We start from the raw sequence: 57,671 nt of genomic DNA on the forward strand, positions 1-57,671 counted from the left end.
CAAATACTTGTTAAGCGTATTTGCTATACCGAAAGTAACAATTCTTCCTCAAATCTCCAAATGTTTATCCCGAAATTCATAAAATACATTTTAAAGATGTGGTAGAGCGAATATTTACAGTATACTTTCATTCGAATGAGCATAGGGTTCACACGTGACCAGATGCCCATTTTTCATCTTCTCAGTCTTACGTAACTCCTCGATCCACTCTTCATATTCCTTTTTTACGGAAGGAATGACTGTTTCCCTCAGAAGGATCTCACGCGGTTTGTCATAATAGTGGGATAGTTGCTTGGGAGTCCATTTAACCCCTTGCCTGTCCCATGTTCTCCCGATGATGTCAAATTCCTCGACTTTCTGCGCAAGCATCGCATTCAATGCAGTCGCATTGTCCGTACGCGGCCGGAACCGTTGAGTTTTTTGATCCCAATTCTTATATAGACCCGTTATAGGCAGAACTTTCGGTACACGAGGGTACGGGTCCTTGTAAATGATCATGGTGATCTTTACAAAATCCGGCCTATTCTTGTCGGGTTGCCCCTTGAGTCTGATTGTGAAAGTGGTGCTTGCCATAAACCATTAGTAATTAGTTTGTTAGTCGTATAGGGTTGAAACCTACAACAAAGACTACATAAGTTTAGACTGAGCGCCAATGGGATAGTTTACGATTCTTTGTAGAATTTCAGGGACTTTAATACCCTAACCACCTTAATATGAATTAGTTGTAAATAAGATGGTTTAATAGTTATACGTTAAACCAACAATTCATGTAACGTAATGACTATCATTAGTTTATCAACCTATGCGCTATAAGCGTTGAGAAATCTGTAACGTATATAATTATCCGGCAATTATTAGTCATTTCAATTAAAACAGACCCGACTATCTTATCATCCTTTTTATAAGTAAATCCCATCTGATAAATACAAGCACCAGCTTTCAAAGCTAACAATTCATTTCCATCACCTTCTTTACAAGGAGATTTAAAATTCTTACCACTAAAGTTGGACTACCGTATTTTTGATCGTAAAGATCAACCAATTGTTCATATGCACTTTTGATCTCTTTCCAAGTATCAAAATTATGCATAAACATAACCCTAACTTTCCAAATTGTATTTGAAATCGGAGTAGAGTAAATCTTAATATGACTATCTCTTCCTGTAAACGATCCTGATAAAACATTTTCATTCACCGTCTTATTCCCACACGTTTCTATATAACGAACTCTTCTATATCCCTGCAACTCTAATTCTTCTATGAATTCTTGCTCTTCTCCATCAATCGGCAATCCCTTGAAGGTAAAATGTTCGGTTTGCGCACAAACGAATCCACAGAACAAAAAAAAGCAAACGGTCAGTAGAACCTTTTTCATCATTTTAGAGTTTTTTCCGCCCGCACCCCAACAGAGGTTAGTAGAAAAAGAAAGCGCGGTGCCGAAGCCTATTTCAGAATCGTAGGTCGTAGGATACCTTTGGGAATAAAATAAGCAACCGCTCCCACGCCTATATCCGCTCAAAAACGGATACGACGCGGCAAGATGTTTGCCTATCCCCAACCCAAGTGAATTTCCTACGTTCACGATTCGGGAATAGACTACACTTTCCGTGTTTGTCAGTATGTGCAACAAATGTAGCACAATTTTCTGAAAAAACCGTATCTTTGAACCACAAATCCGATCCGCCATGCCGAACATCCCCTTAGCCGAACGCCTGCGCCCCCGCACGATGGACGAATACATCGGGCAGGAGCATCTCGTGGGCACAAAGGGCGTGTTCCGCAAGTTCTTCGAGACGGGAAACGTCCCCTCGTTCATCCTCTGGGGACCTCCGGGCGTGGGCAAGACCACGCTGGCCAAGATCGTCGCCACACAGCTCGAACGCCCGTTCTTCACCCTCTCGGCCGTTACGTCGGGCGTCAAGGACGTGCGCGAGGTGATCGAGTCGGCCAAGAAACAGCGCTTCTTCGACCAGAAACCCCCGTTTCTGTTCATCGACGAGATACACCGCTTCAACAAGTCACAACAGGATTCGCTGCTGGGCGCCGTCGAGCAGGGGGTGGTAACGCTGATCGGCGCCACGACCGAGAACCCCTCGTTCGAGGTGATCCCGCCGCTTCTGAGCCGCTGCCAGGTCTACATCCTCAAACCGATGGAGGACCGGGACCTCCAAACACTTTTGGACCGTGCACTCACCATCGACACGGAACTCAGGGAACGGGAGATCGAGGTACAAGAGACCGGCGCGCTCTTCCGCTTCTCGGGTGGCGACGCACGAAAACTCCTGAACATTCTCGACATCGTGGTCGGAGCCACCGACGGCAAGGTGACCATCTCGGACAAGTACGTCACCGACTGTCTCCAACAGAACATCGCCCTCTACGACAAGAACGGCGAACAGCACTACGACGTCATCTCGGCCTTCATCAAGTCGGTCCGGGGCAGCGACCCCAACGCGGCGGTCTACTACCTGGCGCGGATGCTGGCCGGCGGCGAGGAGCCTCGCTTCATCGCCCGGCGGCTGGTGATTCTCGCGTCGGAAGACATCGGACTGGCCAATCCCAACGCCCTCCTCTTGGCCAACGCCTGCTTCGACACGGTGCACAAGATCGGCATGCCCGAGGCGCGCATCACCCTCGCCGAAGTCACCATCTATCTGGCCACCAGCCCCAAGAGCAATTCGGCCTACATGGCCATCAACAAGGCCCTTTCGCTGGTCGAGCACGACACCACCAACCGCCCCGTGCCGCTGCATCTGCGCAACGCGCCGACCCGCCTGATGGACAAGGCGGGCTACGGCAAGGGCTACAAATACGCCCACGACTATGCGGGCCATTTCGCCGAACTGGAGTTCCTGCCCGAGAGCCTTGCAGGTACGAAATTCTACGAACCGGACACCCAGAACGCCGCCGAAGCCAAGATCGCCGAGCGCATCCGCGAATTGTGGAAAGGAAAGTATTGACATTTCCCGTACGCGGCACCCCGTTATAAAGAAAACGAATGAAGAAAATAGGCATCATCTCCGACACGCACGGCACGTTCGACGACACGCTGCGGGAGTTCCTGCGCGACGTGGACGAAATCTGGCATGCGGGCGACATCGGATCGCTCGAGGTGGCCGACCGCATCGCGGCGTTCAAGCCTCTCAGGGCCGTAAGCGGCAACATCGACAACGGCCTGACGCGCCGCGTCTATCCCCAGTTCCTCTCTTTCGAATGCGAGGAGGTGCGGGTGCTGATGACCCACATCGGCGGCTATCCGCGCCGATACGACCCGCGGGCCGTCGAGAAAATCCAGCAACTGCGCCCCAAACTCTTCATCGCAGGGCACTCCCACATCCTCAAGGTCATCTACGATCCGGTCTACGACCTGCTGGCGGTCAACCCCGGCGCCGCCGGGCAGTACGGGTTGCACAAGGTCCGCACGGCTATCCGCCTTACGATCGACGGCGCCGACATGCGCGACATGGAGGTCGGCGAGTGGGCGAGGGGCAAATCATAATTCAGAATTAAAAATTAAAAATTAAGAGTTTTCCGTCATTCCGAATGCAAGTGAGGAATCTTCCGGTAGTTTTGATCTCTCGTCGCTTATGCTCGGTCGGGATGACACTCTTTTATTTCTTGGCCTCTTTCACCCTTTCCTGCGCCCCCTCGGCAAAACTCGGGATCGGGGAAACTTTTCACCTTTATCCTTCAACCCGCCTCGGCGGCTTGACTTTGCCGCTTGGCATAACCCGCAAGAGGTCTTTGCGCTCGCTCACAGTTCACTTTTCACCTTGCCGTCCTGCGCCCGGGGTGACTGCGGACTGCCGCCGACAGGGGCGGCGAACTCTTTGCGCTTTTTGGTCGGCAAAGCGGTGTAAAAACCGGCCGACCGACAAAAAAACGGCCGACCCGAAAGGTCGGCCCTGTTTGCTTTCGGCTATGCTACCCGCAGCCGGACGCCCTGCGAGCGATCCGCCTCGACGACCACCGTGTCGCCCTCGTGGAGTTTGCCGTCGATGATGAGCGTCGAGAGCGGCTCCTCGACATTGTCCATGAGCGTCCGCTTGAGCGAGCGCACGCCGTAGCGCGACTCGTAGCCCATGGCCGCCAGGCGGCGTTTGGCGCCGTCGGTGATCTTGACGTTGTAGCCCAGCGAGCGGGTGCGGGTAAACAATCCCTCCAGCTCCAGCTCGATGATGCGCTCCACGTCCGGCACCTCCAGCGTGCGGAACAGCACGATGTCGTCCACGCGGTTCAGAAACTCCGGTGCGAAAGTGCTCTCCAGGGCCTTGCGGTACTCGATCCGGGGCGTCTCGGTCTCGGAAACGTTCTTCGAGGGGGTGCTGTACCCCACATGGACCGCTTTCTGGACCACGGCCCGCGAGCCGACGTTCGAGGTCATGATGATGATCGTGTTGCGGAAATCGACGCGGCGTCCCGAACCGTCGGTCAGATGTCCCTCGTCGAAAATCTGCAACATGGCGTTGAAGACCTCGGGGTGCGCCTTTTCGATCTCGTCGAACAAAACCACGGCGTAGGGCTGGCGGCGGACCGCCTCGGTGAGCTGACCGCCCTCGCCGTAGCCGACGTAGCCCGGAGGCGAACCGATCAGCCGCGCCACGTTGTGCTTCTCGGCGTACTCGCTCATGTCGATGCGGATCAGTCCGCGATGCTCGTCGAAGAGCCATTTCGAAACCTCCTTGGCCAGCAGCGTCTTGCCCACGCCCGTGGGGCCCACGAAGAGGAAGACCCCGATGGGACGCTTCTCGTCCTTCAGCCCGGCCCGCGAGCGGCGGATGGTGCGCGAGATGCGGTCCACGGCATCCTCCTGACCCACCACGCGGCGTGTGAGGTGGTCGCGCAGCGTTCTGAGGCGGGTCATCTCGCCGCCCGAGACACGCTCGGCGGGAATGCCCGTCATGGCCGTGATGACCTGCTGGATGTGCGCCTCGCCGATCTCGACGGGGTTCTCCTCGAGCGACCGCTGCCACCGGGCGCGGTTTTCGGAGAGCTTCGAACGGAGCGCCAGTTCGCGCAGCCGCGCCGAAGCGGCTTTCTCGTAGGTGAGCGCCTCGACCGCTTCGCGGCGTTCGCGCTGCACGTCCGTCAGCGCGGTCTCCATCTCGCGCAGCTCGGCCGGTTCGCGGGCCGATTCGAGGTGGGCGCGCGACCCGGCTTCATCCATCACGTCGATGGCCTTGTCCGGGAAATAGCGGTCGGTGATGTAGCGCCCCGTGAGCGTCACGCAGGCCCGCAGCGCCTCCGCGGTGTAGCGCACCTTGTGGTGCCGCTCGTAGTGGGGAGCGATGTTGCGCAGGATTTCGAGCGTCTCTTCGGGCGTCGTCGGCTCGACGATCACTTTCTGGAAACGGCGCTCCAGGGCCGAGTCGCTCTCGATGTTCTCGCGGTACTCGTCGAGCGTCGTGGCGCCGATGGTCTGCAATTCGCCTCGCGCCAGCGCCGGTTTGAGGATGTTGGCCGTGTCGAGGCTGCCCTGGGTCGAACCGGCACCCACGATGGTGTGGATCTCGTCGATGAAGATGATCGTGTCCTGCGCCTTGCGCAGCTCGTCCAGCAGCTGCTGCATGCGCTCCTCGAACTCGCCGCGGAACTTGGTGCCCGCCACCAGCGACGAAACGTCGAGCGAGAAGAGGGTCTTGTCGGCGATCGTATAGGGGACCTCGCCCCGGGCGATGCGCAGGGCCAGCCCCTCGACGATGGCGCTCTTGCCCACGCCGGCCTCGCCGATGAGGATCGGGTTGTTCTTCTTGCGGCGCGAGAGAATCTGCACCACGCGCTCGATCTCCTGCTCGCGTCCCACCACCGGATCGATCCGGCCCTCGCGGGCCAGGCGCGTAAGGTTGACGCCGAACTTGTCCAGCAGGTGCGGCTGCTCCTTGGTCTCGGCCTGGTTCCCGGCGTTGCCGTCGAGCATGCGCACCTCGATCTCGGTGCGGAAATCGTCGCCTACGGCGAACTGTTGCATGTCCTCCGAAATGCGCTCCGGCGTGACGCCGTACATTTCCAGTACGCGCGAGGTCGCCGTGGTGCGGTCCGAGGCGATCGCCAGCAGGGCGTGGGCCGTCGAGATGCTCCTTACGGCACCCGCCGTGGCACGCAGCCGCTCGCCGAAACCACGGTAGAAAGTTTCGGGGTCCTCGCGCACAGTGGGCTTCGCACCCGCCATCTCGTGCTCGATGCGCAGGCGCACCTGGTAAAGCTCCCAGTCCTTGAGCCGGGAGGACAAAAGCTGGTAGGCGAGCGACCCCTCTTCACGGAGCAGCTCCAGCGTGAGAAAGTCTTTCAACGAATGGGTCAGCCCCGCCTTCGTGGTATTGAATGCCGCCCGGGCAAGAATACCCTCGAGCGTTTTCGAAATTTTCAGTTGCATGTTGCGTCGTCTTTTTTTGGATTCGCAAAGATAACGACAGACGGGATGGGAATATTATATGGACGCTTTCGTATAATCATGGGTTCGGATATGTTGATTTTTAGCACTTTCCGTCGGATACCATGCCCCCGAACCGACCGTTTCCGGGCCGTTTTAGCAGCTGATAAACAGCCCTTTGCGGGCTGTTTTGTTGTGCGTGCGGGCGCTTTTGTTTAGCTTGCATTTTTTTGTTGCGTGCCCCTGCGGAACTCCGACCTCATCCGATTGATTATCACGAAAATCCGAACACGTCGCAAACCCGACTTTTTTTACCGAAAAAACTTTTGCTGTGGATGATTCGGCTCTTCGGGAGTAGACAAAAAAGGCGAAGCCCCCTGCGCGGCGGCGCTCGGGGCGAAAAAACAGGCGGAGGCAGGGATTTTCCCGAGGCTTTTTCGTACCTTTGCGTCCTATGTCATACAGTTTCCGCAAATACAAATCGCAATACAAGGCCAACCTGCTGCTCGCGCTGCCCGTGGTGCTGACGCAGGTGGGACAGATCCTCACGCAGTTCGCCGACAACCTGATGGTGGGCCGCTACGGCGGCGACGACCCCACGCCGCTGGCGGCCGTCTCGTTCGGCGGCGCGGTCTTCTTCATCCTCTTCATCGCCGCCATCGGCGTAGCGCTGGGCATGACGCCCCTGGTGGGCGAGCTGTTCGCCCAGGGCGACCGGCGCAGGTCGGCGGCCCTGTTGCAGAACGGCATCCTCTTCTACACGCTGTTGGGCGCTGCGATGGGGCTGGTACAGTGGGCCGTCACGCCGCTGCTCTACCACCTCGGGCAACCGGCCGATGTGGTCGACATGGCCATCCCCTACTACCGGATGCTGGTGATGAGCATGCCTTTCATCATGCTTTTCTTCGCGTTCAAGCAGTTCCTCGAGGGGGTAGGCAACACCAAGGTCGAGATGGTCGTCACGCTTGTTATCAACCTGATGAACATCGGCTTCAACTGGGTCTTCATCTACGGCCGCTGGGGAATCCCCGAGATGGGCGCCGAGGGGGCGGGGCTCGGAACGCTGCTTTCGCGCATGATCGCCCCCGTGCTGATGATCGGCTATTTTTTCAACCGCCGCAAATACCGCATCTACCTCGACGGATTTTCACCCTTGAACTACTCGTGGCGGACGATCCGCAGCCTGCTCGGCATGGGGCTGCCGATCTCGCTGCAAATGTTCCTCGAAGCCTCGGCGTTCGTCGGAACGGGGATCATGATGGGGTGGTTCGGCGAGCAGGCCACCATAGCCATGAGTTCCAACCAGATCGCCATCACGCTGGGCAACTGCGCGTTCATGATCGTCATGTCGATCGGCGCGGCCACCACCATCCGCGTCTCGCACTGCTACGGCGCGCGCAACATCGCCGAGTTGTCGCTGGCGGCCAAGGCCTCCTACCACCTGGTGCTGGCCTGGAACGCCTTTGCGGCACTGGCTTTCATCTCGCTGCGCCACGTCATTCCTACCCTCTTCACCACCAATGCCGAGGTGATCGCCCTGACGTCGCAGCTGCTCGTCTTCGCGGCCCTCTACCAACTGTCGGACGGCATACAGAACGTCTCGGTGGGCATTCTGCGCGGCATTCAGGACGTGCGGATCATCATGCCCATCGCACTGGTCTCCTACTGGCTGCTGAACCTCCCGGTGGGCTACCTGCTGGGCTTTACGCTCGGCATGGGGCCGGCGGGACTGTACGTGGGTTTCTCGTTCGGACTCTCATGCGCTGCCCTGCTGATGATCCTGCGCATACGCCGCAGCGTGCGGAAACTATACGTTTCCGCAATTGAAAATTAAAAATTAAGAATTAAGAATTCTGGAATAATAACATATCAGGCGAAAGCGTCTCTCCCAATTTTTCATTTCTAATTTTTCATATTTAACTCATTATAGCTAACTTTACGGGAAATTACACTATATGGATACCGAACAACAACATAAAGGGTGCTGCAAGCCCCAGATCGGCCGCGGCTGCGCTTTCTGCGACTGCGGCGCGGAGGTGGGAGCGGAACCTTGCGAGGGGTGCTTCAAGCTCCACGAAACGGACTGGCTCGCCGAGTACCCCGCCAATATTCCGACCGATATTTTCGAGGTGCGTTTCAAGAATACGCGCCGCGGTTTCTACCAGAATGTCAACAACCTCGATCTCAAGGAGGGCGACATCGTAGCCGTCGAGGCCTCGCCGGGCCACGACATCGGCATCATCACCCTGACGGGCGACCTGGTGGCCCGCCAGATGCGCCGCACGGGGTTCAACCCGTTCAACGGAGAGTTCAAGAAAATATACCGCAAGGCCAAGCCCTACGACCTGGAGCGCTGGCAGGAGGCCATTTCGATGGAGCACGAAACGATGATCGCCGCGCGTCAGATCGCCGCCGACATGGGGCTGAACATGAAGATCGGCGACGTCGAATACCAGGGCGACAAGATCAAGGCCATTTTCTACTACATCGCCGACGAACGCGTCGATTTCCGCGAACTGATCAAGGTCTTCGCCGAGCGCTTCCACATCCGCATCGAGATGAAGCAGATCGGTGCGCGCCAGGAAGCCGGACGCATCGGCGGGCTGGGCGCCTGCGGCCGCGAGCTGTGCTGCGCCTCGTGGATTTCCAGTTTCTCGAGCGTGACCACGGGAGCTGCCCGCGTGCAGGAGATTTCGCTCAACCCCCAGAAGCTGGCCGGGCAGTGCTCCAAACTCAAGTGCTGCATGATGTACGAATACGACACCTACGTCGACGCCCGCAAGGAGTTCCCGCGTCTGCGGGAGCCGTTGCAGACCGTCGACGGTGAGTGGTATGTCGTCAAGAGCGACGTATTGGCCGGCACGATGACTTTCTCGTCGTCCAAGGAGTGCATGGCCAACGTCACCACGCTCGGTATCGGGCGCGTGCGGGAGATCATGGCGCTCAACCGCGCTGGCAAGAAGCCCGAGCAGTTGCTCGACGCCGACGACCTGCCGGCCGCAGCCGACGAACCGACCTACCGTTCGGGCTCCGACGAGGACAGCATCACCCGCTTCGACAAGAGCAAACGCCGCAAACGCGGCGGCCGCAACAATGCCCGCGGCGAACGCCAGAACGGTTCGGGAGCACAAGCCGCTGGCGGCGACCGGACCGAGCCGTCCGAACGCCCCGCACGGCAGGAGCACGGGACACGGCGTCCGGAACGCAACCGCCCCGAGCGCAGCGGCTCGGAGCGCCGCCAGGAGCGTCCGCGCAACAACGGCGTCCCGGGCGCAGAACGCGCCGAAAACGGAGCATCGGACCGTAGCGACGGGGCTCCGCAAGATAACGGCGGGCGCAACGGCGCCGGCGAACGACACGCAGGCAGCGGCGCCAACCGGGACCGCAACGGCGGCTCCGACGGCCAGCGCCGCGAGGGCCAACCGAACCGCAGCCGCAACAACCGCAACCGCCGTCGTCCGGGCGGCAACCCGGAGGGCAACGGCGGAGAGGGCCGCCCTGCAAACGGACAAGGCAACGGAAATTCCGGAACCACCGGCGAAACCCGCTGAGCGATGCGATCCCCGGCCGGGAACAGAGGACGCAGCCTGCTCTGTGCGGCGGTTTTGTCCCTCGCGGGTTGCATATCACCCCGCGAGGGGATGGTCACGGACGTGGACCCGGTGCGGTGGGATGCTCCGGCCGGAGTCGTAATCCCCAACGCCGACACGACGTCCCTGCGCGAGATGGCGCTCTTTCTGCGGCTGAACGACCGCTTTGGAGACGATACGGTGAGTTTTCGGATCGAGGTCCGCACGCCCGACTCGCTCCGCTGCGAGGAGACGGTCCTCTTCGCCGTTCCACGCGGACAATCGTCCGCCGCCCGGGCGCGCATCGCCGACATTCCTTACCGCAGCCGCGTGCAGTTCCCTCTTACGGGCGATTACCGCCTGACCGTCACCCCCTGCCGACCCTTGCAGGGCGTCGAGGCGGTCGGAGTCCGATTGCAGCCAACCGCGGCAAGATAACCCCGGCGACAGGGCCGTTAGACCGGAAAAGATTGACACTATGGGAAAAGACAAACTCCGCAGATTCCGCGAGAACCTCGATTTCGCATGCTTCGTACAGCCCGATTTCGACACCGTTTTTCGCTGCGACCACCCGCTCAAAGGGCACTGGCACCGCGATTTCTTCCACAACGACAACCCCATTGTCCTGGAGCTGGGCTGCGGCAAGGGCGAATACACGGTCGCTCTGGCCGAGCGGGACCCCGCGCGCAACTACATCGGCATCGACATCAAGGGCGCCCGCATGTGGCGCGGCGCGAAGACCGCCACCGAGCGGGGCATGCCCAACGTGGGCTTCCTGCGCACGCGGATCGAGTTCATCGACGCGCTTTTCGCCGAGGGCGAGGTCTCCGAAATCTGGATCACCTTTCCCGACCCGCAGCTCAAGGGCCGCCGGGCCAAGAAACGCCTCACCTCGCCGCTCTTTCTGGAGCGGTATGCGCGGCTACTCGCTCCGGACGGAAAAATCCACCTGAAGACCGACTCCAAGCACCTCTACGACTATACGACCGAGGTCATCCGCCGCCTGTCGCTCCCCTGCGAGGTTTCCGAGGCGGACATCTACGGCTCGGGATACGCCGACGAGGTGCTCTCGGTCAAGACTGCCTACGAGCGGCGGTTCCTCGAGATGGGACTTCCGATCACCTACACCCGCTTCACGCTGGGCGGCCGCCGCGCATTTCCGTGGTTCGACTGGGACGAGGACGAAAAGGCGGAAAAAGACAACGAAGCCGAACGCCGCGCGGTCCGCGACTGAGCGGCCTATCCACTTTCCAGACGACCTCCACGTCCGGCCCGATTTTAAACATTTTACGCCCGAACGGTGTCTTACTGCGAACTTTTTTTCGTATATTTACACCACATAAAATCCCAAGCGACATGGATGTGAAGATTGCCTCCGACTGGAAAGAACTGCTCGCCGAGGAGTTCGAGAAACCCTATTTCGAGGAGCTGACCCGCTTCGTCAGGCAGGAGTATGCTACGGTGCGTGTCTTTCCGCGCGGCAGCAACATCTTCCGCGCGTTCGACAAGTGTCCGTTCGACCGGCTGAAAGTGGTCGTCATCGGCCAGGACCCCTACCACGGTCCGGGGCAGGCCAACGGCCTCTGTTTCTCGGTGGCCGACGGCGTACCGTTCCCGCCCTCGCTGCAAAACATTTTCAAGGAGGTCGCCGACGACACCGGCACGCCCGTCCCTGCCTCGGGCAATCTCGACCGCTGGGCCGAGCAGGGGGTGCTGCTGCTCAACTCCGTGCTCACGGTGCGGGCCCACCAAGCCACCTCGCACGCCGGGCGCGGCTGGGAGACTTTCACCGACGCGGTGGTACGGGCCATCTCCGAGCGTAAGGAGGGCATCGTCTACATGCTCTGGGGCAGCTACGCCCAACGCAAGGGCGCCATCGCCGACCCCACGCGCAACTGCATCCTAAAGGCCGTGCACCCCTCGCCGCTCTCGGTCTACCGGGGTTTCTTCGGCTGCCGCCACTTTTCGCGCGCCAACGAATACCTCCGCTCGATCGGCAAAACGCCGGTCGAGTGGTAAACGATACGCTTATGAGACCACGTATTTTTTATCTTCTTGCCCTTGCCACCCTCCTCGCGGGGTGTGCGGCGCAGAAAAAGGCGCAGCAAGCCGAGCGGTCCGGAGCGGCGTCAAACCGGTTGGATGAGGACGCCGAGCGATCTGAAGCGGCCTATGCCGCGGCACTGCATGCGCTGGAAGCGGGAGAATTCCATATCGAAGCACGCGAATTTCGGTTCAACTCGGTGAGACAAGCTCCCTTGATCTCGTCAAACAGCTACGTTCAGATGCACGCAGGCCGTGCTACGGTCGAGTTCGGTCCCCACATCACCGGCAGGTCCTACATCATCGACGAGAGCATGTACCACCAGCGCGCTACAATTACCCGCGAAAAACCTACCTCGAACGGCGATTTGCAATTCACGCTCCGCGTCTCCGATCCGGAGAATCTTTACAGGATTCGCCTGGCGATCCGGCTTTTCCGCAACACCAACACCTGCTTGGCAAAGGTCTACTACGGCGATCATAAAAACCCTTACGATTTCAAGGGGTATATCTACCAGTACGATCCCAAAAACGCAACCCGGCAGCAGTAGCCGCAACGATCCGACGGAACAAAGAATCCCGACCTTTTTGCGGTCGGGATTTTCGTGTCCGGTCCCGGACATGCCAACTGGTGTCGCCGCGCGTGAAACGATCGATTTTCCGCGCCCGGCTTCGGCAGACACGAACGAGCATAACGTAAAACCCCGGTCCTCGCCAGAGCGCAAGACCGGGGTTTATCGTTCGATAAGGGATGCTATCCCAGATAGGATTTCAGCAACTTCGAACGCGACGAGTGGCGCAGGCGGCGGATCGCCTTTTCCTTGATCTGCCGCACGCGCTCGCGCGTGAGGTCGAATTTCTCGCCGATCTCCTCGAGGGTCATCTCCGAGGTGCCGATGCCGAAGAAATACTTGATGATGTCGCGCTCGCGCTCCGTGAGGGTCTCCAGCGCGCGGTCCACCTCCGTGGAGAGCGACTCGTTGATCAGCCCGCGGTCGGCGTTGGGCGAATCGGGGTTGACCAGTACGTCCAGGAGCGAGTTGTCCTCGCCGTCGGCGAACGGCGCGTCCACCGAGACGTGGCGACCCGCCACGCGCAGCGTGTCCGTAACTTTCTCTTTCGGGAGCTCCAGCTCCGTGGCCAGCTCCTCGGGCGAGGGGGTGCGCTCGTGCTCCTGCTCGAAACGGGCGAACGCCTTGTTGATCTTGTTCAAGGACCCCACTTGGTTCAGGGGCAGACGCACGATGCGCGACTGTTCGGCCAGGGCTTGCAGGATCGACTGGCGGATCCACCACACGGCGTAGGAGATGAACTTGAAGCCGCGGGTTTCGTCGAATTTCTCGGCAGCTTTGATAAGTCCCAGGTTTCCCTCGTTGATCAGGTCCGGGAGACTCAGTCCCTGATTCTGGTATTGTTTGGCCACGGAGACCACGAACCTGAGGTTTGCTTTGGTCAGTTTCTCGAGGGCCTCCTGGTCTCCTTTCTTGATTCGTTGGGCGAGTTCCACCTCCTCTTCGACCGTGATGAGCTCCTCCTTGCCGATCTCCTGCAAGTACTTGTCCAGCGACGCGCTCTCGCGGTTGGTGATGGATTTTGTAATTTTTAATTGACGCATTTTCTATCTTTTACTCCAAAATTTTCTTCATTTGAGGAACCTGCCCGTACCTTTCCGATGGAATCGGGCCGGCCCGGCGCTTCAGCCGGGCGCGGCCCTCTTTCCGTATCGGTTCGGCGCGCTACTCCACCAGCACGTAGGTGGCCGAGCGGCCGTTGGGATAGATGCCGTCGATCGAACGGACCTTTTCGGTCATGCGCTGCATGTCGGCCAGCGAACGGACCGGACGGTCGTTGATGTGCGTAATCACGAATCCCTGCTTGACGCCTGCGCGGGCCAGGATGCCGTCGGCCTTGATGCCGATCACCTCCACGCCGCCCCGAATGTCGAGCTGGCGCAGGAGTTTGGTGCCCGCATCGGCGAACTTGCCGCCGAGCGCTTCGATCACATCGACGTCCTCTTTGGTTATCAGTTCCGTCTTACCTGCTTTATTACGCAAGGTAACCTCGATTTGTTTCACTTTGCCGTCTCTTTTTACCGATAATTCGACCCGATCGTTCGGTCGGTGGCGTGCAATCTGCTCCTGGAGCGTTCCGGCGTCGTTGAGCTTCACGCCGTCGATGGCAAGAATCACGTCGCCCTTGCGGACCCCGGCTTCCGAAGCGGCACCGCCCTCGACCACCGCAGCCACGTACATGCCGCCGATCTCGGTGAGTCCCAAATCCTTACCCTCCGCGTCGAGGAAATCCTGGTCCACGGGGCGGAACTGGATGCCCAGCAGCGCCCGCTGCACCACGCCGAACTCCTTGAGGTCGACCACGACCTTGCGGACGATCGACTCGGGAATGGCGAACGAATAGCCGATGTAGCTTCCGGTCTGCGACTTGATCAGGGTGTTTATACCCACCAGTTCGCCGTGCGTGTTCACGAGCGCACCGCCCGAGTTGCCGGGATTCACAGCTGCGTCGGTCTGGATGAACGACTCGATCGAGAAATCGTTGGGAATGGCTCCCAGCTTGCGCGCCTTGGCGCTCACGATACCGGCCGTGATGGTCGACTGCAGGTCGAACGGCGATCCGATGGCCAGCACCCACTCGCCCAGCCGCAGTGCATCGGACGAACCGAACGGCAGCGTAGGCAGTTCCGTGGCGTCGATCTTCAGCAGCGCCAGGTCCGTGGCCGAGTCCTTGCCCACGAGTTTGGCGTCGAACGTGCGGCCGTCGTTGAGCTTCACGCGCAGCTTCGAGGCGCCGTCGACGACATGGTTGTTGGTCACCACATAGCCGTCGGCCGAGATAATCACGCCCGAACCGCCGGCGCGCTGCTCGCGGAACTGCGGTTCACCGCCGCCCCGGTAGCCGTAGTCCTGCGGAATGCCGAAGAACTCGAGAAACGGATCGTAACCGCGCCGGCGCATCTCGACCTGCTGGATGGCCTCGATATTGACCACGGCTTTGACCGCATTCTCGGCGGCGTAGGTCAGATCGGGGTATTGCCCCGCTTCGTAAGAGGTGAACTGCGTCCCCAGGGCGGGCGTCCGCTCCACCTCGCGTTCGATGAACTGTACCGGATTCTCGCCCTCGGAGGCGATGCTCCAGGCCGCCAGACCGCCCGTAGCGGCCGACACGGCGATGACTCCCAAAAATAAAATAGCCTTTTTCATAATAATCGTGTGTGTTTGGTTTCTATTACTTTAGGCAACTTCGTTCATAGGCTTGTTTTTCGTTTGCAGGATAAACGATTCGGGCCGCCGGGTTAGTATGCCGACCACACAAAAATCGGGACAACCCCGAGGTTATCCCGATCTTTTAAATGCGGTCTGCGGCTCAGAGTCCGAACTCGCGGCGGATGCACTCCACGGCGTCGAGCTTCTCCCAGCCGAAGAACTCGATCTCGCGCTCCACCTCGCGGCCGTTCTCCCACACTTTCTCCATCTTTTTATAGGGACGGTTCCCGAAATGGCCGTAGGAGGCCGTGGCTTCGAAAATGGGGTTCTTCAGCCCGAAGCGCCGCACGATGGCTGCCGGACGCAGGTCGAAAAGCTTGCCGATGCGGCGCGCGATCTCGCCGTCGGTCATCCCCTCGAGCGCCGCCGGACGGGGCGAACGGTAGGTGTCGACGTAGATCGACAACGGCTCGGCGATTCCGATGGCGTACGAAAGCTCGACCAGCACCTCCCGGGCCACGCCCGCAGCGACGAGGTTCTTGGCGATGTGACGCGCCGCGTAGGCCGCCGAGCGGTCCACTTTCGAGGAGTCCTTGCCCGAGAAAGCGCCCCCGCCGTGGGCACCGCGGCCGCCGTAGGTGTCGACGATGATCTTGCGGCCCGTGAGGCCCGTGTCGCCGTGGGGGCCGCCGATCACGAACTTGCCCGTGGGGTTGACGTGCAGGATGTAGTCGTCGCCGATGAGCTGGGCCAACTGGTCGCCGGCACGCTCCAGGCGGGCCTTGACGCGGGGGATGAGGATCGTGCGCACGTCCTCGCGGATGCGCTCCTGCATCCGCCGCTCGGCCTCCTGCTCCGTGAGGCCGTCGCCGGCCTCGATGAACTCGTCGTGCTGCGTCGAGACCACGATGGTGTGGACGCGCAGCGGTTTTCCGGTCCGTTCGTCGTACTCGACGGTCACCTGCGACTTGGAATCCGGCCGCAGGTAGGGCATCGCCTTCCCCTCGCGGCGGATAACGGCCAGCTCCTTGAGGATCACGTGCGAGAGGATCAGCGTCGCGGGCATCATCTCGCGGGTCTCGTCGCAGGCATAGCCGAACATGATCCCCTGATCGCCGGCGCCCTGCTCCTCTTCGGCCTCGCGGACGACGCCCCGGTTGATGTCCTGCGACTGCTCGTGGATGGCCGAGAGAATGCCGCACGAGTTGCAGTCGAACTGGTAATCGCTTTTGGTGTAGCCGATGCGGTTGATTACGCGGCGCGCCACGCCCTGCACGTCGACGTACGCCTCCGAGCGCACCTCGCCCGCCACGACCACCAGGCCCGTGGTGCAGAGGGTTTCGCACGCGACTTTCGAGTTGGCGTCGCGGCGCAGGAATTCGTCCAGAATGGCGTCGGAAATCTGATCCGAAACTTTATCGGGGTGTCCCTCGGACACCGACTCCGATGTAAATAAGAAGCCCATGATATACGGTTTTTTTGGGTTAAACGTATAAAATGGGAAAAATTGGCTGTTTGGGAATAAAAAAAGCTGTTTTAGCGATTTTTTATTGTGGTTTGCAATCAGTCAAATCTTTCCACATTTTCCCGCCTTTCACAACGGGAGGGCAAAGTTAGGCTGAAATATTCACAATTCAAAATTATGTCGTAACAAAAAAATGAGTATCTTTGTTTCGACATAGTTTTTTAAACGTAGTATTACGTTATTGTTCTGCAACCAAAAACGGCAAATTTATGAGCGCAGGAACGATAAATGTAATGCTCACGCGGTTGCGTGGGTTTTTACTTTATCGTGCGTTCGGGTATTGCCGTACCTTGGTTGCTGATAGGTAACGGACCCGCGCATTTTTATGAAAAAATCCACCTTTGTCCTCCTCTGTCTGTGGCTCGTGACCGCAGGCTTCCTGCTCCGCGAACACCTTGACCAGTACAACCGCCGCAGGCAGTTCGAGGCGATGGAGACCGCATTCAAAGCCCGGAACGAAACCCTGGATTTCCGCATAGCCCTGCTTATCCAAAGCTATAAGGGACAATCGAAGAGGCAGATAGAAACTCTATACCACAGATACACGTGCGATGGCACGCTCGACGAAATCTTCGACCTGGACAACAGCCAGCGACACTTACTCTGGCAGATGGCCGAGGTGTGTCCGAACGACTGCACCCCGCGGCTCCTGCATTGCGCCGTCAGGCTGATGAACCTCACTTTCCGCAACGACGTGGCCCAGATGCCTTTCCTCTACCGAGCGTTCCAGCCCGACTGCTATGAATTTCCGGACGAGACGCTCCGACCGTATATGGATGACCAGGCCAAAGACCCGAGCGATCCTTTCTGATTCCAAGGATCAGGGTTTTGTCCTAATGCTGGATGCTCCGCGAGAACCGGGTTCCGTGCATTGTAAAGAACGGGGCGGATGGGCAGTACATGACGTACATTCCATTCGCCCCGTGCGAGGGATGTGCGGAAATATCCGCATAAAATCGGAAACTACTTTTTGAGCATTTTCTTCACCTCTGCCGCGACGGTCGCGCCGTTGTAGCCGAACTGCTCGTCGAGCACCTTGTAGGGGGCCGAATAGCCGAAATGGTCGAGACCGTGGATCGTGCCTTTTTCGCCCACCAGTCCCAGCAGGTTCACCGGAAGTCCCGACGTGAGGCCGTAGCGGGGGATTCCGGCGGGCAGCACGCTCTGCTGGTAGGAGCGGGGCTGGTCGCGGAACAGCCCCTCGCTCGGCACGTTCACCACGCGCACGGCGATACCCTCGCGGTTCAACTGCTCGGCGCCCTCCACGAGCGTCGATACCTCGGAGCCGGTAGCTATGAGCACGGCGGCGGGCTTGGCGGCGTCCATCACCACGTATCCGCCTTTCGAAACCTGTGCGGCTTCGCCCCGGCGGCTGCCGCCCAGCGTCGGCAGGTTCTTGATATTCTGACGCGAGAGGATCAGTGCGACGGGCCGCTGCTCCTCGAGCGCGAGTTTCCACGCCAGGACGGTCTCCTCGCCGTCGGCCGGGCGCAGCACGACCATCGAGCGTTCGCCCCGATGGTTGCGGAGGTGCTCCATCAGGCGGATCTGCGCCTCGTGCTCCACGGGCTGGTGCGTCGGGCCGTCCTCGCCCACGCGGAACGAGTCGTGCGTCCAGATATAGATCACGTGCAGGCGCATCAGGGCCGAGAGCCGCACAGCGGGCTTCATGTAGTCCGAGAAGACGAAGAACGTGCCGCACGCGGGGATGACGCCGCCGTGCAGCGCCATGCCGTTCATCACGCAGGCCATCGTCAGCTCCGACACGCCCGCCTGGAAGAACTTGCCGCTGAAATCGCCTTTCGTGAACGCCTTGGTCTTCTTGAGGTAGCCGTCGGTCTTGTCCGAATTCGAAAGGTCGGCCGAGGCGACGATCATGTTTTCGACCTTCTCGGCCAGCACGCCAAGCACTGTCGCCGAAGCAGCGCGCGTGGCCCCGTTGGCTTTCATCTCGATGGACTTGTAGTCGATCTCGGGAAGCTTGCCCGAGAGGAACGAATCGTACTTGCGGGCCAGCTCCTTGTGCTCCTTGCGCCATGATTTCTCGATGGCGGCCTGCCCGGCAGCCCACTCCCTGAGCGCCTCACGCCGCTCGGCGAAGACCTCGCGGCTCTCTTCGAACACCGCGAACGGATCGTCGGCATTCCCGCCCAGGTTGCGGACCGTGGCCGCGAAATCGGCTCCGGCGGCCGTCAGCGGCTGTCCGTGGGTCGAAACCTTGTCCTCGAAGCTGACCCCCTCGGGTCCCACGGCCCCCTTGCCCATCGTCGTGCGGCCGATGATGAGCGTCGGGCGCTCGGTCTCGGAGATCGCCGCCACGAGCGCTTCGCGCAGGGCGTTGATGTTGTGTCCGTCGACCGTGAGCACGTTCCAGCCCCAGGCCTCGTATTTCATGGCGACGTTCTCGGTGTCCACCTCGTCGACCTTGGTCGAAAGCTGGATGTTGTTCGAGTCGTAGTACATGATGAGGTTCGACAGCCCCAAGTGGCCGGCAATGCGGCCCACTCCCTGCGAAATCTCCTCCTCGACGGCGCCGTCCGAGATGTAGGCGTAGGTCCTGTGGGCCATCCACTCGCCGAAGCGGGCGGCCATGAACCGTTCGGCGATCGCGGCGCCCAGCGCCATGGCATGTCCCTGCCCCAGCGGACCGGAGGTGTTCTCCACGCCGCGCACGACGTCGACCTCGGGATGTCCGGGGGTCGGACTGCCCCACTGGCGCAGCGATTTCAAGTCGTCGGTGGTATAGTGTCCGGCCAGCGACAGCACCGAGTAGAGCATCGGCGACATGTGTCCCGGATCGAGGAAGAAACGGTCGCGCAGGGGCGAAGCCATGTTGTCGGGATCGTAGCGCAGAAACTCGGTATAGAGCACCGTGATGAAATCCGCGCCGCCCATGGCGCCGCCGGGATGGCCCGACTTGGCCCGCTCGACCATCGCCGCCGACAGGATGCGGATGTTGTCGGCCACACGCGTTAGTTTCGAATTCGTAGACATTCTTTTAAGATCGGTATTAAGTTTTATTCTGGCTGTTACACTTTCTGCGGCCGGTTCCTTGCGGCCGGCGGCCGGCATTAAAGTCCGGGCCGGGGAGGGCAAACCGCGAACAAAGATAGAAAAAATCTCCTATCCCACCTGTTTCAGGGAGAGAATATTCGCTTTCTCGATCTTCGTGCGGGCATAGGGCAGCGAGACGGTGTACTTGCACGTATCGGTCGAGGGCAGGTCGAACATGGTGTCCATCATGATCGCCTCGCAGATCGACCTGAGGCCCCGCGCACCGAGCTTGAACTCCACGGCCTTGTCCACGATATAATCCAGCACGGCGTCGTCGAACGTGAGCGTCACGCCGTCCAGTTCGAACAGCCGTTTGTACTGCTTGACGATGGCGTTGCGGGGCTCGGTCAGAATCTTCCGCAGGGCTTCGCGTCCCAGGGGCTGCATATAGGTCAGCACCGGAAGACGGCCCACCAACTCGGGAATCAGTCCGAACGATTTGAGGTCCTGCGGCGAGACGTACTGCATCAGGTTGTTGCGGTCTACGCCCGCCGTGTTGAGCCGGCCGTAGCCCAGGGCGCGGGTATTGAGCCGTTGGGCGATCTTCTTCTCGATGCCGTCGAACGCGCCGCCGCAGATGAAGAGAATGTTGCGCGTGTTGACCTGGATGAATTTCTGGTCGGGGTGCTTGCGCCCGCCTTGGGGCGGCACGTTGACCACCGTGCCTTCGAGAATCTTCAGCAGCGCCTGCTGCACCCCCTCGCCCGAGACGTCGCGCGTGATGGAGGGGTTGTCGCCCTTGCGGGCGATCTTGTCGATCTCGTCGATGAAGACGATGCCGCGCTCGGCCTGCTCGACGTTGTAGTCGGCCACCTGCAACAGCCGCGAGAGAATGCTCTCCACATCCTCGCCCACGTAGCCCGCCTCGGTGAGCACCGTGGCGTCGACGATGGTAAAAGGCACCTTGAGCAGTTTGGCGATGGTCCGGGCCATGAGCGTCTTGCCCGTTCCGGTGGGTCCCACCATCACGATGTTCGACTTGTCGATCTCGACCTCCTCGTCGCCGGGGGCGTACAGCAAGCGCTTGTAGTGGTTGTAGACGGCTACGGACATGTAGCGCTTGGCATCGTCCTGCCCGATGACCCACTGGTCGAGGAACTCCTTGATCTGGGCCGGTTTGAGCAGTTCCTCCTTTTTCAGGGGCGGAGCCGCCGGGCGGCGGCGCTCGGTGGCCACATCGTTTTCGACGATGATCTTGTAGCCGTTCTCGATGCACTTGTTGCAGATGTTGGCGCCGTCCGCTCCCTGGAACATCAGTTCCACGTCGATGCGCTTGGCGCCGCAGAACGAGCAGCAGTCGCCGCCGTTCATATCCTTGTGGTTTCTGTTCTGCGCCATTACTTTTCGCGTTTTGAGAGCACCTCGTCGATCAGACCGTATTCCCGCGCCTCGCAGGCCGTGAGCCAATAGTCGCGGTCGGCGTCTTTCTCGATCTTCCTGATCGGAACGCCCGAATGGTTGGACAGGATTTCGTACAACTCGCGCTTGGTCTTCTGAATCTCGCGCGCCGTGATCTCGATGTCCGAGGCCGGACCCTGCGCGCCGCCTAACGGCTGATGGATCATTACCCGCGAATGGGGCAGCGCCGAGCGTTTGCCCGCGGCTCCGGCCGTCAGCAGCACGGCCCCCATCGAGGCCGCAAGCCCCGTGCAGATCGTCGCCACGTCGGACGAGACCAGCTGCATGGTGTCGTAGATACCCAGTCCGGCCGAGACCGAACCGCCGGGCGAGTTGATATAGATCTGAATATCTTTTTCGGGGTCTACCGACTCCAGGAAAAGAAGCTGGGCCTGGATGATGTTGGCCGCATCGTCGTAAATGGGAGCGCCCAGGAAGATGATGCGGTCCATCATCAGGCGCGAGAAAACGTCCATCGTGGCGATGTTCAACTGCCGCTCCTCGATGATCGTGGGCGACACGTAGGATGCGCTGACCGACTGGAAATCATGGAGTTTCAAAGAACTGATCCCGCAATGTCCGCGCGCGTATTTTTCGAATTCCGACATGGTTGTCTTGTTTATTTTCTCAATTATCCGTCCCGGTCGCCGCAGCCCGGCGGCCACCCGTCGTCCGGGAAAGTGCTTCGGAAAGCACGAAAAAGGACTTTGCAAACATCAAGCCTGCAAAGTCCAAAGATAGGCTTTTTTCAGCAAATCCTAAAGCTCTTTGGCCAATTTGGCGAAATCGTCCGCGGAAACGGCTTTTTCCGATACTTTGACCTTGGCCCGAACGGCCTCGACCACTTTCGTCTCGAAGAGCTTTTCGTAGATTTTCTGCGCCTGCTCCTTGTCCGCGAGAATCTTCTCGGCGTAGCCCGCGAGCATCTCCTCGGGAGCCGACGGCATGCCGTACTGGGCGAACTGGGCGGCAGCGAGCGCCTTGGCCTCTTCGGCGGCCTCCTCTTTCGATACGGTGAGATTCTCTTCCTTGATAAAATGCTTCTGGAGGTAGTTCCAGGTGAACATCTTCAGGAACTGGTCGAAATCGCGCTCGATGTCCTCCATCGGGAACTTGCCCTCGTTGATGGTGTAGAGCCAGCGCTTGAGGAATGCCTCGGGCATAGGAAGCGCAGCCTTGCGGATCAGGTAGTCGCGCAGCTGCAGCGTGAAGAGGTAGTCGCTCTCGCGCGACAGCTCCCGCGAAATCTCCTCGTCGATGAAGCGGTCCAGCCCGGCCTCATCCGTCACATTGCCGGCGGGGAATGCCATCTTGAAGAACTCCTCGTTCAACTCCGGCTCGGCGAACTTGCGGATCTTGGTGATTTCGAGCGTAAATTCGGGGTTGATCGACGCCAGCTCCTCCTCCTTGACCTGCAACACGGCGGCGCGCTGCGAGGGGGTCTTGTAGAGGTCGTTGACGTTGACCGTGGTCTTGTAACCCACTTTCTGTCCGATGAAAGGTTTGCGCTCCTCCTCCGAGAGGGAGATCAGCCCCACGTAGGCGTCCGCGACGTTCATCTCCCCGTTGTCGAGCGTCACCGAGAGGGCCTCGTCCGAGGTCACCTCCCCGGCGTCGACCAGACGGCCGAAGCGGCGCAGGAAATTCGAGCGGTAATCGTCGTGCATCTTCTTGTCCACGACGATGCGGTGGTACGTGAGCTCGTCTTTGTCCGACAACTCCAGTTCGATCCGGGGCGCCTCGCCGATCTCGAAGACGAACTCGAACTCGGTGCCGTTCTCGAAATCGAACTCGCCCTGCTCCTCGGAGGGGATCACGTCGCCCAGGTAGTCGATGCCCTCCTTCTGGAGGTATTCGAACACGGCGTTCGACGCCGTGCGGTACGCCTGTTCGGCCAGGACGCCCTTGCCGTACATCTTGCGGACCAGCCCCATCGGCACCATGCCGGGACGGAAACCGGGTATGTTGGCCTTGCGGCGGTATTCGCGCAGGGATTTCTCGACCTCCTGTCCGTAATCCTCCTCGCCGACGGTTACCCGTACGAGCGAGACGTTCTGTTCGCGTTGTTCTCTTACGATCTTCATACTGAATGAGTTGTATTTGTTATTCTGCTGTTTTGTCCTCGGAATCGGATGGCAAAGGTATGAAATTTATCCGGGAGGCGCAAGATATTCTTATATAATTAGTACCTTTGTACGTTATTTTACACGAACGATGAAAGCCTCCGCATACCTCCTTTCCGCCGCCCTTTTTCTCACTGCCTGCGGCGGTCCGGCCCGCGCCAAACGGCCCGCCGCCGAGCCGCAGCCCGCACCCGCCGAATACACCTACCGCATCCGGGCGGTCTATCCCCATTCGAGGACGGCCTACACCCAGGGATTGTTCTACGCCGACGGCCTCCTGTGGGAGGGCACGGGCCAGCACGGCGAGTCGGTCCTGCGGACCACCGACCTCGAAACGGGCCGCAGCCGCGTGGTGGCGCGTCTGCCGCGCTCGGAGTTCGGCGAAGGCATCGCGCTCCTGGGCGGCGAGGTGTTCCAGCTCACGTGGCAATCCAACACGGCGCACGTCTGGGACGCCGCCACGGGCCGAAAACTCCGCGAGCACCGCTATCCGGGCGAGGGCTGGGGGCTTACGACCGACGGGCGGAAGCTCTACATGTCGGACGGCACGGCCAACATCTACACGGTGGACCCGGCCTCGTTCCGCCGCGAGAAGACCACGACGGTGACCTTCGAGGGGCGGCCCGTGAACTACCTGAACGAACTGGAGTGGATCGAGGGGAAAATCTGGGCCAACGTCTACACCACCGACCAGGTGGTCATCCTCGACCCCGCGACGGGCAGGGTGGAGGGCGTGGTCGACCTTACGGGACTGCTGCCCGACCAGGAGGCGACCGAAACGACCGACGTGCTGAACGGCATCGCCTACGACGCCGACGCGAAGCGCATCTTCCTCACGGGCAAGAACTGGCCCAAGCTCTACGAAATCGAAATCATCCGCAAGTAAATGACCAAGACGATATACGACCTCATCGAAGAGCGCATCCTCCTTTTGGACGGCGGCTTCGGCACGATGGTCCAGCAATACGGCCTCTCGGAGGAAGAGTACCGCGGCGAGCGGTTCCGCGACGTGGAGCCGCGGCTTCGGGGGTGCAACGACCTGCTGGCGCTGACACGCCCCGCCGTGGTGCGCGAAATTCACGAAAAGTACCTCGCTGCGGGAGCAGACATCATCTCTACCGACTCGTTCAACACCAACGCCGTCTCGCTGGCCGACTATGCCCTGGAGGAGTACGCCTATGAAATCTCCCGCGCCGCAGCCGCCGTGGCACGCGCGGCTGCCGATGCTTTCACGGCCCGCAACCCGCAGAAGCCGCGCTTCGTGGCCGGATCGATGGGCCCCACCAACCGCACGGCCTCCCTGTCGGCCGACGTATCCAACCCCGCCGCGCGCGAGGTGACGTTCCGGCAGCTGGTCGAAGCCTACACCCAGCAGGCCCGGGGCCTCTTGAACGGCGGCGCGGACCTGCTGCTGGTCGAGACCGTTTTCGACACGCTCAACGCCAAGGCTGCACTCTTCGCCATCGACCTCCTGGGCGAAGAGACAGGACGCGAAATCCCCGTCATGGTCTCCGGCACGCTGGCCGACGCGAGCGGCCGCACCCTCTCGGGCCAGACCGTCGAGGCGTTCTGGACCTCCCTGTCGCACGCCCGGCTCCTCTCGGTGGGCCTCAACTGCGCCTACGGGGCCCGGCAGCTGCTCCCCTATCTGGAACGGCTCGCCGCCGTGGCCGCGACCCGCATCTCGGCCCACCCCAATGCGGGGCTGCCGAACGTGATGGGCGGCTACGACGAGACGCCCGAAATGTTCGCCGAGGACGTCGGGGAGTACATGCGGCGGGGGCTGGTCAACATCGTCGGCGGCTGCTGCGGCACCACTCCCGAGCACATCTACGCCTTGCAGCAGATCGTCGGACGCTACGCCCCCCGTCCGCTGCCCGAAGCGGCTACGGAGACTGTTCTGAGCGGATTGGAACCGCTCCGCATCACCCCCGAAGCCAATTTCATCAACATCGGCGAGCGCACCAACGTGGCCGGCTCGGCCCGCTTCGCACGGCTCATCCGCGAGCACAACTACGAGGAGGCTCTCTCGGTGGCCCGCGCACAGGTCGACGCCGGGGCGCAGCTCATCGACGTCTGCATGGACGACGGGCTGATCGACGGAGCGGAAGCCATGCGCACGTTCCTCAACCTCGTGGCCGCCGAGCCCGAAATCGCCCGCGTGCCCGTGATGATCGACTCCTCGCAGTGGGAGGTGCTCACTGCGGGGCTGGAGGCGACGCAGGGGAAAGCCGTGGTCAACTCCATCTCGCTCAAGGAGGGCGAAGCGGAGTTCCTGCGCCGTGCGCGCGAAATTCACCGCTACGGCGCCGCCGCCGTGGTGATGCTCTTCGACGAGCGGGGGCAGGCCGACACGTACGAGCGCAAGACCGAGGTAGCCGAACGCGCCTACCGCCTTTTGACCGACGACGGATTCCCGGCGCAGGACATCATCTTCGACCCCAACGTGCTGGCCGTCGCTACCGGGATTCCCGAGCACGACGGCTACGCCAAGGCCTTTATCGACGCCGTGCGGTGGATCAAGGAGCACCTGCCCCACGCCAAGGTCTCGGGCGGCGTATCGAACCTCTCGTTCGCATTCCGCGGCAACAACACCGTGCGCGAGGCCATGCACTCGGCATTCCTCTACCACGCCATCCGCGCGGGCATGGACATGGGCATTGTCAACCCCCAGCTGCTGCGCGTGTACAGCGACATCGAGCCCGAACTGCTCCAGCGGGTCGAGGACGTCCTGCTCTGCCGCCGCCCCGACGCCTCGGAGCGGCTCGCCGAGTACGCCCAGACGGTGCAGGGGACGACAGAGCCTCGGCAGACAACCCCCGACGCCTGGCGGTCGGGACCGCTCGCCGAACGCATCCGCTACGCCCTGATGAAAGGCGTGGCGGACCACATCGAACAGGACACGCTCGAAGCCTACCGCGAGCTGGGCACGCCGATGGCCGTGATCGACACCTGCCTGATGCCCGTCATGGAGGAGATCGGCACACTCTTCGGCGAGGGCAAAATGTTCCTGCCGCAGGTCGTGAAGAGCGCCCGCGTGATGAAGCGGGCGGTCGCCGCGCTTACGCCCTACATCGCCAAAAACGACGGTGTGTGCGCACACACTGCCGGAAAAGTCCTCGTAGCAACGGTCAAGGGCGACGTGCACGACATCGGCAAGAACATCGTCTCGGTGGTCATGGCCTGCAACGGCTACGAGATCCGGGACTTGGGCGTCATGGTCGAAACGCAGCGCATCGTCGACGAAGCCGTGGCCTGGGGCGCCGATTGCATCTGCCTGAGCGGCCTGATTACCCCCTCGCTCGACGAGATGACGCGCGTCTGCGAGGAGCTGGAGCGGCGCGGGCTGCGCATCCCGGTCCTCGTCGGAGGCGCCACCACCTCCGACCTGCACACGGCCCTCAAGATCGCCCCGGTCTACCACGGTACGGTGGTACGCTCGCCCGACGCCAGCCGCAACAGCCAGTTGTTAGGGCACCTGCTGGGCCCCGACCGCGACCTCTACGCCGACAAGGTGCGCTCCGACCAGGAGACGCTGCGCCGCCAGTACCGCCGTGCGGAAAGCGCACGCTCGCTCGTGCCCCTCGCCACTGCCCGCGCCGAAAAGGGCGGTGTGTGCGCACACACTGCGGTTCGGCCGCTCCATCCGGGTCGGATGGTCTTTCCCGATTTCGACGTGGCGGACGCCGAACCCTACATCGACTGGAATTTCTTTTTCCCGGCCTGGGGGCTCAAGGGGCACTATCCGGAGTTGCTCGACCACCCCGAAAAAGGCCCCGAGGCGCGCAAGCTCTTCGAAGACGCCCAGGCTCTCCTGGCCCGCATCCGCGAGGAGCGGCTTCTGACCCTGCAAGGGGTTGTCGGTATCTTCCCGGCCCGCTCCGAGGGCGACGACATCGTAGTGACCGACCCCAAGGGGCGCGCCGTGCGGCTGCCGATGCTCCGCAACCAGACGCGCGGTGAGAAGCACCTGTCGCTGGCCGACTTTCTCGCACCCGCCGGCGACTGGATCGGCTGCTTCGTCCTCACGGCGGGTATCGGACTGAAAGAACTGACCGAAAAATTCCGCGCAGCGGGCGACGACTACTCGGCCATTCTGGCCAAGCTGCTCGCCGACCGGCTGACCGAGGCATTCGCCGAGGCGGTACACACGTTCGTGAGGCGGCAGATGTGGGGCTACGAGACGGGCGACATGCCCGCGCCCCGGCAGATCGTCCGGGGCGAATACCGCGGCCGCCGGATGGCTTTCGGCTACCCCGCCTCGCCCGACCACTCGCTCAAGCGCGAGGTGCTGGAGCTGCTCTCCGCCGAGCGGACCACGGCCCTGCGTCTGACGGACAGCTACATGATCGACCCCGGGGAGTCGCTCTGCGGATTGATGTTCGCCGACGCCGACTATTTCGCCGTGGGACGCATCGACCGCGAGCAGCTGACCGATTACGCCCGCCGCCGCGGCATGACGGAGGAGGAGGTCGAAAAGATCATCCCCAATAACCTATGAACATCGTAGACATCATCCACAGCGCCCTGGCGCAGCGCAAGACCCGCTTCGCGTTCGAACTGCTGCCGCCCCTCAAGGGCGACGGCATGGAGGGTATCTCGGCGGCCATCGACCCGCTGATGGCATTCGACCCGGCCTACATCAACGTGACGTTCCACCGCGAGGGAATCAAGCAGACCGTGCGCGCGGACGGCTCGACCGAGTGGCACGTCGTGCGCCGCCGCCCCGGCACGGTGGGTATCTCGGCCGCCATTCAGAAGAAATACGGCGTGGAGACCGTGCCTCACCTCATTTGCGGCGGGCTTTCGAAATACGACATCGAGGACGCGCTGATCGACATGGACTTTCTGGGGCTGCACAACGTGCTGGCGCTCCGCGGCGACAAGTCGCAGAACGAACGACGCTTCATGCCCCACCCGCAGGGCCATGCGCACGCAACGGACCTCGTGCGGCAGATCGCGGGGATGAACCGCGGGGAATTCGTGGACGGCGAGGTCGAGGAGTGCCACCACTCGCGCTTCTCAATCGGCGTAGCCGGCTACCCCGAGACGCACGAAGAGGCTGCATCGCCCGAGGAGGATATCCGCCACCTCAAGGCCAAGATCGACGCCGGAGCCGACTACATCGTCACGCAGCTCTTCTACGACAACAGCCGCTTCTTCGACTTCGTGACCCGCTGCCGGGCGGCGGGGATCGGGGTGCCGATCATCCCGGGGATCAAACCTCTCTCGACGGTCCGCCACCTCGAACTGCTGCCGCGCACGTTCGGGTGCCGCATCCCCGAGGAGCTGGCGCGCGAGGTCGAGGCCCACCGCGACGACAAGGCCGCCGTCAGGCAGATCGGCACCGAGTGGGCCATCGCGCAGAGCCGCGAGTTGATCGCCGCGGGGGTTCCCGTGCTGCACTACTACCCCATGGGCAAGGCGGAGAACATCATCGAGATCGCCCGGACGGTGTTTTAAAGGTGAAAAGTGAAAGGTGAAAGGTGAACTTTGCAGGTAAGCGAGGGCAAAGACCGCTTGCGGGTTTTGCCGAGCGAGAACTTTGCGATTAAGCGAGGCCGCGGCTATGCAGAAAGCAAAGTCCAGTCCCAAAGGCGGGTTAGGGGTGAAGAACCTCGATCCCCGAGCATGGTCGAGGGGTCGCAAGTCAAGCGACGGTATCTTCCACAGAATTATTCGGAAGATTCCTCACATTCGTTCGGAATGACAACTGTTTCGCGCCCCCTCGACTGCACTCGGGGATCGAGAACAGGAGGGCAGGGGCTGATCGGATCGAGACCGCTCGACAAAGCGAGGGGATCGGGAACTGTATTGTGCTTGGCGTCCCACGACCAGGTTTTGGAATCGAGGACGGCTGATCGGATCGGGATGGACGATAAATTTTGAATTGTGAATTGTGAATTATGAATTGGAACATATGACGCCGGTAGAATTCCGCCGCCATCTGCATACGTATCCCGAGCTTTCGTTCCGGGAGCACGAGACGGCGGCCTTTATCGCCGCGAGGCTCGACGAGCTGGGAATCGAGTACCGCCCGATTGCCTCGACGGGCATTCTGGCCGCGATCCGGGGGCGCAAGAACGTCGAAGACACCCGCGCCGTGGTGCTGCGCGCCGACATCGACGCCCTGCCCATCGCCGAGCAGACCGAGGCGGCGTGGCGGTCGCGGAACGCGGGCGTGATGCACGCCTGCGGCCACGACGTGCACGCCGCAGTGCTCTACGGCGTGTTGCAACAGCTGGCCGCAGCGCCCGATTTCCGGGGAACGGTCTTCGGGCTCTTCCAGCCGGGCGAGGAGTGCAACCCCGGCGGGGCGTCGCTCGTGCTGGCCGAAGAGCCGTTTGCGCAGTTCGACATCCGCGCCGTCGTGGGCGAGCACGTCGAACCGCAGCTGGAGGTCGGGACGATCGGATTGCGCGCGGGCAAATACATGGCTGCAAGCGACGAACTGCGTATCGAGGTCCGCGGCACAGGCGGCCACGGCGCCATGCGCCGCCAACTCAAGGACCCCGTGGCGGCGGGTGCGGAGCTGGTGACGCGCCTGGTTGGGCTCAACACCGAGGAGTGCGTGCTCTCGATAGGCCACGTGGAGGCTGCCGGAGCCACGAACATCATCCCGGACAAGGTGCGGATGGAGGGCACGCTGCGCACGTTCGACGAGCAGCAGCGCGGCATCATCCACCAGCGCATCCGCAACATCGCCTCCGACATCGACGCCCGCCACGGCGTCGGCACCGAGGTCGTAATCTCGCACGGCTATCCGTGCGTGGTGAACGACGAAATTCTGGTCAAGGAGGCCGCGGCTCTGGCACGCAAAAACGGCCTGGCGGTCGAGATGCTGCCCCTCAGGACCACGGCCGAAGATTTCGGATTCTACTGTTCGCGCTACCCCGCGCTGTTTTACCGGCTGGGGGTTGGCGCTGCCGCCGGACGGCCCCACACGGCGACATTCTCACCCGACGAGGGGGCCATCGACACCGGCATCGGCTTCATGCGGAGCCTTGCCCTGCAAATTTTGGAAAAATGAAGAAACATCAAGAAAAACAACGGTCCGGGTCCGGACCGAGACAAACGGACCGCGCCGCGGTGATCCTCGGCATGTTCCGCGAATTTCCGAACAATAAGTTCTCGCTCAAACACCTCGCCTCCGCCTCGGGGGGCGCCTCGAAAGAGGATCGCCGCCAGACGCTCGAGATTCTCGACCGGTTGTTCCAAGAGGGCATCATCGAGGAGTGCTCGCGCGAGCGGTACCGCCTCCGGGATACCCACCTGCCCCACTACGAGGGCGTGGCCGACATGACACCGAGCGGCGCGATCTACGTGAAAGTAGAGGGAGAGGAGAGCGACATCTACGTCAACCAGCGCAACACCGCGAACGCCCTGAACGGCGACCGCGTGGAGGTGGCGGTGATGCGCCGCGACCGCAACGGCCAGTTCGAGGGCCAGATCACGCGCATCGTCGAGCGCAGCCGCAAGCCCTATGTGGGCGTGGCCGAGGTGGGCGTGCACCAGATCTTCGTACGTGCCGATTCGCGCAAGATGCCCCTGGACATCTATCTTTCGAAACGCACCTACCCCGACATCCGCGACGGCGAAAAGGTCGTGGTCCGCATCGCCGACTGGCTGCCGGGCAGCAAGAGCCCCGTGGGCGAGTTGGTCGAGCGGTTGGGCATGGCCGGTAACAACGACACCGAGATGCACTCGATCCTTGCCGAATACGAATTGCCCTACCGCTTCGACCCCGCAGTCGAGGAGGCCGCGGCAGCCATAGACGGCCGCGTGACGGCCCGCGAGATCGCTGCGCGCCGCGATTTCCGGAACGTGGTGACATTCACCGTGGACCCGGCCGACGCCAAGGATTTCGACGACGCGCTCTCGGTGCGCCGCATCCGCGACGGGGTGTGGGAGATCGGCGTGCACATCGCCGACGTAACGCACTACGTCCATCCCCACTCGACCATCGACGACGAGGCCGTCGAGCGCGGCACCTCGGTCTACCTGGTCGACCGCACCGTGCCGATGCTGCCCGAGCGGCTCTCGAACGAACTGTGCTCGCTCCGGCCCCACGAGACGAGCCTCTGCTTCTCGGCGGTCTTCACCCTCAACGAAAACCTGGACATCCTCGACGAGTGGTTCGGCCGTACGGTCATCCACTCCGACCGCCGCTTCACCTACGCCGAGGCGCAGGAGATCATCGAGACGGGCCGCGGCGACTACGCCGAGGAGGTATTGACGCTCAACCGCCTGGCGCAGGAACTGCGCCGCCAGCGCTTCAAGAACGGCGCCATCTCGTTCGACAGGGAGGAGGTGCGCTTCCGGCTCGACGAGAACGGCAAACCCCTGGGTGTCTATTTCAAGGAGCAGAAGGAGTCGAACCAGATGATCGAGGAGTTCATGCTGCTGGCCAACCGCCGCGTGGCGGAGTTTTGCGGACACCGAACGACGGACAAGGGGCGCAGGGTCGAACGGACGATGGTCTACCGCGTCCACGACCAGCCCAGCGAGGAGAAGCTCGACCGCTTCCGCCAGTTCATCCTGCGCTTCGGCCACATCTTCAAGGCCACCAAGGGCCGCGCCGTGGCCAAGGAGCTGAACAAGCTCTTCGCGCAGATCAAGGGCTCGACCGAGGAGAACGCCGTCTCGACGATGGCCGTGCGCTCGATGGCCAAAGCCTACTACACCACCGACAACATCGGTCACTACGGCCTGGCATTCTCCTCCTACACCCATTTCACCTCGCCGATCCGCCGCTACCCCGACATGATGGTCCACCGCTTGCTGGCCCGCTACCTCGACGGGGGCAAGTCGGCCGACAAGGAGCTCTTGGAGGGACTCTGCGTCCGCGCATCGGAGCGCGAAATCGTGGCAGCCGAGGCCGAACGCGCGTCGATCAAATACAAGATGGTCGAGTTCATGAAAGAGCACCTGGACGAAGAGTTCGACGGCCACATCTCGGGGCTCACCGAGTGGGGCGTCTACGTCGAGCTGGACGAGACCCACATCGAGGGCATGTCGTTCCTGCGGGACATCGAGGGCGATTTCTTCCAGTTCGAGGAGGCGACCTACGAGATCGTCGGGCGATCTACGGGCATACGCATGACGCTGGGATCGCCCGCACGCATCCGCGTCAAGCGCGCCGACCTGCAAAAGCGGCAGCTCGATTTCGAACTGCTGCTGCCCGGTCGCCCCACCCGCCGCTCCGCCGACACCGAGTCGGGTCGCAAAGGTCCCCGCGTAAGTCGCTCGACGCGCCGCAACGGGCGGTAACGGTTCAGGCCTGGCCGGGGAGGCGATTGCCCCCTCCACAAAACAAAGAGCGCATCCCCGCAGCGGGGATGCGCTCTTTCGTACGGCGGTCGAAAGCCGATCAGATCGCGCCGGAGATCAGGAAGACGGCGGCCACCGTGAGGATGGCGTACAACTCGGGGAAAGCCGCGAGGATCAGCGTCTTACCCATCACGTCGTGGCCGTTGCCGATGGCGGCGATACCGTTGGCGCAGACGCGGGCCTGGTAGTAGGACGAAGCCAGGCAGACCAGACCCGTCAGCAGACCCGCACCGAAGATGGCGGCGCCCTGGAGCATGGTCATCGAATCGGTCAGGAAGCCACGGATGATGAAATAGCCCACGAAGCCGTAGAGACCCTGCGAACCGGGGATGGCCGAGAGGATCATGTAGCTGCCGAAAGCGGCGCCGTTCTTCTTCATGGCGCCCACGGACGCCTGACCCGCGATCGAGGTGCCGATACAGCTCGCTACGCCCGAGAGGCCCACCATCAGCGCTACGCCGATGTAGCCCAGGATAATTGCAGTTGTTGTTTCCATAGTTTTTCTTGAGTTTTTAGTTATTTGTTATTGATTTTCATCTTCCATTTTGCGCAGCGGCTCGAACGGACGCATCGACATTTCGAACCCGGCATTCTTGTAGAACTCCACAAATGTCAGACGCATCGGGTGGACGAACGACGAGATGGTCGACATGAAGAGGTTGATGCCGTGGCCGATCACGAGGATGGGAATCATGATGAGCAGCCGCACGACGATATTCGCTCCCTCGGGCACGAAACCGTCGGCCAGGGAGTTGAAGACCGTGGCCAGGATGCCGCCCGAGAGTCCGATAGCGAAGAGCCGGATGTACGACAGCACGTCACTCAGAATGCCCGTCAGATTATTATAGGTATCCCAGATTCCCATGCCCAGATTCACGAAGGGGTTTTTGCCCGGCGAGTTGAAGAAGAGCATCAGCACCAGGCCCACGCCCACGACGGCATAGAACGCCGGCGAGGAGGTCGTGAAATGGGGAATCACCCACGCAGGGTCGAGCAGCGGAAGCCCTCCGGCCAGGCTTGCCGCCAGGAGTACCAGCAACCAGCCCAGCGAGCCGAGTGCATGGCGGAAGCCGAGGGTCGAAGAGAGCATGATGACCTTGAGCAGCATGCCGAAGAGGATCTGCACCACGCCGATGGCCAGCGCGATGGAGAAGAACTGCCCCTGGAAATCGAGGAACGGGATCGAGGGAAAATACTTTTGCAGGGGGATGCCGAACACCGAGCCGCTCAAAAGACCGAACACCACGGTCGAGAGGCCGCACAGCGTGGCGAACCAAGCCGCCTGCCGCATCATGCCCGGCTTGCGGTTTTTCGAAAGCATCCAGACGCCCAGCAGCGTGAGGATCAGACCGTACCCGGCATCGTTGAGGCAGATGCCGAAGAAGAGCATATAGAACGGGGCGAAGAACGGCGTGAGGTCCATCGTGCCGTAGCGCGGCCGGGCGTACATGTCGCCGACCAGCTCGAACACGCGGGCGAACCAGTTGTTCTTCAGTTTCACGGGCGTATCGTCCTCGGGTGTGGGGTCGCTCTTGAGATAGACCACGCCGGGGTACTCCTCCAGCAGCGCATCCACGCGGTCCGAGGTCTCCTTTTCGGCCCAGCCCTCCATCACCGACAGCCGGCCGTCCGCCTCGGGCCGGGCCGTGGCTTCGACGCGCACCTCCTGCAACCGCTCTTTCAGTGCGGCGGCGTGCTGCGAGAGCAGTTTTTCGGAGGCTGCGACGCGCGAAAATTCGGCGTCCAGTTTTCCTAACTGCGCTTTCGTCTGCTCGATGCGGCGCTCGGCTTCGCGGACATCCATCGGCGGGGTCTTCATCTCCTGGGCGTCGAGCGTAACATCCTGCCCCGGCGCGGCCACGACCACGAAATAGACCGTCGAGTCGGTGCGGGCGACCTCGGAGAGGGTGTACTCCTCCGACCATTGCGGCAGCAATTTGTCGAACGTCGTCTTCTGCGTCGAGAAATAGCGCAGCACGATGCCGTCGGCAGCGAGTTTCTTCGCCCGCTCCACATCGAAAGCGCCCCACGGACGCAGTTCGTCGGCGAGCTTCTCCAGCCGGCCGATCTCGGCCTGAAGCGCGGCGGCTTCCCGCTGGGCGGCGGCGTAGTGCTCCCACGCCTCGCCGCCCGAGGCGAACGGGCGGGCTTGGGGATCGAAACGCCCCTCCTCCTCGCGGAAATTGCGGATGAATTCGCGGGCCTTGGCGTGGCCCTCGATGTCGAGCAGCAGCTGGCGGTCCTCCTCGGAGGGTTCCCAGCCCGTGGTGGTGATGTCGACCAGCCCCAGGTCGCGCAGCCGGCGGATGAAATCCTCGTTTTGCGCCGCAAGCAGCACAAAATCGTATTTGACCATCTTCGCTATCATAAGGCGGCGCCCTCCCCGGCGGCTTGCTGTTTGGTTTTCACGATCTTCTGGGCCGACTTGGAGAGGTTCTCCTCGTCCTCCATGAAGCGTTTGATCTTGCGTATGGCATCCTCGTACCCGGGTATCTGCACCTTTTCGTACAAGTTCACCTTTTGGGTCGTTTTGCGGCGGGCGTGGTCCAGAAGTTCCATCTTGCGGTTGTAGACCTCGAACTCAATACCCAGGCGCGCCATGCGCTCGAGGATCGAGACACCGTCGGCGAACCAGACGGGCGAGGAGAACAGATCGTAGGGTTTCTCTTCGAATTTCACCTCTTTCAAAACGGGCGTGCGCACGCCGGCGATCTTCTGCGTCGCAAGTTCCACGTCGGCGATACGCACCAGGTCACAATCAAACTCACCCCACAGCGCGACCATGTAGTCGTACTCGGCCTCGAGGGCATCGAGCCGCCGGCGGTAGTCGGCCGCGGAGTCCTTCGCTTTTTTGACTTCGGAGCGCAGGGCCGACTCCTTACTTTTGATGGTAGGGAGCGCCTTTTGCCGCATTTTGAGCTGCTTGCCCAAGTCGCCGAGCGAGGTCTTGTTGTATTGAAATTTGATTGCCATACCGCGTCAGGCTTTCCAGTATTTCTTGATGAGCTCCTCCTTGATGGCCACCTCCTCGGGGGTGAAATACTCGGCGAAGAGCCTCCAGGCCGTGTCGAGCATCTCAGTGATGGAGATGTTGACGTCGATCGAGAGGAGTTTCATCGAGTAGTCGTAGGCGAACTTCAGGGTGCGCTCGTCGTAGTCCGAGAGGTCGAAGCCGTTTTCGAGCTTGGTCTTGGCGTTGGCCGCGTCGGCGTAGAGACGCACGCAGGCGTTCATCACCTGCGGATGGTCCTCGCGGGTCTTCTTGCCGATCACGAGCTGCTTCAGACGCGACAGCGAGCGGAACGGGTCGACGATGACCTTGCCCGTGTCCGAATCGTTGCGGAGGAACAGCTGGCCCTCGGTGATGTAACCCGTGTTGTCGGGAATGGCGTGCGTGATGTCGCCGCCCGAGAGGGTCGTCACGGCGATGATGGTGATCGAACCGCCGTTGGGAAGCTGCACGGCTTTCTCGTAGATCTTCGCCAGGTCGGAGTAGAGCGAGCCTGGCATGGAGTCTTTCGAAGGGATCTGGTCCATGCGGTTCGAAACGATGGCCAGCGCGTCGGCGTAGAGGGTCATGTCCGTGAGGAGCACCAGCACCTTTTCGCCCTTGTCGACGGCGAAATACTCGGCGGCCGTGAGGGCCATGTCCGGAACCAGCAGGCGCTCGACGGGGGGATTCTCCGTCGTGTTGATGAACGAAACGATGCGGTCCAGGGCGCCGGCATTCTCGAAGACGCCCTTGAAATAGAGGAAATCGTCGTTCGTCAGACCCATGCCGCCCAGGATGATCTTGTCGGCCTTGGCGCGCAGCGCCACGTTGGCCATGACGGCGTTGTAGGGCTGGTCGGAGTCGGCGAAGAACGGAATCTTCTGCCCCGTGACGATGGTGTTGTTGAGGTCGATACCCGCGATGCCCGTGGCGATCAGTTCCGAGGGTTGCAGACGCCGGAACGGATTGACCGTCGGGCCGCCGATCTCGCGCGGCTCGCCCTCGACGGCCTGGCCGCCCTCAAGGGGTTCGCCGTAGGCGTTGAAGAAGCGGCCCGCGAGGTTGTCCGAGACCCGCAGTTTGGGCGGCTCGCCGTGGAAGACCACCTCCGAGTCGGTGGAGATGCCCTCGGTGCCGGCGAAGACCTGCAAGGTTACGTGGTCGCCCATGATCTTCACCACCTGCGCCAGCTTGCCGCCCACGGTGGCCAGTTCGTCGTTGCCGACGCCCTCGGCCCGGAGCGTGATGGTCGCCTTGGTGATGTTGTCGATCCGGGTATATATTTTCTGAAATGCGCGTGTTGTCATGGCTTATTTGGTTTTTTCACTCACATATTGCTCGATCTGCCGGCGGTAGTCCTCGAATTTTTCGGACTGCCACTCCGAGTAGTTCATCTGGCGGAAGAGGTTTATCAGCCCCTTGAAGAACTGCGAGCACTGCTCGAAATCGGTGAACTGGAAATCCTTGCGGCAGATCGCAAGCACCATTTCGTACATCATTTTCTGCCGCTCGATGGGGCAGTTGGCGTCGATGGCGTCGAACGCATCCTGCTGCAAGATCACGAAGTCGATCAGCTCCGATTTCCAGAACCGCTCGTGGTACTCCACGGGCACGCCGTCGTCGCCCAGGATGTTGATCTGGTCGTTGGCCTCCTTGCCGCGCTGCACGATGGTCTTGCCGGCATAGACCAGGTCGACCCATTCTTTCTCGATCGTATCATCGAGGTACTCGCGGATTTCGGGGTATTCGAGGTATTTGGAGTAGGAGTCCAGCGGATCGATGGCCGGGTAACGCTTCGAGTCGGCGCGGCCCTGCGAGAGGGCGTAGAAGCAGCGGGCGGCTTTCTTGGTGGACTCGGTGACGGGCTCCTTGAGGTTGCCGCCGGCGGGCGAGACCGTACCGAGGAACGTCACCGAACCGGTCTGGCCGTTGTTGAGCGTCACCAGACCGGCACGCGAGTAGAAATTGGAGATGATCGCCGAGAGGTCCATCGGGAACGCGTCCTGTCCGGGAAGCTCCTCCAGGCGGTTGGACATTTCGCGCAGCGCCTGGGCCCAGCGCGAGGTGGAGTCGGCCATGACGAGCACCTTGAGCCCCATCGCGCGGTAGTACTCGCCGATGGTCATGCCCGTGTAGACCGACGCTTCGCGCGCCGCGACGGGCATGTTCGAGGTGTTGCAGACGATGATCGTACGCTCCATGAGCTTGTGGCCCGTGCGGGGGTCGACCAGTTCGGGAAACTCCTTGAAGATTTCGACCACCTCGTTGGCGCGCTCGCCGCACGCCACCATGACGATGATGTCGGCGTCGGCCTGCTTCGAGATGGCGTGCTGCAAGACGGTCTTGCCGGCGCCGAACGGTCCGGGGATGAAACCCGTGCCGCCCTCGGCCATGGGGTTGAACGTATCGATGGCCCGTACGCCCGTCACCATGACGCGCGAGGGGCGCGGCTTCTCCCGGTAGCAGCGCACGGCCTGCTTGACGGGCCATTTCTGCACCATCGTCACGTCGTGGTCGCGGCCCTCGGAGTCGGTCACGACGGCGACCGTGTCGGTCACCTTGTAGGTTCCGGCCTTCGCCACGCTCTTGACCGTATATTCGTCGGTCATGGCGAAAGGCACCATGATCTTGTGGGTGATCCACTGCTCCCGGACCTCTCCGAGCCACGAGGCGGCCGTCACCTTATCGCCCGCTTTTGCAAGCGGGGTGAACTCCCATGCGGCGTCGAAATCGATCGGATCGGTGATCGAACCGCGGGCGATGAAGAGCCCGTCCATCTTTTCGAGGTCGTTCTGCAGACCGTCGTAGTTGCGCGAGAGCATGCCCGGCGCCAGGGTCGCTTCGAGCATGTGTCCCTCGAACGTAACCCGGTCGCCGATCTTCAGCCCGCGCGTACTGTCATACACCTGGACGTAGGCGCTGTCGCCTACGACTTTGATGACCTCGGCCATCATTTTCGTATCTCCCGTATACACGTAGCATATTTCGTTCTGGCCCACGGGTCCGTCGGCTTTCACGATCACGATGTTGGAGATGATACCGTTTACACGTCCTGTCGTTTTCATTGATATGTTTTTAATTTTCTTTTTCGATCAACTCCCGTCCGTCCAGCTCGGAGATGAGGCGGCGGAACATTTCGCGGCCGCGCGCGGCGTCGAGCTGCGTCCAGCGGGCCACGATGCCGATGCGGACCAGGTAGGAGAGAATGGCGTTGAGGTCGAAATAGTCGAACGTCGCCAGCTCCACGGCTTCGTTCCACCGCACCAAGTCGATCCGGTGCTCCTTTTCGAGGAGGTTGGCCTCGTCGTTGACCGCCGCGATCACCGCGTCGATGTAGGGCAGTTCGCCCCGCAGGCCGAAATCGGCCGCCGAGCTGCGCTGAAGCTGCTCGACCACGTCGCCGCTACCGACCGTGACCTCCTCGACCGGGCGGCCTGCGGCGCGGGCCGTAACGGCCGCCGCGACGTTGCGCAGGTTGCGGTCGAAAGCCGACCACTCCCTCAGAAAATGGCTCCGCGAACGGGCCGCGAGGTCGTAGTAGGCCGCAAAGAGCGATTTCTCGAACGGCTGCGCCGTATCGACCGTCTCGGCCTCTTCGCCCTCGGGGTCGGCATAGGCGCACACCACGCGGGCGAGCGCTTCGGGCAGCCGCCGCGGGGCGGCCAGCTCCTCCTCGAGCTCCTCGCGCGAGAGGTTGCCCAACGGATTGTAGGCCGAGCGGCCCGCGCGAAGCGCCGCGAGGTTCTCGCAGTCGTACCACGCATAGAACAGCCGCACCTCGCGGGCATCATCGGCCGTCACCCCGTCCAGAATCTTGGAGACGATGGCCCGGGCGTCGAAGCCTTTGGTGTCGCTGTCGAGCGTGTACTCCCGAAGCCCGGCGACCAGCGTATAATAATCGGTCGTGAACATGGATTACGCCTTGAACAGCATGCGGGAAACCTTGTCGCGCAGGTACTCCGAGAGGAGCGCCTCCAGGTCGGCGTCGGAGAACGAGATGTAGTAGCCGCCCTCCTTGGCGCCCACGCGGAAACCCGTCTTCACCTGCTTGGACCACCCCACCTCGATGCCGGCGGCGAGCAGTTCCCGGGCGCTTTTCTCGAATGCGGCGTCCAACTTTTCACGCTCGGATTCGGGCAGCAGGGCCAGCAAGGAGACCTTGCCTCCCTGCGCGCCGTTCCAGTTTTTGGCCACCGAAAGGAGCATCTGCTGGATAAAGGCGGGGTCCAATGCGGTCTTTTTGACGCCCTCGGCCGTCGCGCGGGCCACGATGAGCGTAGCGATCTCCTCCTTGATGCGCGCCACGGCCTGCTTGCCCGCCAGCGCGATCTCGGTCTGGGTGTTCTTCTCCACGTCCTCGGCACGGACCCGGGCTTTTTTTACGATGTCCTCGGCCTGGGCGCGTGCTTCGGAGAGAATCTTTTCGGCCTCCTCCCGGGCTTCGGCCACCAGCCTGCCGGCCTCGGCGCGCCCCTTTTCGAGCCCTTCGTCGTAGAGCTTCCGGGTCAACTGTTGCAGTTTGTTTTCCATAACGTTATCGCTGTTTGATTATTGTTTTTCAATTTGAGCACACAAATATATAAAAGATTCTTCGAATAGCGAGTTGCCCGACGACAATTTATCCTTTTTTGACCAAAACCGCATACAAAACAACAATCCGGCGGCGGGCAAACGAAAATCCCCGGACTCGGGGCCCGGGGATACGACGCTATCTACTGATGTTGCGGCCGCAGGAGGTCCTGCACGACCTTGACCGGGGAGAACGTGGTGATCGGCACGTCGACGAAGACCGTGTTCCACCGCGCCATGGCGCCGTTCCAGAGCCCCGGAAGCTCCTGGGCCCTGAGGTCGCGGCCGCCGGCCGACTTGTTCGAGATGAAACCGGTCGAGGGGTCGGTATAGTTCCTCAGATCGAATTTGCCGCCCCGTGAGTCGCCTACCCCGCACACCAGGTCCACGGGATTGAAATGGGTGGCCGACTGCATCAGCGGCAGGTCTTTCGGGTCGATCTGGCTCGATTCGGCGATCTGGAGCGACTCGGTGCCGTCGGGATTCGCCACCCAGAACGGACCGCCGCCCGGCTCGCCCTCGTTGCGGACCATGCCGCAGACGCGGATCGGACGGTCGAGCACCGCACGCAGCAGCGCCGCATCGCACCCCTCGGGCAGCTTCACGCACAACTCTTTCTCGATGAATGCGGCGACGGGTTCCAGCCCGGCCCCTTCATCCAGCGCCCGCAGATACTCGAACGCGCGCTGCTGCAACCGGAGGAGCTCCCCGGCCAGCACCTTTTTATAGCGGATCGTGTCGCCGCGCCGGGCGTCGGTCGTAACGTTGTCGATATTCTTGATGAAGATGAGGTCGGCGTCGATCTCCGAGAGGTTTTCGATCAGCGCGCCGTGGCCCGCGGGACGGAACAACAGCGTGCCGTCGTCCTGGCGGAACGGTTCGTTGTCGGGGGTGACGGCGATGGTGTCGGTCGCGGGTTTCTGCACCGAGAACGAAATGTCGTAGCGGATACCGAAACGCTCCTCGTAGAACGGAATCTTTTCGGCCAGCAGCTGCTCGAAGCCAGCCCGGTGTTCGGGCGAGACGGTGAAATGGATGCGGGCCGTGCCGTTCGAAGCGGCGTAGGCGGCGCCCTCGACCAGGTGCTCCTCGACGGCCTTGCGCGCACCCTCCGCATAGGCGTGGAACGTCACCAGCCCCTTGGGTTTGCTGCCGTAATCGAGTCCCTCGCCCACGATGGAGGCGACCAGCGCCTTGTCGTCGGCCCCCGGGGGCAGCACGGCCCGCAGCTCGGGCCAGAACGCGAACTTTTCGATGTTGTCGACCAGCGTGTCGATCCCCTTGCCGCGCTTGCCGTCGTTGACGAACTCGAAGAGCTCCTTGAACATGCGCGTCGCGGCGCCCGAAGCGGGTACGAATTTCACCACGCGCAGCCCGTCGGCGGCCTCGTCGTAACGCCTCACCGCGGCATCGGCTTCGGCCGGCTCCATCACGCGCACCCCGTCGCCGGGCGAGGCGGCCCGGACGACCCGCAGGAACGGAAAGCCGCGGCGGAAATTTTCGATCTGACGCGCGACGGCCTCCGCCGTGAGGCCGTGCTTTTCGATCTGCTGCAAATCTTTTTCGTTGAACATGGTTTTAAGGTATTTGGTTTTTGTCGTTTGCAAATCTCATCAAAGTTAATAAATAATTCCTAACTTTGCGCATCATGATCCGCGAATTTTACCAAATCCCGCTCCGCGACCGCAACAGTTTCGGCGTCGAACAGCACGCCGCCCGGCTCGTCGAATTCGAGAACGACGACGACCTCAGAGCCGTTTTCGCCGCCGGCGTACCGGCACGATGGACGGTCCTCGGCGGCGGGAACAACATCCTCTTCACGGCCGACTACGACGGGCTGCTCCTTACTCCTGTATCGCAAGAAATCACGCCAATCGAAGACGACGGCATGGAGGTCCGCCTGCGGGTCGAGGCGGGCGTGGAGTGGGACACGCTGGTCGAAAAATGCGTGGAGGAGGGGTTGTGGGGCCTCGAAAACCTCTCGCTAATTCCCGGCAAGGCGGGCGCGGCGCCGGTGCAGAATATCGGGGCCTATGGCTGCGAGGCCGGCGAGGCGATCCGCCGCGTTCACTACTACGACACCGCCACGGGCCGCAGCGAGACCCTCGAAGCCGCCCGGTGCGCGTTCGGCTACCGCGAGAGCATCTTCAAACACGCGCTCAAAGGACGCGCGATCATCACCTCGATCGAGGTCGTGCTCACGCGCACGCCCCGGCCCCGGCTGGGATACGGCGATTTGGAGCGCGAGGTCGCAGCCCGCGGAGGGGCTACGCTCCGAAACATCCGCGACGCAGTCTGCGCGATTCGTCGCGCCAAGCTGCCCGACCCCGCGGAGCGGGGCAATGCGGGGAGCTTCTTCAAAAATCCCGTGGTCGAAACCGCCGCGGCCGAAGCACTCAAGGCCCGCTACCCCGACCTGCCCCGCTACCCCGCCGCCGGGGGCCGCGTGAAACTGGCCGCGGGGTGGCTGATCGAGCGGGCCGGACTGAAAGGGCACCGGGAGGGCCGCGTGGGCGTTCACGAACGGCAGGCGCTGGTGCTGGTCAACCTGGGCGGCGCCTCGGGCGGCGAGGTGATCGCCCTGGCCCGCAAGGTGCAGCAGCGGGTGGAGGAACAGTTCGGCATCCGGATCGAAACCGAGGTAAACCTGTTGTAATGGCACTTTCAGAAGCATTCGAACGATACGTGGCCGGAAACGACCTCTTCACGCGCGACGACCGCATCCTCTTGACCGTCTCGGGCGGCGTGGACTCGATGGTCATGCTCGCGCTGGCGGCCCGCAGCGGCTACCGCGTGGGCGTTGCGCACTGCAATTTCCAGCTGCGCGGCACCGAAAGCGACGAGGACGAGGTGCTGGTCCGCGAGGAGGCCCGCAAATACGGGGTTCCTTTCTACAACCGCCGCTTCGACACCGCTGCCGAGATGGAGCGCACGGGCGAGTCGATGGAGATGGCCGCTCGCAGGCTTCGTTACGCCTGGTTCGATGAACTGAGCCGCCGGGAGGGCTACACGGCTATCGCCGTGGCCCACCACGCCGACGACTCGATCGAAACATTCTTCATCAACCTGCTGCGCGGAACCGGACTAAGGGGGCTGACGGGCATTTCGAACCAGATCGGGCGCGTCGTCCGCCCGCTGATGTTCGCCTCGCGCAAGGAGATCCTCGAATACGCCGTCGCGGAGCGGATTCCGTTCCGCGAAGATTCCTCCAACCGCTCGACCAAGTACCTGCGCAACAAGATCCGGCTGGGGCTCGTGCCCCGCATCCGCGAGATCAACCCCAAGTTCACCGGCCTGATGAGCCGCAACATCGCGCGCCTGACCGACGCGCAACTCTTCATCGACCACGGCATCGAGCGCATCCGCGCCGAGGCCGTCGAGACGGCCGGAGGGCTGGATACCATCCATGTGGATCGCATCGACGCGGCCTTTCCGCGCAATTTCGTGATCTACGAACTGCTCAGTTCGGCCTATGGTTTCCGCGGCGACGTGATCGACCAGTTGTGCCACGCCCTGGAGCACGGTATGACGGGCAAACGCTTCTATTCGCGCGAGCGGATGGCCACGGTGGACCGGGGCACAATCGTCGTGGGACCGATCGCCCCGGAGGACGACTGCCGGCTGACGGTCGAGCGGGGGACCCCGCGAAGCTACTGCGGCAATGCGGTGCTCTACTACGAATACTGTGACATCGACGCCGTAGAGACGTTCGACACCCCGGAGCAGGTCGCCCTGGTGGATGCCGACCTGCTGCAATTCCCGCTCACGCTCCGCCGCTGGCAGCAGGGCGACCAGTTCGTGCCGCTGGGCATGTCGGGGCGCAAGAAAGTGAGCGACTTTCTCATCGACGCCAAGGTCTCGATGGCCGAGAAGCAGCGGCAGTTCGTGCTCCTCTCGGGCGAGGAGATCATCTGGCTCGTCGGCCGCCGTATCGACGACCGCTACCGGCTGACGCCCCGCACCGAGAACGTCCTGCGCATCACCCGCGAAATCGTATAAGTCATGGCCAAAAGCGCACAGAAATTCCGCGACACGGTCGCCGCATACGAACGCATCGCAGGCGAGGTGGCCGCACGTCGGTTCAGCCCCGTCTACCTCCTGATGGGCGAGGAGAGCTATTTCATCGACACCCTGTCGGAGCAACTCGCCGCAACGGTCCTTACGGAAGCCGAGCGGGCTTTCAACCAGATCACCGTCTACGGCAAGGACAGCGAAGCCGGGCAGGTCATCAACCTCTGCCGGCAGCTGCCGATGATGGGGTCGTACCAGGTGGTGATCCTCAGGGAGGCGCAGCAGTTGCGCGGTATCGAGAAACTCTCCTACTACACGCAGAAGCCCTCGCCGACGACCATCCTGGTCATCTGCCACAAAGAGAAGAGCGTCGACAAACGTTCGGCTTTCTACAAGGGGTGCGCGGCCAACGGCACGGTGCTCGAATCGGTGCGCCCGCGCGACTACGAGATCGCCGCATGGCTCGAGCAGTTCATCTCGAAAAAGGGCCTTGCGATCGACCGCAAGGCGCTCTCGATGCTCACGGACCACCTCGGAACCGGGATTGCCAAAATCGCCAACGAGTTGCAGAAACTCGTGGTCTCGCTGCCCGAGGGCACGCGTCGCATCACCGACGCCGACATCGAACGCAACATCGGAATCTCCAAGGAGTTCAATAATTTCGAGCTGTGCAAGGCCGTGGCCACGCGCGACATGGCCCGCGCACTGATGATCGCCGACCACTTCGCCCGCAACCCCAAGGACAACCCGCTGCTGGTCACCGTGCTGGCGCTCTTCGGCCAGTTCAAGGAAATTTTCACCCTCAACTACCTGCGCTGGCTCTCGCGCCGCAAAAACACCCCTTTCCCCTCCGACACGGAGTTGATGCGCATCCTCAGAAAGAACAACACGTTCGTCATCGGCGAAATCAAGGCCGTTTCGGCGAACTGGGACAACCGCCAGGTCTTCCGCATCCTGGGGCTGCTGCGCGAATACGACGGCAAGAGCAAGGGGCTGAACGCCGGAGGCGCTTCGGACGGGGAGCTGCTGCGCGAACTGCTGCTCAAGATTTTCCTGCTTTGACCGGCCTCTACTTATATCAGACCGTACACTTTGCGGCGGGCCGTCCGCGGCTGCTCGCCGAGCACGTCGGCGTGCTGCGGGATGCTGCGCGCACGCTCTTCGGAGTCGCATACGCCCCCGACCTCCGTTTGCTCGAAAAGCGCATCGCAACTTTGGCCGCCGCCGAACGCTACCCGGCCGCCGTATCGGGCTTCGTACGGATCGAATTGGACGCGGAGGGCACCGAGCGGCTGCTGCCCGCCGGGGTGTCGCTCTACGACGGGTATGCCCTGCGCAGCCTGATGCCCGCGGGAATCACCCTGCACTACGACCTGCCTCTGACCGAAGCCCCGACCTCGGCGCGCGAGACGGCCTCACTGCTGGCCCGGCAGCTGGCCCGGCGTTCGGGATGCGGCGCGGCGGTCCGCTGCGACCGCGAGGGAGCGCTGCTCACGGCGGACGATGCACCCCTGCTGGCCGTGAAAGGAACCACGATCTTCACCTCGCCCGCGCCGCAGAGCGTGGAGCGCTGGCTCGGGCTGCGTGCCGCCGAGGCACTGGGGTTGGAGGTGCGGGAACAGCCCGTCGCAAAAGCCGCACTGCCCGAGCTCGACGAACTGTTCTACATCGACCACCGCGGCGTTACGGCCCTCTCCCACTGCGACGGCCACCCCTACATGGCGCTCACGGCCGAACGCATCGCCGGGGCGATGGAACAATTTTTTCGAGAAAGTTAGTACCGATCCGCCTCCGCGGCCCTTATATTTGCATCGGAAATCTGCCGCAGGGTTCCTGCCGTTCCGGCATGCGCGTCCCTGACGGATAAAACTCGTTCCCGATGAAAAAATACCTTGTTCTTTATGCCGTTCTCGCAACGGCCCTGCTGGTTGCGGGCTACCGCCGCTACCGCAACGAAACCGGCCGGCTGACCCGAAACCAGCATGCGATGGCGACCGAAATTACCCACTACCGCACCCGGGCCGGGCAGGAGGCCGCCTCCAACGAGGCGCTCCGCCTGCGCTGCCGCGAGTTCGAGGCGCTGCGCAAGGCCGATGCCGCCGAAATCCGGCGCTTGGGAATCCGCCTGCGGCGCCTCGAAGCAGCCGGAAAAACCGTCACGGCCACCTCGCTGACCGCCTCCGCTCCGCTGCGCGACACCCTCGTCGTGCGGCTGCGCGACACGGTTGCGGTGATCGACACCCTGCGCACATTCCGCTGGCGGGACCCGTGGGTGCAGCTCGAGGGGACCCTGGGCGCCGACTCCGTCTGCTGCCGCATCCGCTCGACGGACACCCTGCGGCAGATCGTCCACCGCATTCCGCGCCGCTTCCTTTTCATACGCTGGGGCACCAAGGCCCTCCGGCAGGAGATCGTCTCGTCGAACCCCCACACCCGGATCGTCTACTCAGAGTATGTGCGCATCGAGCGGTGAGGGCCGAGACCGAAAAAAATGCGGCCGGGTGACTTTTTTTTGCATCGGCGCGCCCGTTTCGATTTTCATGATGCATGCGCGTTTTGCAAACAAAATAGACTTTTTCAAACCAAATTGATTACGATCTGAAAGCAAAGCCGAATTAAAAACGAAATTATCCTCCCTTTTCGCTCTCTCCGATCGGGGCACACAGGTGTTCAACCATAGAATATTTTACATATCTTGTGGACGGATTAGTTCGAAACCCCTAAAATCTTATCGAATGAGGAATCTCTACAACCGCTTGACAGCAAGCAAAATCATGGGGGGGGGAATTCGTGTAAATGGACTTTGGTCCTGCTTCTTTTTCTAACACCCCTTCCGTTCTCACAAACCGCTTCGGCCCAACCCAAAACGATGCTTCTCAACGGCATCGTGCTCGACGAATCCGGCGCTCCCATGGCAGGCGTAACGGTCGTCGACAGCAAAAACCCCTCTTCCGGCACCACTACCGGCGCCAAAGGCACCTACAACATCATTGTCAGCCGCCAGTGCGACTCGCTGCGCTTCTCGTTCGTGGGCTACAAGCCCCAGACGGTCGGCGTGCGCGACGCAGCCCTGATCCGCATGCAGCCCGACGCCCAGGACATCGGCGAGGTCGTCGTGACGGGCATCTTCACGCGCAAAGCGGAGAGCTACACGGGGGCGGCCACGACCATCTCCAAGAGCGAAATCACGCGCGTGGGCAATCAGAATCTGCTGCAAAGCCTCAAAAATCTCGATCCCACGATCTACATGCCCGACAACATGACGATGGGTTCGGACCCGAACACGCTCCCGACCATCTCCATGCGCGGCACGACGAGCTTTCCGGCCGAGAGCAATGCCTCGGCATTCAAAAGCAACTACCAGAACCAGCCCAACCAGCCGCTCTTCATCCTCGACGGATTCGAAACCTCGGTCGAGACGGTCATGGACATGGACATGAATCGCGTCGAGAGCATGACGATTCTCAAGGATGCCGCCGCCAAGGCACTCTACGGCTCGAAAGCGGCCAACGGCGTGATCGTCATCGAGACCAAGCGCCTGATGGGCAATGAACAACGGATCACCTACACGGGCAGCGTCTCCATCGAAGCCCCCGACCTGACGAGCTACAACCTTTGCAATTCGCTCGAAAAGCTCCAGGTCGAAATCATGGAGGGTGTCTACGACGATTCCACCGTCGGAACGCAAATCGATCGACTGCAACTCTACAACAAACGCAGAAAACTGGCGCTCGAGGGGCTGAACACCTACTGGCTCTCCAAACCCCTCGAAACGGGCGTCGGGCACAAGCACAACCTGAGCGTCGAGCTGGGCAATGCGGAAAACCTGCGCGCCATCCTCGATGTTTCGTACAACGACGTCTCCGGTGTCATGAAAGGCTCGGGACGCACGACCGTATCGGGCAATGCCAACGTCTCCTACCGCACCAAGCGATTGATTTTCCGCAATATCATGTCCATCATTTCGAACAAGCGCGAAGACTCTCCCTACGGTTCGTTCGCCGATTACGGGAAGATGAATCCCTACTGGCAGGCGACCGACTCGAAGGGAAACGTGCTCCGCTGGGCAGAAGGCGAATTTTTCAACAGCACGGACAAGATTCCCAACCCGATGTACGACGCCATGATCGGCACGTCGCTCACATCGAGCTACCTGAAATTCACCAACAATTTCTACGCCGAATGGCAGATCATCGACCCACTGAAAGTGACGGCCCGTATCGGGGTATCGCAGCAGCGGGACGATGCCGACAGTTTCTACCCGGCCGCGCACTCCATGTTCGTCGACTACACGGCGGAAAACCTCAACCGCCGAGGCAAGTACATTCTCGAAAGCGGAAAGAGCAGCACGATTTCGGGCGACCTGAATTTCAATTTCAACAGAAAGTTCGACAAGCATTTCCTCTTTGCCAATGCAGGCGCTTTCCTCTCCGAGACCAACTATTCGGATTACACCCACACGGCCGAGGGCTTCCCGAACAACCAGAAAGCCGACATTACTTTCGCCCGCCAGTATGCCGAAGGATCGAAGCCCGTGGGCTATGCGACTCTCAACCGCGAGATCAGTTTCCTGGCGGCCATCTCCTACGACTACGACAACCGCTTTCTTGTCGACGCCACCTACCGCATCGGAGCCTCGTCGCTCTACGGCAAGGACAACCGCTGGGCTTCGAGCTGGTCGGTCGGCGCAGGCTGGAACCTGCATAACGAGCCGTTCCTGCGAGACGCCGAGATCCTGCAAAAACTCAAAATCCGCGGTTCGGTCGGCCTGACGGGCAACCAGAACTTTACGACCAACAACGCCATCGCCACCTATAAATACTACACGGGGGTCAACTACCAGGGCCAGACGGGCGCCTACCTGAGCAACATGCCCAACCCGCAGCTGCGCTGGGAGCAGAAACTGGACTACAACCTGGGGGTGGAGCTCGAAATCCAGAATCTTAAGCTGACGGCCGATTACTACATCGCCGACACGGAGAACATGCTCACCGACGTGACGATTCCCACCTCGACGGGCTTCGGCACGGTCAAGGACAACCTTGGCAAGGTGCGCAACTCGGGCGTCGAATTGCAGGCCAACTACGCCGTGTGGCGGCGGCCCGCAGGATTCGTCAACCTCTTCGGATCGTTCACCTACAACCGGAACGAAATCATCCGGCTTTCGGAGAGCCTCAAAGCCCGCAACAAGGCCATGAGAGAGATTGCCCAGAGTATGGGCACCTCCACGCCCGTGGCGATCTACGAGGACGGCCAGTCGATGAAGGCGATCTGGGCCGTCCCCTCAGCGGGCATAGACCCGATGACCGGAAACGAGGTTTATATCAAGAAAGATGGGACGCTCACCTACAAATACGACTCTTCGGATCTGATTATCGCAGGCGATTCGGAGCCCAAATACCGCGGTACGTTCGGATTCACGGCCGAATACAAGGGCATCGGCCTTTCGGCGACCTGCACCTACCTCGCGGGCGGCCAGATGTACAACTACACGCTGGTGGGTCGCGTCGAGAATATCGACGTGGAGTACAACGTCGACCGGCGCGTACTGCTGGGCCGCTGGCAGCGGCCGGGGCAGCTGGCTCAGTTTAAGAAGCTGACCGGCACCTACAAGGACGAAAACGACAATTCGCAGCCCGAGGTCACGCGCCCCACGACCCGTTTCGTGCAGAACCGCAACGAACTGACCATTTCCTCGATCTCGGCCTACTACGAGTTCCCCAGCCGACTGATCCGGCCGCTGCGGCTGAAGCGGCTGCGCGCAACCTTTTATATCAACAACGTGGCCACCTTTTCGTCGATCGAGATCGAACGGGGTCTGACCTATCCGTTCGCCCGTTCGATGTCTTTCTCGCTGACAGCCACTTTCTAAATACGCAATCGACATGAAAACATACATACGCTACGCGCTTCTGTTCGCCCTGGCGACGATTTCGGTCTCCTGCGAGGACTGGCTCGACGCCACGGCCAGTTCCGAAATCCGGGAAAAGGACCATTACAGCACCGAAGAGGGCTTCCGCCAGTCGCTCATCGGATGTTATATCAACATGACCGACCCCAAACTCTACGGCAAGGAGCTTTCGTGGTTCCTGCCGGAAATACTGGCCCGCCAGTTCTCTCCCTATACTACTGCGGTCCCCACTGCCGAATACTACCTGCAAAACTATTCCTACCAGGCTACGGGTGCAGTCACCCGCGTCGAAGAGATGTGGGCGCAGGCCTACAACGTCATCGTCAATGCCAATGCCGCGCTGGCCGAGATCGACGCCCGCCGCGGAGTGCTCGAGCCGATCAATTACAACGTTTTCAAGGGGGAGCTGCTGGCCATCCGCGCCTACATGCATTTCGATCTGATCCGCCTGTTCGGCTACGGCAACTGGGCGGGCCGCCCTGCGGAAGTGAATGCCAAATACGCAGTACCCTACCTGACGACGGTCAACAAAAAACAGACTCCGCAGCTCTCGATGGAGGATTTTTTCAAACAACTGACTGCCGATCTCGCGGAGGCGGCCCGGCTGCTGGAGGATGACCCCATCACGGGCAAACACGAGTGGAGCGAGTATACCGCCCTGAACGAAGAGGGATTCTACAACTACCGCAACCTCCACCTGAACTATTTCGCCGTGCGTGCGCTCCAGGCGCGGGTCTATCTGTGGGAGGGGAGCCTCGCCAGCAAGAAACTCGCCCTCGAGGCGGCCGAAGAGGTGATCCGGAAATTCTTCGAGCAGGACGGCAAGATGGGAAAGTTCAACGTATTCCGCTGGATGGGTGCTGAAGAGACCGCTTCCTATCCCGCGCTTGCCCTGGAGCAGATCTTCGCACTGAACATCAACGGCGGAAATTTCACGTCGTACACCGCAGCCTATCTCAAACCCAACTACCAGGACACGGACTTGTCGGCCTTTCACCTCACGCCCGAGGCAGCGACCGAACTCTACGAAAACAGCAATTCCGACTACCGCTTCACCAAGTTGCTCAATTTCAGTTCGTCGGCCGCCTCACTCCAGGGCTATGCACCGACCAAACTGGAACAGAGCCGCGGCCTGTCATTATATAGCAACCGCATCCCGATGATCCGGATGTCCGAAATGTACTACATTGCAGCGGAGTGCTATGCCACAGGGAGCGAGCCCGACCTCGCGCTGGCTATCGAGCGGCTCACCACCGTGCGCCGGCAGCGGGGCGTCTTCGAAGAGCTCGATCCCGCAATGGACGCCGAGGCAATCATGGACGAAATCCGCAAGGAGTACCGCAAGGAGTTCCTTTGCGAAGGAGTCGTGTTCTATCTCTACAAACGTTTCGGCCAGCCGATGATTCCCAACTACGACAAGGAGATGACCGACAAGCAGTACGTGCTGCCCTACCCCGAATACGAGTTGCGGATGGGCCGCGTACAATAACCGCATAAAATACTTACGCACCATGAAAAATTCCATTCGCATAGCGATCCTCTTTATCCTTGTCACGGCAGCTGCCCTTGCGGCCGGCGGCTGCGCCAAGGACGAGATCATGACTTTCGACACGACCCAGAATGCCATCCATTTCCCGATGGGAAACGGATACACCGAGGCAGATGCCACTTTCTACCAATCCTTCACCTTTCTGGAGGACCCGATGGCCGAATCGGCCGTCGTGGAGATTCCGGTCGATGTCCTCGGGCCTGCAAGCCCCGAGGAGCGCCCGGTGAGCTACTCCATCGACCCCGAGAAGAGCACGGCTCCGAAAGGGTCCTACGAGATTCTCTCGGCCACGGTTCCGGCGGGAGAGCTGACGGGCTTCATCCGGCTGAAACTGCCGAACCTGGCCGAATTGCAGGATAAAACCTACCAGATCGTATTGCTGCTGGAGGCGAACGAGGCATTCAAACTCGGTCCAAAGAACTACCTCAAAGCGATGTTTTCCTGGAACGACATGCTTCCAAAGCCTACGATAACCTCGCTGATCAGAAGCTACAACATGCTGGTGGCCGGCGAGCCGAGTTTCATATCGACCTCGCTCAACTCTTACAGTTCGAGTGCACACAAGGCCATCGTTGCGGCCTTGGGCTGGGACGATTGGGACGACGCAAACGTCCATGGGGGCCTGTCCAACAACGCGAGCGTAGGGTATTACAAATACCTCCCCAGATACAATGTCATTTATAACGGAGACCTCTACAAAGCCTATGCGGCCGCGTTTGGCGACTACCTCGAAGAGTACAATGCCGCCCATCCGGATGCACCGCTTCTGCACGACGGAGGCAATCTGGCCGGCAAACCCGTCGAAGCCAGGACCTATTAACCCTCAAACGCCAATGCAATGAAAAAGATACGCATACCGATTCTGCTCTGCTTCGCCCTGGCCGCGCTCGCGGGCTGTTACGAAGACAAAACCACTTACGCTGCCAACCCCATCGACCCCGTCGAGCTGCACTCCGACGAGGAGCAGCAGACGCTGCGGGTGGGATACCTCGAGCCGTTCGACATGGCTCCCCGCATCACCAAGGGCGGCCGGGAGGACGATCCCGATCTGAGCTACGAATGGGCGATCAACACGATCCCCGGCAAAACCGAATTCGAGGTCATCGGCCAGGAAAAGGAGCTGCACACGGTCCTGACCAACCCCATCGCATCGAGCTACTATACGCTCAAACTGACCGTGTCGGACAAGGCGCACGACGACCTGCAATATATCTTCACCTGGAAAGTCTACGTGCAGAGCGCATTTCTGGACGGGCTGCTGGTCTGCGACACCCAAGACGGCAAGACATCGGATTTTTCGCTGATCATGAACCGCAGGCTCACGACCAACTACGACAAGGAGGAGAAGATCATGCGCCACTTCCTCTCCCAGGCCGGACACCCCTATCCCGGTCTGGTCGAATCGCTGGCCGTCTCCACGTATGGCAACTACGGCTCGACCAACATCATCAACCAGCTTTGGGCGATCGACCGCGACGGGCGGGCGGTCTACTACGACTGCAAGGATTACAGCATGGTCTCGATGGAGGAGATATTCACCTATATTCCCGCCGGCATGAAGGTCTACCAGGTATTCAAAACCAATCAGAATTTCATGGCCTCGTGCAGCAACGGAATCTATGTCATCACGCCCGGATCCACGAAAGAACTGGGCTGGCCCAACAGTGTAGCAAGCAGTTATCCTATCAACAACCGGGCCGTCGCATCCTACTCACGGGAAGACCTCGTCTCGGGTTGTGCGAGCTGGTTCTGCAAGGAGAAAGCCGAACTGGTCAGCTTCAACGGGCAGTTCAGCTCGCAGCAATACACGACCTACCACTCGGACGAGCCACTCGAGGGCAAAAGCGCCGTGGCCGCCGGGATGACCACCGACCACGAAACGCCAGCAATCCTCATGAAAGACGACGCCAGCGGCGAATACGCGATCTATATCCTGCAACGCTATGTGGCCGAACAGGGATATTGGGACGCGACCTACGAAAACTGGACGCAGACGGCTCCCGAAATCCCGGCTGCGGTCCGGACGATCCACCCCATACCCGCAACAGGCAAGGCGCTGCTGGACCGTGCCGTCGGCATTGCATTCTGCTGCACGGAGAACATCCTCTACGTCGCCACCACGGAGGGCGTCCACGTCATCAATTTCGCAGGCGCGCAGGTTACGGTTAGCGATTCGAAATTCTCCCCCGACGCAGAGACCGTAACGGGGATCAAACTCTACCAGCAGGGACAGTACGTTTACAATCTCAGACTGGTTTACAATCCCGGAGGCACGACGAAATGCCCGCTGCTCGATCTGACCAACCGGGCCCTGATCGTCACCACCCAGAAGAGCGATGCGGAGGGGTTCGTCTATGTGCTGCCGATGACCCAGATCGGGACAGGCAACCTCGACGTCGCCAGCGCGATGCGGTACGACGGGTTCGGCAAAATCCTCGCCGTGTCTACCACTATCTTGTAACTTAACCCTAAAAGGAAGCGCGTAACGGATCGCCCGTTACGGCTTCCTTTACATTCCACCTATTTCCCATTTATGGACACACCTATCGTCGAAGTCAAACACCTTTCCCACCGGTACAGCGTCGAGTGGGCCATCCGCGACATCTCGTTCTCGATCGAAAAGACGGGAATCATGGGTTTGCTCGGCTCGAACGGAGCCGGAAAATCCACCACCATGAACATCATCTGCGGGGTCCTGAACCAGACCGAGGGGGACGTTGCGATCAACGGCATCGACCTGCGCAAAAACCCCGTCGAAGCCAAGAAGCACATCGGCTTTCTGCCCCAGAAACCGCCGCTGCACCCCGATCTGACGGTGGACGAATACCTCGTCCACTGCGCCACGCTGCGCCGCATGGAGAGCCGTTCGATCCGCGCCGCCGTGGAGCGCGCCAAGGAGCGCTGCGCCATCGGGCACTTCAGCAAGCGGCTTATCAAAAACCTCTCGGGCGGCTACCAGCAGCGCGTGGGCATTGCCCAGGCCATCGTCCACAGCCCGCAGTTCGTGGTGATGGACGAGCCGACCAACGGTCTGGACCCCAACCAGATCGTCGAAATCCGCACGTTGATAAAGGAGATCGCCCGGGACCACTCCGTGCTGATCTCCACGCACATCCTTTCCGAGGTGCAGGCCACCTGCCGCGACATCCGCATGATCGAGCACGGCCGGATGGTCTTCTCGGGCTCGATGGACGATTTCAACAACTACGTGGTGCCCAACACGCTGACGGCCGTATTCGCCGAACCGCCCGCCGCGGAGGAGCTGGCCCGGATCGAACAGGTGCTCCGCGTCGATGAACTTTCGCAAGGTCGGTTCCGCATCCGCTTCTCGGGAGACGAGACGATCACCGAGCGGCTGGTGGCGTCGAGCGTCGAAAACGGCTGGCGGCTCCGGGAGATCACCCCGGAGCGCTGCTCGCTCGACGTGATCTTCGCCAAACTCTCGGGAAAACTCGAAAACGACAGCGACCTCCGGCCATGAAAATCATCGCACGCATCGCCCGCACCGAACTCTCGACGCTGTTCTTTTCGCCCATCGCCTGGTTCATCCTGATCGTCTTCTCGCTGCTCACGGCCATCCGTTTCGCCACGAACATGGAGAACACGATCTCGTGGTACGACCTGAACGGCTACGGAACGGGAAACGAATCGCTCAGTTACGGCTTTTTCCTGGGTCCCTACGGATTTCTGGGTTCCGTGGTCGGCAACCTCTACATCTACATTCCGCTGCTTACGATGGGGCTTCTGAGCCGCGAAACCGCCTCGGGCTCGATCAAACTGCTCTACTCCTCGCCCGTGACCAGCAGTCAGATCGTGCTGGGGAAATACCTGGCTGCCATCGCATTCGGGCTCTGCCTGCTGCTCGTTCCGACGGCGGCGGCGCTCTACGGAGGCTGCGTCATTCCCCATTTCGATTTTCCGCCCGTCCTGGTCGGCCTCCTGGGTTTGTACCTGCTGATCGCGGCCTACTGCGCCGTGGGACTTTTCATGTCCTCGCTGACCTCCTACCAGGTGGTCGCGGCCGTCGGCACGCTCATCGTGCTGGCAGCGCTCAAGTTCGTCGGACACGTGGGGCAGAACTACGACACGGTACGGGAGCTGACCTACTGGCTCTCGATCAACGGACGCACCGGTTCGATGCTTCAGGGCGTCGTCCGCACGGAGGACCTGATCTATTTCCTGGCCGTCATCGCGCTGTTCCTCGCTTTCACCGTCTTCCGGCTCTCGTTCGCACGCCGGACGATCGGCAAACTGCGTCAGGCGGCTGCGTATGTAGGCGTCTTCGCCGCGGTGATGCTGACCGGCTACCTCACCTCGCGGCCCGGCACCGTGAAAGTCTGGGACGCCACGCGGACCAAACTCAACTCGCTCACCGAAAACAGCATGCGGGTGCTCGAAGAGTTGAAAGGGCCCGTAACGGTGACCAACTACGTGAACCTGCTCGACGGCAAGTCGCACCGCTACCTCCCGTTTTCGATGAAGCAGAACGAAACGATCTTCGATCCCTATTGCCTTTCGAAGCCGGACATGCGGGTACGGTACGTCTACTACTACGACCGGGCGGCGGACTTTATCGGCAACACGCCCAAATTCCGGGACAAGTCGCTCGAAGAGCTGCGCGACTACCTCTCGACGGTCTACAACCTCAACCCGCGTCGCTTCAAATCTCCGGAACAGATCCGTAAAATCGAGGACCTGAGCGGTGAGCAAAACACGTTCGTGCGCGTCGTCGAGGCGGCGAACGGCAACCGCGCCTATATCCGCGATTTCAACGACATGCAAAGCACTCCGGGGGAAGCGGAGATTACGGCGGCGCTGAAAAAGATGATCTCGACACCCCCGACGGTGGCTTTCCTGACGGGTCACGGCGAGCGCGAGGTAACGCGCCCCGGCGACCGCGATTACGGCAATTTCTCGATCGAAAAGTACTCGCGGGCGGCGCTGGTCAACCAGGGATTCGACGTCACGCAAATCGACCTCCGGTCGTGCGCGGCGATTCCCGAGCAGATCGGCCTGCTGGTTGTCGCCGACATGAAAGAGCCCTTTACGGCGGATGAGTTCGCTGTTGTGGACGCCTTTATCGAACGCGGCGGCAATCTCTTCGTTCTCGCCGACGCGGGGCGTCAGCAGGCGATGAATCCCCTGTTGGAACGTTTCGGCCTGAAGATGGAGGAGCACCAGCTTGCGCAACCGTTCGGAGATTTCTACCCCGACCTCATCCTGAGCCGGGCCACCGAAGCCGCAGGGGAGTTGAGCGAAGGGTTCCGGAAAGATTTTCGTGAACTCGAACTACGCGTCTCAATGCCCGGCTGCGTGGCGCTCACGGAGTTGGACAACGATTCCGGATTCCGCCGCATCCCCCTTTTCCAGACCGAAGAGACGGGAGCCTGGATCGAAATGGAGCAGGCGGATCTGAAAGAGGGGCCCGTTGCGTGCAACCCCTCGGCCGGTGAAAGGGAGGGACGCTACATCACCGCCTACGCCGCCGAACGGCAGCAGCGCGGGCGCCGGCAGCGCGTGATCGTCACGGGCGACGCCGACTGCATGAGCAACGCCGAGTTGACCATGCAGCGCGAGGGCTACCGCTCGGGAAATTTCGACCTGATCGCGGAGGGTTTCCGCTACCTCACCGACGGGCAGTTCCCCATCGACGTGCGCCGTCCCGAAAACACCGATACCCGCTTCTCGGCAGGCACGGAGGCCGTCGGACCGATGAAAATCCTGTTTATGTTTCTCCTCCCGGCGATCCTGCTCCTCGCGGGCGTCGGATTGTGGCTCTACCGCCGCAGGAATTAAAACAAATGCGATGAACCGAAAAATTATCTTCCGTATAGCCCGCACCGAGATGGCCACGCTGTTCTACTCGCCCGTAGCATGGCTGCTGCTGGTCGCGTTCGCCTGCCAGGTGGGATTCGATTTCAGCGACATTCTCTCCGAGATCGTCAAGGTCAAGGCGCTGGGCCAAACCATCTCTTTCAGCGTCACGGCGGGCGTCGTGCTCGGCATG

At 61.1% G+C, this 57,671-nt stretch carries 44 protein-coding genes (1 of these 44 running past the window's edge); 26 read left to right on the forward strand and 18 right to left on the reverse strand.

Annotated elements, in window-relative coordinates; genetic code table 11:
* Positions 1-114: 114 nt before the first annotated feature.
* The gene (locus tag ACMQ11_RS09140; RefSeq protein ID WP_418992460.1) at positions 115-573 is read right to left on the reverse strand and encodes a hypothetical protein; all 459 of its coding nucleotides are present in this window, start codon (positions 571-573) and stop codon (positions 115-117) included.
* 372 nt (positions 574-945) lie between these two features.
* Positions 946-1,374 carry a hypothetical protein gene (locus tag ACMQ11_RS09145; RefSeq protein WP_418992461.1) on the reverse strand — a complete coding sequence of 143 codons (429 nt, stop codon included), beginning with the start codon at positions 1,372-1,374 and terminating at the stop codon, positions 946-948.
* 310 nt (positions 1,375-1,684) lie between these two features.
* On the opposite strand from ACMQ11_RS09145, the gene ACMQ11_RS09150 reads away from it, so the two are divergent.
* Both ACMQ11_RS09150 and ACMQ11_RS09155 read left to right on the forward strand, forming a co-directional pair.
* A complete protein-coding gene (locus tag ACMQ11_RS09150; RefSeq protein WP_418992462.1) occupies positions 1,685-2,959 on the forward strand; it encodes a replication-associated recombination protein A in 1,275 nt (424 codons plus the stop codon).
* A gap of 38 nt (positions 2,960-2,997) precedes the next feature.
* On the forward strand, positions 2,998-3,498 hold the full coding sequence (locus tag ACMQ11_RS09155) for a metallophosphoesterase family protein (RefSeq protein WP_418992463.1): 501 nt from the start codon (positions 2,998-3,000) through the stop codon (positions 3,496-3,498).
* Between the two features lie 420 nt (positions 3,499-3,918).
* Here the strand turns inward: ACMQ11_RS09155 and ACMQ11_RS09160 are convergent, their stop codons facing one another.
* Positions 3,919-6,372: an ATP-dependent Clp protease ATP-binding subunit gene (locus ACMQ11_RS09160; protein ID WP_418992464.1), complete on the reverse strand. Its 2,454-nt coding sequence runs from the start codon at positions 6,370-6,372 to the stop codon at positions 3,919-3,921.
* Positions 6,373-6,823: 451 nt separating this feature from the next.
* Between ACMQ11_RS09160 and ACMQ11_RS09165 the strand changes: the two genes are divergently transcribed.
* The 6 genes from ACMQ11_RS09165 (at position 6,824) to ACMQ11_RS09190 (ending at position 12,532) form a co-directional block, all read left to right on the forward strand.
* Positions 6,824-8,203, forward strand: a complete 1,380-nt coding sequence (locus ACMQ11_RS09165) for an MATE family efflux transporter (RefSeq protein WP_418992465.1) — start codon at positions 6,824-6,826, stop codon at positions 8,201-8,203.
* A 121-nt stretch (positions 8,204-8,324) separates the two neighbouring features.
* Positions 8,325-9,920 carry a regulatory iron-sulfur-containing complex subunit RicT gene (gene ricT, locus ACMQ11_RS09170; protein ID WP_418992466.1) on the forward strand — a complete coding sequence of 532 codons (1,596 nt, stop codon included), beginning with the start codon at positions 8,325-8,327 and terminating at the stop codon, positions 9,918-9,920.
* Between the two features lie 3 nt (positions 9,921-9,923).
* Positions 9,924-10,376, forward strand: coding sequence for a hypothetical protein (locus tag ACMQ11_RS09175; RefSeq protein ID WP_418992467.1), 453 nt, complete (start codon positions 9,924-9,926; stop codon positions 10,374-10,376).
* Positions 10,377-10,416: 40 nt separating this feature from the next.
* A complete protein-coding gene (gene trmB / locus ACMQ11_RS09180; protein WP_418992468.1) occupies positions 10,417-11,172 on the forward strand; it encodes a tRNA (guanosine(46)-N7)-methyltransferase TrmB in 756 nt (251 codons plus the stop codon).
* A gap of 122 nt (positions 11,173-11,294) precedes the next feature.
* On the forward strand, positions 11,295-11,957 hold the full coding sequence (ung, locus tag ACMQ11_RS09185; protein ID WP_418992469.1) for a uracil-DNA glycosylase: 663 nt from the start codon (positions 11,295-11,297) through the stop codon (positions 11,955-11,957).
* An 11-nt stretch (positions 11,958-11,968) separates the two neighbouring features.
* The gene (locus tag ACMQ11_RS09190) at positions 11,969-12,532 is read left to right on the forward strand and encodes a DUF4251 domain-containing protein (RefSeq protein ID WP_418992470.1); all 564 of its coding nucleotides are present in this window, start codon (positions 11,969-11,971) and stop codon (positions 12,530-12,532) included.
* Between the two features lie 203 nt (positions 12,533-12,735).
* On the opposite strand, the gene ACMQ11_RS09195 is transcribed toward ACMQ11_RS09190, so the two are convergent.
* The 3 genes from ACMQ11_RS09195 to metK all read right to left on the reverse strand — a co-directional run bounded on the left by ACMQ11_RS09195 (position 12,736) and on the right by metK (position 16,667).
* Positions 12,736-13,596, reverse strand: a complete 861-nt coding sequence (locus ACMQ11_RS09195) for a sigma-70 family RNA polymerase sigma factor (RefSeq protein WP_010266169.1) — start codon at positions 13,594-13,596, stop codon at positions 12,736-12,738.
* Between the two features lie 121 nt (positions 13,597-13,717).
* On the reverse strand, positions 13,718-15,199 hold the full coding sequence (locus ACMQ11_RS09200) for a Do family serine endopeptidase (RefSeq protein ID WP_418992471.1): 1,482 nt from the start codon (positions 15,197-15,199) through the stop codon (positions 13,718-13,720).
* Between the two features lie 163 nt (positions 15,200-15,362).
* On the reverse strand, positions 15,363-16,667 hold the full coding sequence (gene metK / locus ACMQ11_RS09205; RefSeq protein WP_418992472.1) for a methionine adenosyltransferase: 1,305 nt from the start codon (positions 16,665-16,667) through the stop codon (positions 15,363-15,365).
* 385 nt (positions 16,668-17,052) lie between these two features.
* Between metK and ACMQ11_RS09210 the strand changes: the two genes are divergently transcribed.
* Positions 17,053-17,538, forward strand: a complete 486-nt coding sequence (locus ACMQ11_RS09210) for a hypothetical protein (RefSeq protein WP_418992473.1) — start codon at positions 17,053-17,055, stop codon at positions 17,536-17,538.
* A 152-nt stretch (positions 17,539-17,690) separates the two neighbouring features.
* Here the strand turns inward: ACMQ11_RS09210 and ACMQ11_RS09215 are convergent, their stop codons facing one another.
* From ACMQ11_RS09215 to ACMQ11_RS09230, 4 genes are all read right to left on the reverse strand, one after another.
* Complete coding sequence (locus tag ACMQ11_RS09215; RefSeq protein WP_418992474.1) at positions 17,691-19,721, reverse strand: transketolase family protein; 2,031 nt, start codon at positions 19,719-19,721, stop codon at positions 17,691-17,693.
* Between the two features lie 129 nt (positions 19,722-19,850).
* Entirely contained in the window at positions 19,851-21,119 is a 1,269-nt protein-coding gene (gene clpX / locus ACMQ11_RS09220) for an ATP-dependent Clp protease ATP-binding subunit ClpX (protein ID WP_418992475.1), read from the reverse strand.
* Positions 21,119-21,787: an ATP-dependent Clp endopeptidase proteolytic subunit ClpP gene (clpP, locus tag ACMQ11_RS09225; RefSeq protein WP_418992476.1), complete on the reverse strand. Its 669-nt coding sequence runs from the start codon at positions 21,785-21,787 to the stop codon at positions 21,119-21,121. Before clpP ends, clpX begins: the two co-directional genes overlap by 1 nt.
* A gap of 150 nt (positions 21,788-21,937) precedes the next feature.
* Entirely contained in the window at positions 21,938-23,263 is a 1,326-nt protein-coding gene (locus tag ACMQ11_RS09230) for a trigger factor (protein ID WP_418992477.1), read from the reverse strand.
* Between the two features lie 130 nt (positions 23,264-23,393).
* Here ACMQ11_RS09230 and ACMQ11_RS09235 point away from each other — a divergent pair, with 130 nt between their 5' ends.
* The 5 genes from ACMQ11_RS09235 (at position 23,394) to rnr (ending at position 32,572) form a co-directional block, all read left to right on the forward strand.
* Positions 23,394-24,188 (forward strand): glutaminyl-peptide cyclotransferase, encoded by a 795-nt coding sequence (locus ACMQ11_RS09235; RefSeq protein WP_418992478.1) that lies wholly within the window; start codon positions 23,394-23,396, stop codon positions 24,186-24,188.
* Positions 24,189-27,803: a methionine synthase gene (metH, locus tag ACMQ11_RS09240; protein WP_418992479.1), complete on the forward strand. Its 3,615-nt coding sequence runs from the start codon at positions 24,189-24,191 to the stop codon at positions 27,801-27,803.
* A complete protein-coding gene (gene metF, locus ACMQ11_RS09245) occupies positions 27,800-28,765 on the forward strand; it encodes a methylenetetrahydrofolate reductase [NAD(P)H] (protein WP_418992480.1) in 966 nt (321 codons plus the stop codon). The genes metH and metF overlap by 4 nt, the downstream gene beginning before the upstream one ends.
* Positions 28,766-29,222: 457 nt before the next feature.
* On the forward strand, positions 29,223-30,332 hold the full coding sequence (locus ACMQ11_RS09250; protein WP_418992481.1) for a M20 family metallopeptidase: 1,110 nt from the start codon (positions 29,223-29,225) through the stop codon (positions 30,330-30,332).
* Positions 30,329-32,572 (forward strand): ribonuclease R, encoded by a 2,244-nt coding sequence (gene rnr / locus ACMQ11_RS09255; RefSeq protein ID WP_418992482.1) that lies wholly within the window; start codon positions 30,329-30,331, stop codon positions 32,570-32,572. The genes ACMQ11_RS09250 and rnr overlap by 4 nt, the downstream gene beginning before the upstream one ends.
* Before the next feature lie 100 nt (positions 32,573-32,672).
* Here the strand turns inward: rnr and ACMQ11_RS09260 are convergent, their stop codons facing one another.
* From ACMQ11_RS09260 to ACMQ11_RS09295, 8 genes are all read right to left on the reverse strand, one after another.
* The gene (locus tag ACMQ11_RS09260; RefSeq protein WP_418992483.1) at positions 32,673-33,128 is read right to left on the reverse strand and encodes an ATPase; all 456 of its coding nucleotides are present in this window, start codon (positions 33,126-33,128) and stop codon (positions 32,673-32,675) included.
* Between the two features lie 27 nt (positions 33,129-33,155).
* A complete protein-coding gene (locus ACMQ11_RS09265) occupies positions 33,156-34,988 on the reverse strand; it encodes a V-type ATP synthase subunit I (protein WP_418992484.1) in 1,833 nt (610 codons plus the stop codon).
* Between the two features lie 8 nt (positions 34,989-34,996).
* Complete coding sequence (locus tag ACMQ11_RS09270; RefSeq protein WP_418992485.1) at positions 34,997-35,605, reverse strand: V-type ATP synthase subunit D; 609 nt, start codon at positions 35,603-35,605, stop codon at positions 34,997-34,999.
* A gap of 6 nt (positions 35,606-35,611) precedes the next feature.
* Complete coding sequence (locus tag ACMQ11_RS09275; RefSeq protein WP_418992486.1) at positions 35,612-36,931, reverse strand: V-type ATP synthase subunit B; 1,320 nt, start codon at positions 36,929-36,931, stop codon at positions 35,612-35,614.
* Positions 36,932-36,934: 3 nt separating this feature from the next.
* Positions 36,935-38,689, reverse strand: a complete 1,755-nt coding sequence (locus ACMQ11_RS09280) for a V-type ATP synthase subunit A (RefSeq protein ID WP_418992487.1) — start codon at positions 38,687-38,689, stop codon at positions 36,935-36,937.
* 10 nt (positions 38,690-38,699) lie between these two features.
* Positions 38,700-39,536 carry a DUF2764 family protein gene (locus ACMQ11_RS09285; RefSeq protein WP_418992488.1) on the reverse strand — a complete coding sequence of 279 codons (837 nt, stop codon included), beginning with the start codon at positions 39,534-39,536 and terminating at the stop codon, positions 38,700-38,702.
* Between the two features lie 3 nt (positions 39,537-39,539).
* Entirely contained in the window at positions 39,540-40,154 is a 615-nt protein-coding gene (locus ACMQ11_RS09290; RefSeq protein ID WP_418992489.1) for a hypothetical protein, read from the reverse strand.
* A gap of 182 nt (positions 40,155-40,336) precedes the next feature.
* On the reverse strand, positions 40,337-41,767 hold the full coding sequence (locus tag ACMQ11_RS09295; RefSeq protein WP_418992490.1) for a DUF4301 family protein: 1,431 nt from the start codon (positions 41,765-41,767) through the stop codon (positions 40,337-40,339).
* A 74-nt stretch (positions 41,768-41,841) separates the two neighbouring features.
* Here ACMQ11_RS09295 and murB point away from each other — a divergent pair, with 74 nt between their 5' ends.
* From murB to ACMQ11_RS09355, 12 genes are all read left to right on the forward strand, one after another.
* Entirely contained in the window at positions 41,842-42,849 is a 1,008-nt protein-coding gene (gene murB / locus ACMQ11_RS09300; protein WP_418992491.1) for a UDP-N-acetylmuramate dehydrogenase, read from the forward strand.
* Positions 42,849-44,192, forward strand: a complete 1,344-nt coding sequence (tilS, locus tag ACMQ11_RS09305) for a tRNA lysidine(34) synthetase TilS (protein WP_418992492.1) — start codon at positions 42,849-42,851, stop codon at positions 44,190-44,192. The genes murB and tilS overlap by 1 nt, the downstream gene beginning before the upstream one ends.
* Before the next feature lie 3 nt (positions 44,193-44,195).
* Complete coding sequence (gene holA / locus ACMQ11_RS09310; RefSeq protein ID WP_418992493.1) at positions 44,196-45,266, forward strand: DNA polymerase III subunit delta; 1,071 nt, start codon at positions 44,196-44,198, stop codon at positions 45,264-45,266.
* Positions 45,263-45,982, forward strand: coding sequence for an aminotransferase class IV (locus ACMQ11_RS09315; RefSeq protein WP_418992494.1), 720 nt, complete (start codon positions 45,263-45,265; stop codon positions 45,980-45,982). Before holA ends, ACMQ11_RS09315 begins: the two co-directional genes overlap by 4 nt.
* 101 nt (positions 45,983-46,083) lie before the next feature.
* Positions 46,084-46,677: a DUF6549 family protein gene (locus ACMQ11_RS09320; protein WP_418992495.1), complete on the forward strand. Its 594-nt coding sequence runs from the start codon at positions 46,084-46,086 to the stop codon at positions 46,675-46,677.
* 396 nt (positions 46,678-47,073) lie between these two features.
* On the forward strand, positions 47,074-50,076 hold the full coding sequence (locus ACMQ11_RS09325) for a SusC/RagA family TonB-linked outer membrane protein (protein ID WP_418992496.1): 3,003 nt from the start codon (positions 47,074-47,076) through the stop codon (positions 50,074-50,076).
* Positions 50,077-50,089: 13 nt separating this feature from the next.
* Complete coding sequence (locus ACMQ11_RS09330; protein WP_418992497.1) at positions 50,090-51,604, forward strand: RagB/SusD family nutrient uptake outer membrane protein; 1,515 nt, start codon at positions 50,090-50,092, stop codon at positions 51,602-51,604.
* Between the two features lie 22 nt (positions 51,605-51,626).
* Positions 51,627-52,484: a DUF4843 domain-containing protein gene (locus ACMQ11_RS09335; protein ID WP_418992498.1), complete on the forward strand. Its 858-nt coding sequence runs from the start codon at positions 51,627-51,629 to the stop codon at positions 52,482-52,484.
* A gap of 18 nt (positions 52,485-52,502) precedes the next feature.
* Positions 52,503-54,125 carry a PKD-like family lipoprotein gene (locus ACMQ11_RS09340; RefSeq protein WP_418992499.1) on the forward strand — a complete coding sequence of 541 codons (1,623 nt, stop codon included), beginning with the start codon at positions 52,503-52,505 and terminating at the stop codon, positions 54,123-54,125.
* A 72-nt stretch (positions 54,126-54,197) separates the two neighbouring features.
* Positions 54,198-55,145: an ABC transporter ATP-binding protein gene (locus tag ACMQ11_RS09345; RefSeq protein ID WP_418992500.1), complete on the forward strand. Its 948-nt coding sequence runs from the start codon at positions 54,198-54,200 to the stop codon at positions 55,143-55,145.
* On the forward strand, positions 55,142-57,460 hold the full coding sequence (locus ACMQ11_RS09350; RefSeq protein WP_418992501.1) for a Gldg family protein: 2,319 nt from the start codon (positions 55,142-55,144) through the stop codon (positions 57,458-57,460). Before ACMQ11_RS09345 ends, ACMQ11_RS09350 begins: the two co-directional genes overlap by 4 nt.
* A gap of 10 nt (positions 57,461-57,470) precedes the next feature.
* On the forward strand, positions 57,471-57,671 hold the 5' end (the start) of the coding sequence (locus ACMQ11_RS09355) for a DUF4350 domain-containing protein (RefSeq protein WP_418992502.1). It continues 2,121 nt past the right edge of the window; 201 of the gene's 2,322 nt are visible here — the first part of the coding sequence; the start codon lies at positions 57,471-57,473; its stop codon lies beyond the right edge, outside the window.

The organism is Alistipes sp. (genome assembly GCF_048465575.1).
GTDB lineage: Bacteria > Bacteroidota > Bacteroidia > Bacteroidales > Rikenellaceae > Alistipes.

Coding starts and splice junctions, on each gene's coding strand:
- ACMQ11_RS09150 (WP_418992462.1), top strand. CDS start 1,685: ATGCCGAACATCCCCTTAGCCGAACGCCTGCGCCCCCGCACGATGGAC.
- ACMQ11_RS09285 (WP_418992488.1), bottom strand. CDS start 39,536: ATGTTCACGACCGATTATTATACGCTGGTCGCCGGGCTTCGGGAGTAC.
- trmB (WP_418992468.1), top strand. CDS start 10,417: ATGGGAAAAGACAAACTCCGCAGATTCCGCGAGAACCTCGATTTCGCA.
- ACMQ11_RS09230 (WP_418992477.1), bottom strand. CDS start 23,263: ATGAAGATCGTAAGAGAACAACGCGAACAGAACGTCTCGCTCGTACGG.
- ACMQ11_RS09335 (WP_418992498.1), top strand. CDS start 51,627: ATGAAAAATTCCATTCGCATAGCGATCCTCTTTATCCTTGTCACGGCA.
- ACMQ11_RS09250 (WP_418992481.1), top strand. CDS start 29,223: ATGACGCCGGTAGAATTCCGCCGCCATCTGCATACGTATCCCGAGCTT.
- ACMQ11_RS09340 (WP_418992499.1), top strand. CDS start 52,503: ATGAAAAAGATACGCATACCGATTCTGCTCTGCTTCGCCCTGGCCGCG.
- ACMQ11_RS09175 (WP_418992467.1), top strand. CDS start 9,924: ATGCGATCCCCGGCCGGGAACAGAGGACGCAGCCTGCTCTGTGCGGCG.
- ACMQ11_RS09155 (WP_418992463.1), top strand. CDS start 2,998: ATGAAGAAAATAGGCATCATCTCCGACACGCACGGCACGTTCGACGAC.
- ACMQ11_RS09190 (WP_418992470.1), top strand. CDS start 11,969: ATGAGACCACGTATTTTTTATCTTCTTGCCCTTGCCACCCTCCTCGCG.
- ACMQ11_RS09320 (WP_418992495.1), top strand. CDS start 46,084: ATGAAAAAATACCTTGTTCTTTATGCCGTTCTCGCAACGGCCCTGCTG.
- ACMQ11_RS09295 (WP_418992490.1), bottom strand. CDS start 41,767: ATGTTCAACGAAAAAGATTTGCAGCAGATCGAAAAGCACGGCCTCACG.
- ACMQ11_RS09330 (WP_418992497.1), top strand. CDS start 50,090: ATGAAAACATACATACGCTACGCGCTTCTGTTCGCCCTGGCGACGATT.
- clpX (WP_418992475.1), bottom strand. CDS start 21,119: ATGGCGCAGAACAGAAACCACAAGGATATGAACGGCGGCGACTGCTGC.
- ung (WP_418992469.1), top strand. CDS start 11,295: ATGGATGTGAAGATTGCCTCCGACTGGAAAGAACTGCTCGCCGAGGAG.
- ACMQ11_RS09160 (WP_418992464.1), bottom strand. CDS start 6,372: ATGCAACTGAAAATTTCGAAAACGCTCGAGGGTATTCTTGCCCGGGCG.
- ACMQ11_RS09260 (WP_418992483.1), bottom strand. CDS start 33,128: ATGGAAACAACAACTGCAATTATCCTGGGCTACATCGGCGTAGCGCTG.
- ricT (WP_418992466.1), top strand. CDS start 8,325: ATGGATACCGAACAACAACATAAAGGGTGCTGCAAGCCCCAGATCGGC.
- ACMQ11_RS09210 (WP_418992473.1), top strand. CDS start 17,053: ATGAAAAAATCCACCTTTGTCCTCCTCTGTCTGTGGCTCGTGACCGCA.
- ACMQ11_RS09325 (WP_418992496.1), top strand. CDS start 47,074: ATGCTTCTCAACGGCATCGTGCTCGACGAATCCGGCGCTCCCATGGCA.
- rnr (WP_418992482.1), top strand. CDS start 30,329: ATGAAGAAACATCAAGAAAAACAACGGTCCGGGTCCGGACCGAGACAA.
- ACMQ11_RS09350 (WP_418992501.1), top strand. CDS start 55,142: ATGAAAATCATCGCACGCATCGCCCGCACCGAACTCTCGACGCTGTTC.
- ACMQ11_RS09345 (WP_418992500.1), top strand. CDS start 54,198: ATGGACACACCTATCGTCGAAGTCAAACACCTTTCCCACCGGTACAGC.
- metF (WP_418992480.1), top strand. CDS start 27,800: ATGAACATCGTAGACATCATCCACAGCGCCCTGGCGCAGCGCAAGACC.
- ACMQ11_RS09140 (WP_418992460.1), bottom strand. CDS start 573: ATGGCAAGCACCACTTTCACAATCAGACTCAAGGGGCAACCCGACAAG.
- ACMQ11_RS09195 (WP_010266169.1), bottom strand. CDS start 13,596: ATGCGTCAATTAAAAATTACAAAATCCATCACCAACCGCGAGAGCGCG.
- metH (WP_418992479.1), top strand. CDS start 24,189: ATGACCAAGACGATATACGACCTCATCGAAGAGCGCATCCTCCTTTTG.
- ACMQ11_RS09275 (WP_418992486.1), bottom strand. CDS start 36,931: ATGACAACACGCGCATTTCAGAAAATATATACCCGGATCGACAACATC.
- ACMQ11_RS09165 (WP_418992465.1), top strand. CDS start 6,824: ATGTCATACAGTTTCCGCAAATACAAATCGCAATACAAGGCCAACCTG.
- ACMQ11_RS09145 (WP_418992461.1), bottom strand. CDS start 1,374: ATGAAAAAGGTTCTACTGACCGTTTGCTTTTTTTTGTTCTGTGGATTC.
- ACMQ11_RS09265 (WP_418992484.1), bottom strand. CDS start 34,988: ATGGTCAAATACGATTTTGTGCTGCTTGCGGCGCAAAACGAGGATTTC.
- tilS (WP_418992492.1), top strand. CDS start 42,849: ATGGCACTTTCAGAAGCATTCGAACGATACGTGGCCGGAAACGACCTC.
- clpP (WP_418992476.1), bottom strand. CDS start 21,787: ATGTCGGAATTCGAAAAATACGCGCGCGGACATTGCGGGATCAGTTCT.
- ACMQ11_RS09200 (WP_418992471.1), bottom strand. CDS start 15,199: ATGAAAAAGGCTATTTTATTTTTGGGAGTCATCGCCGTGTCGGCCGCT.
- ACMQ11_RS09235 (WP_418992478.1), top strand. CDS start 23,394: ATGAAAGCCTCCGCATACCTCCTTTCCGCCGCCCTTTTTCTCACTGCC.
- holA (WP_418992493.1), top strand. CDS start 44,196: ATGGCCAAAAGCGCACAGAAATTCCGCGACACGGTCGCCGCATACGAA.
- ACMQ11_RS09280 (WP_418992487.1), bottom strand. CDS start 38,689: ATGAAAACGACAGGACGTGTAAACGGTATCATCTCCAACATCGTGATC.
- ACMQ11_RS09215 (WP_418992474.1), bottom strand. CDS start 19,721: ATGTCTACGAATTCGAAACTAACGCGTGTGGCCGACAACATCCGCATC.
- metK (WP_418992472.1), bottom strand. CDS start 16,667: ATGGGCTTCTTATTTACATCGGAGTCGGTGTCCGAGGGACACCCCGAT.
- murB (WP_418992491.1), top strand. CDS start 41,842: ATGATCCGCGAATTTTACCAAATCCCGCTCCGCGACCGCAACAGTTTC.
- ACMQ11_RS09290 (WP_418992489.1), bottom strand. CDS start 40,154: ATGGAAAACAAACTGCAACAGTTGACCCGGAAGCTCTACGACGAAGGG.
- ACMQ11_RS09270 (WP_418992485.1), bottom strand. CDS start 35,605: ATGGCAATCAAATTTCAATACAACAAGACCTCGCTCGGCGACTTGGGC.